Here is a 56,552-nt window from a genome sequence, read left to right on the forward strand (position 1 = left end):
GCAGAGCACCGCTTTCGCGCGCAGCAGATGACGCAGCGCGCGCAGGTTGAACTTGGGCGTATCGAAATACTTCGGGTCCGGCCAGAAACGCAGGCGGGTGCCAGTGTTCTTCTTGCCCACGCTGCCGACGACTTCAAGCGGCGATGCGCGGTCGCCGTCCTTGAAGCTCATCCTGTATTCGTTGCCGTCGCGCTTGATGAACACGTCGACATGCTTCGACAGCGCATTGACCACGCTCACGCCCACGCCGTGCAGGCCGCCGCTGAAGGTGTAGTTCTTGTTGCTGAACTTGCCGCCTGCGTGCAACCGGGTGAGGATCAGTTCGATGCCGGGGATCTTCTCCTCCGGATGGATGTCGACCGGCATGCCGCGGCCGTCGTCGGAGACTTCGCAGCTGCCGTCCTCGTGCATCGTGACGCTGATCGCGCGCGCGTGGCCGGCCAGCGCCTCGTCCACAGCGTTGTCGATGACTTCCTGCGCCAGGTGGTTGGGGCGGGTGGTGTCGGTGTACATGCCGGGCCGGCGCTTGACCGGGTCCAGGCCGGACAGGACTTCGATGTCGGCGGCGTTGTAGCGGGTATTCATTCGTTCGATCAGCGTGGCCGGGCGCAAGGGGCGGCCAGTGTGTGGCCTTGGATCGGGATTTGCACGCCCGTGCGCGCGTGCCGCGTGGACATGGCCGATACAATCGACGCTGGGGCAGGCGCATCGTCGGCCACGGGAGCTTGCGAGTGCTGGATGCCGACATGGGCGTGGCGGGGGACGGACCCGGCGCGCGATTGATTGCCGCGGACGTGGGTGGAACCTATGCCCGGCTGGGACTGGTCGGCGTGGATGCCGACGATGGCATCCACGTGCGGTTCCATCGCCGCTATTCCTGCTCCGAACATGCGGGGCTGGCCGCGATCCTTCGACAATTCCGCGCGGAATGCGAGGCGGCGCAGGCCGGATCATTCCCGGTGGCCTGCGTGGTCGCCATCGCCGGGGTGCTGCAGGGCGACCAGTTGCTCAACAGCAACCTGCCGTGGCCGGTGTCGCTGGCCGAAACCCGCCGCGAGGCCGGCATCGAACACCTGCACCTGATCAACGACTTCGAGGCGCTGGCATGGGCGCTGCCGCAGATCCCGGTCGCCGAGTTGCAGGTGCTGGGTGAGGGCGATGGCCAGGGCCTGCGCCTGCCGGTGTTGCTGGTCGGCCCGGGCACCGGCTTGGGCGCCGCGCTGGTGATCGACCAGGGCGGTCGTGTCGGCGTGCAGCCCAGCGAGGCGGGACACGCGACGCTGGCGGCAAGCACGCCGCTGGAGCTCGACGTGGTGCGCCTGCTGCAGTCGCGCTTCGGCCATGTCGACAACGAGCGCGTGCTCTCTGGCCCCGGGCTGATCAACCTTTATCAAGCCTTGTGCGAACTGCGCGGCATGCAGCCGCACTGGAATGCGCCCTCCGAGCTGGTCGATGCCGCGGATGCAGGCAGCGACCTGCTCGCCGCCGAATGCGCCGCGCTGTTCTGCCGCTGGCTGGGCAGCTTTGCCGGCGACCTGGCGCTCACCTTCCGCGCCGGGTCGGTGTGCCTGGCCGGTGGCCTGGCCGGGCACCTCGACCACTACCTGCGGCAAGGCGGCTTCATGCAGCGCTTCCTCGACAAGGGGGTCCTGTCCGATACCCTGCGTGACGTGCCCGTTTACACGGTCGAGCATGGCCAGCTCGGCATCATCGGCGCGGCTGCGTGGCATGCCGCCCACCATCCTTCCTGACCGGGGAATTCCCATGTCGTCGCGACGCCGATTCCTGCAGTCCTCCCTGATGGCCGCGGGAGCGGCAATGTTGCCGACTGCACGTGCCGTGCCCGCATCGACCGACGCTAAAGTCGTGTCGACCTGGGATTTCGGCGTGCCCGCCAATCGCGAGGCCTGGCAGGTCCTCGCCGCGGGCGGAAATGCGCTCGACGCGGTCGAAGCCGGCGCGCGCTGGGCGGAAACCGGGCAGTGCAATTCGACCGTCGGCCGCTGCGGCTACCCGGATCGCGACGGTTTCGTGACCCTGGACGCCAGCATCATGCAAGGCGACGGCAGTTGCGGCGCGGTGGCGGCGTTGCAGGACATCGACCATCCGATCTCGGTTGCCCGCAAGGTGATGGAGAAAACGCCGCACGTGCTGCTGGTCGGCGATGGCGCCAGGCAATTCGCGATTGCCGAAGGCTTCACGCCGCATAGCCTGCGCACGCCGGAGGCGGAGCAGGCATGGCGCGAATGGCTGGAGACTTCCCGCTACCAGCCCGAGATCAATGCGGAGCGTCGCGGCATCCCCGGCAATCGCGAGAACCACGACACCATCGGCATGCTCGCTCTCGGTCGCGATGGCCGCATGGCCGGTGCCTGCACCACCAGCGGCATGGCCTGGAAGATGCACGGCCGGGTCGGCGACAGCCCGATCATCGGCGCGGGCCTGTACGTGGACGACCAGGTCGGCGGCGCGACTGCCTCCGGCGTTGGCGAGGAGATGCTGCGCAACGCGGCGAGTTTCCTGGTCGTGGAACTGATGCGGCAGGGCCTCTCGCCGGCGGATGCCTGCCGCGGCGCGATCGAGCGGGTGGTGAAGAAGCGCCCGGAGGCGAGCAAGTCGCTGCAGGTCTGCTTCCTCGCTATGAACACGCATGGTGAGGTCGGCGCGTTCGCGCTGCACCAGGGCTTCGTCTACGCGGTCTGCGACGCGCAGCGGCAGGACGCGTTGCTGGAATCGCCGTCGGTCTACACGACAACGAAGACCTGACGGATGGGGTCGTTGCGGCGGCTGCTGGAGATCGCGGCGGGTTCGCTGGAGTCGGCCCTGGCCGCACAGGCGGGTGGCGCGGATCGCGTCGAGTTGTGCGGCAGCCTCGATGGGGGCGGCGTCACGCCGTCGTTCGGGATGATCGCGTTGGCGCGCGAACGCCTGCGCATCCCGCTGTACGTGTTGATACGCCCGCGCGCGGGGGATTTCGTCTATTCGCCGGCAGAACTGGAATCGATGCATCGCGATGTCGAGGCCTGTGCACGGCTGGGCTGCGATGGCATCGTCATCGGCATGCTGGATGCCGGTGGTGCCGTCGACGTGGCGGGTTGCCGGGTGCTGGTCGCGGCGGCGGGTTCCCTGGGCGTGACCTTCCATCGCGCGTTCGATTGCGTCGCCGATCGCCACGCGGCACTCGATGCCGTGGTCGCGCTGGGCTGCGAGCGCGTCCTCACCTCGGGTGGCGCGGACAGCGCGGAGCACGGCGCGGCGGTGATCGCGGCCGACATCGCCCATGCCGATGGCCGGATCGCGTTGATGCCGGGCGCGGGACTCAATCCCGGAAACATCGGGGCGGTGGCGCGCGCGACCGGCGCTCGCGATTTCCACGCCTCGGCCCGCGAATTCCAACCCGGCATCGGCCGCGAAGGGCCGGCGGGACTGGCCCGCGGCCATTGGCGCAGCAGCCAAGAGCTGGTGCGGCGGCTACGGCAGGCGCTCGACGCCGAAACCTGAACCGGTCGGGTTTTCCCGTTGCGGATCAATGGTTTCCGTCGATACGGACGCAGCCGGCGCGTGCAGCGACCGGGCGCTTCGCCTAGAATGCCGCTTTCCAGCGCCGTGCCGACGCCATGACCTCCCCCGCATCCCACACCCCGCTCGTCTTCGTCACCGGGGGCGTGGTGTCCTCGCTTGGCAAGGGCATCGCTGCCGCCTCGCTCGCTGCCATCCTCGAAGCCCGTGGCCTCAAAGTCACGATGATGAAGCTGGACCCCTACCTCAACGTCGATCCGGGCACGATGAGTCCGTTCCAGCATGGCGAGGTCTACGTCACCGACGACGGCGCCGAGACCGACCTCGACCTCGGCCACTACGAGCGCTTCGTCAATACGCGCCTGTCCGGCCTGAACTCGATCACCACCGGCAAGATCTACGAGGCGGTGATCCGCAAGGAACGTCGCGGCGACTACCTCGGCGGCACCGTGCAGGTGATCCCGCACGTGACCGACGAAATCAAGCGCTGCATCGACGCCGCGACCGCCGGCTATGACGTGGGCTTGGTCGAGATCGGCGGCACCGTCGGCGACATCGAATCGCTGCCGTTCCTCGAAGCCATCCGCCAGCTCCGCATCGAGCGCGGCCAGGACATGGCGATGTTCGTGCACCTCACCCTGATCCCGTACATCGCGGCGGCAGGCGAGTTGAAGACGAAGCCCACCCAGCATTCGGTGAAGGAACTGCGCAGCATCGGCATCCAGCCCGACGTGCTGCTCTGCCGCAGCGAGCAGCCGTTGCCGGATGGCGAGCGCCGCAAGATCGCGTTGTTCACCAACGTCCCTGAAAAAGCGGTCATTTCGGTGATCGACCAGGACAACATCCACAAGATCCCGCGCTGGCTCAATGGCCAGCAGCTGGACCAGCTGGTGGTCGATCAATTCCGCCTGCAGGGCAAGGCCGCGCCGGTCGCCGACCTGTCCGAATGGGACGCGGTGGTCGATGCCGCCGAACATCCGATCGATGAAGTCACCATCGCGGTGGTCGGCAAGTACGTGGACCACAAGGACGCCTACAAGTCGGTCGGCGAGGCGCTCAAGCACGGCGGCATCCGCCAGCGCACCCGGGTCAACCTGAAGTGGCTGGAGGCCGAGGACGTCGAGCGCGGTGGTGCAGACACGGTGCTGGCCGGCGTGGACGGCATCCTGGTGCCGGGCGGCTTCGGCGACCGCGGCTTCGAGGGCAAGGTGCTGACCTCGAAGCACGCACGCGAGCAGCGCGTGCCGTACTTCGGCATCTGCTACGGCATGCAGGCGGCCGCCGTGGACGTGGCGCGCAACATCGCCGGGCTGGAAGGCGCCAACAGCACCGAGAACGACCGCGCAACCACGCATCCGGTGATCGGCCTGATCACCGAGTGGCGCACCCAGTCCGGCGACGTCGAGCGCCGCAGCGAGGGCAGCGACCTCGGCGGCACCATGCGCCTGGGCCTCCAGGAACAGCGGATCAAGCCCGGCACGCTGGCGCACAAGCTCTACGGCCAGGACGTGGTCGGCGAGCGCCATCGCCATCGTTACGAGTTCAACAACCGCTATCGCACGCAGCTGGAAGCGGCCGGCCTGGTGATCTCGGCCAAGTCGATGGACGACCTGCTGGTGGAGATGGTCGAACTGCCGCAGGATGCGCATCCGTGGTTCCTGGCCTGCCAGGCCCATCCCGAATTCCTGTCGACGCCGCGCCACGGGCATCCGTTGTTCGTCGGCTTCATCCGCGCCGCGCGCGAGCGCAAGGCCGGCGGCCGGTTGCTCAATGAGAGCAGCCTCAGCGAGGTAGCAGCATGAGCATGCAACTGTGCGGTTTCGAGGTCGGCCTGGACCGGCCCCTGTTCCTGATCGCCGGTCCCTGCGTGATCGAAAGTGAACAACTGCAGCTCGACGTCGCGGGCCAGCTGAAGGAGATCACCGCGCGGCTCGGCATCAACTTCATCTTCAAGTCGAGCTTCGACAAGGCCAACCGCACCTCGATCGGCAGCTTCCGCGGGCCCGGCATGGAAGAGGGCCTGCGCGTGCTGGCCGAGGTCAAGCGCCAGCTCGGCGTTCCGGTGCTCACCGACGTGCACGAATACACGCCGATGGACGAGGTCGCGTCGGTCGTCGACGTGCTGCAGACCCCGGCGTTCCTGGTCCGGCAGACCGACTTCATCACCAAGGTCTGCGCCACCGGCAAGCCGGTCAACATCAAGAAGGGCCAGTTCCTGTCGCCGTGGGACATGAAGCCGGTCGTCGAGAAGGCGAAGTCCACCGGCAACCCCAACATCATGGTCTGCGAGCGCGGCGCCAGCTTCGGCTACAACAACCTGGTCTCCGACATGCGCAGCCTCGCGGTGATGCGCGACACCGGTTGCCCGGTCGTCTTCGACGCCACCCATTCGGTGCAGTTGCCGGGCGGGCAGGGCAGCAGCAGCGGTGGCCAGCGCGAATTCGTGCCGGTGCTGGCGCGCGCGGCGGTCGCGGTTGGCGTGGCCGGTGTGTTCATGGAAACCCATCCCGACCCGAGCAAGGCACTGTCCGACGGCCCGAATGCCTGGCCACTCGGCAAGATGGAAGCCCTGCTCGAAACCATGCTGGAGCTCGATGCGATCACCAAGCGCGCCGGCTTCGCCGAATCCTCCCTCTGAGCCGACGACCCCCTCGATGACCACGATCAGCAACGTCCACGCCCGCGAGATCCTCGACAGCCGCGGCAATCCCACGCTTGAAGCGGAGATCACCCTGGCCGACGGCAGCTTCGGTCGCGCGCTGGTGCCGTCTGGTGCCTCCACCGGCACCAAGGAAGCGGTCGAGTTGCGCGATGGCGACAAGACCCGTTACTTGGGCAAGGGCGTGCTGAAAGCCGTGGGCAACGTCAATGGCGCGATCGCCGACATGCTCAAGGGCTTCGATGCGCAGGACCAGCAGGGCCTGGACAAGCGCCTGATCGACCTCGACGGCACCGAGAACAAGGGCCGGCTCGGCGCGAATGCGCTGCTGGCGGTGTCGATGGCCAATGCGCATGCGGTTGCGGCGTCGAAGAAGCTGCCACTGTGGCGCCACCTGGCCTCGATCAGCGAGCACCCGGCCGGTTGGCAGCCGAGCCTGCCGGTGCCGATGATGAACATCATCAACGGCGGCGCGCATGCCGACAACAACGTCGACCTGCAGGAATTCATGGTCCTGCCGGTCGGCTTCGATTCGTTCTCCGAGGCGATGCGCAGCGGCACCGAGATCTTCCATGCGCTGAAGTCGGTGCTGAAGGGCCGCGGCCTGAGCACGGCGGTCGGCGACGAGGGCGGCTTCGCGCCGGACCTGCGCAGCAACGAGGAAGCGCTGGAAACGATCCTCGAAGCGATCGGCAAGGCCGGCTACAAGGCTGGCGAGGACGTGTTGCTGGGCCTGGACTGTGCGGCCAGCGAGTTCTTCGAGAACGGCAAATACAACCTGACCGGCGAAGGCAAGCGCCTGACCTCGGAGCAGTTCGTCGACTTCCTGGCCAACTGGGCTGCGCAGTACCCGATCATCTCGATCGAGGACGGCCTGGCCGAGGACGACTGGGCCGGCTGGAAGCTGCTGACCGAACGCCTCAGCGGCAAGGTGCAACTGGTCGGCGACGACCTGTTCGTCACCAACCCGCGCATCTTCAGGGACGGCATCGACCAGGGCGTGGCCAACGCGATCCTGATCAAGGTCAACCAGATCGGCACCTTGAGCGAGACGCTGGAAGCGATCGCGATGGCGGAGCGCGCGCACTACGCGGCGGTGATTTCGCATCGCTCGGGCGAAACCGAGGACACCACCATCGCCGACATCGCGGTGGCCACCACCGCGACCCAGATCAAGACCGGCTCGCTGTGCCGCAGCGATCGCGTCGCCAAGTACAACCAGCTGCTGCGCATCGAACAGCAGCTCGGCAGCGAGGCACGCTACGCCGGACGCGCCGCGTTCGTCTCGCTCGCGCGCTGAGAGGCAACCAGCAGGTGAAGCCGGTGCGCGTGCTGCTGCTGTTGCTGGCATTGCTGCTGGCGGGCCTGCAGTACACTCTCTGGCTCGGCAACGGCGGGCATGGCGAGGTTTCCGCGCTGCGTCAGCAGGTGGCCACGCAGCAGGCGGAAAACCTGAGGCTGCAGGAACGCAACGGCGCGCTTGCGGCCGAAGTCGAGGACCTCAAGTCCGGCGAGGCCGCGGTCGAGGAGCGGGCGCGCAGCGAGCTGGGCATGGTCAAGCCGGGCGAAACGTTTTATCGCGTGGTCGAGGATGCGCCTGCCGGTGCTGCCACGCCTGCACCGACGCCGGCCGCAAGCCCGTGAGCTGGGCGCTGGTTCCCGCCGCCGGCAGCGGTCGCCGCTTCGGTGGCGAGGTGCCCAAGCAATACCTGTGCGCCGCCGGCAAACCGCTGATCGAACATGCGCTGGATGCCTTGCTGTCGCATGCCGGCGTCGATGGCGTGGTGGTTGCGCTGGCGGCGGATGATGCGCATTGGCCAGGTTTGGCGTCATTTCATGGCAAGTCGGTGATCACCTGCATCGGCGGCGGCGAACGCGCGGATTCGGTGCTGGCGGCATTGCATGCGTTACCGGCCGGTGTGTCCAAAGATGTGCTGTTGCTGGTCCACGACGCCGCCCGTCCCAACCTGCATGCCGATGACATCCGCAAACTCATCGAAGCCGCGAAGACCTGCCCAGATGGCGCGATTCTGGCCGCGCCGGTGCGCGATACGCTGAAGCGATCCGGTGCCGGTGCCCGCATCGCGCGGACGGAATCGCGCGATGGCCTGTGGCGCGCACTGACACCGCAGGCTTTCCGTCGCGACCTGTTGCTGCGGGCGCTGCAGTCGGCGAAGGCTGACGGCGTCGTGGCCACCGACGAGGCGATGGCAGTCGAGCGCCTGGGCCTGCATCCCGCGCTGGTGGAAGGCCGCGAGGACAACCTGAAAGTCACTACGCCCGCCGACCTGGCGCTGGCGGAATTCCTGTTGGCGAGGCGCGCATGAGCATCGACATCCGCATCGGCCATGGCTTCGACGTGCACGCCTTCGGCGACGGCGACCACGTGATGCTCGGCGGTGTCCGCATCGCCCACGACCGCGGCGTGCTGGCGCACAGCGATGGCGACGTGGTGTTGCATGCCTTGTGCGACGCCATGCTTGGCGCGCTGGCGCTGGGCGACATCGGCATCCATTTCCCACCCTCCGACGCGCGCTGGAAGGGCGCCGACAGCCGGGCATTCGTGCGTCAATGCGATGCGCTGTTGCACGAGCGTGGCTGGCGCGTCGGCAACTGCGACATCACCGTCATCTGCGAGCGGCCCAAGGTCGGCCCGCATGCGCAGGCCATGCGCGAGGTGATCGCGGACGACCTCGGCATCGACGTCGATGCCGTCAGCGTCAAGGCCACCACCACCGAAACCCTCGGTTTCACCGGCCGCCGCGAAGGTGTCGCCGCGCAGGCGGTCTGCCTGCTGGTGCGAACGTGACCGAACCCGCGCGCGCGCATGGCGCGCCGGTGTTGGCCGCACGCATCCGCACCTCGCCGGAGGATTTCTTCGTCGAGGAACTGCCTGCGTTCGAAGCAAGTGGTGCTGGCGAGCACCTGCTGCTGACAGTCGAGAAGCGCGGCATGAACACCACGTTTGCCGCCAAGCGCATCGCGACGTGGGCAGGTGTGGACGAATCCGCGGTCGGACAGGCCGGGATGAAGGATCGGCATGCGGTGACCCGGCAGCGGTTCAGCGTGTGGTTGCCGAAAAGAGTCGCGCCCGACATCGAGACCCTGCAGTCCGACGACCTGCGCGTGCTTGGCCACGCCTGGCATGTGCGCAAGCTGCCGCGCGGTGCGCTGGCGGGCAATCGCTTCGTGCTGGTGTTGCGCGATGTCGATGGCGAACGTGCGGCGATCGAATCACGCCTGCAGGCGATCGCCGCACAAGGCGTGCCGAACTATTTCGGAGAACAGCGCTTCGGTCGTGGTGGAAACAACGTGCAGCAGGCGGTGGCGATGTTCGCCGGTCGCCGGTTCAAGCGCGAGGAGCGCGCGATGCTGTTGTCGGCCGCCCGTTCCGCATTGTTCAACCGTGTGCTGGCAGCACGTGTCGACGCAGTCACGTGGAACGCGGCGCTCGATGGTGAGGTGTGGATGCTCGACGGCAGTCGCAGCGTGTTCGGCCCCGAGGCGTTCACGGACGAACTGCAAACGCGGCTCGATGCATTCGATATCCATCCCACCGGCCCGTTGTGGGGCGAGGGCGAGTTGCGCAGTGACGATGTCGCACGCCACGTCGAGTTGGCCGCGCTTGGAGGTGATACCGCAGCACGCATCCGCGAGGGGCTGGAGCGTGCAGGGCTGAAGCAGGAGCGGCGCGCGCTGCGTTTGCGGCCATCGGACCTTGCATGGACATGGCGCGATGACGATGCCCTGGAAGTGCGCTTTGCGCTGCCGCCGGGTTGTTATGCGACAACCATATTGCGCGAGTTGGGCGAAGTCACCGACGCGGCTTCGCCCTAGCGCTTCTCCAGCAACACCAGCACCGCCCCGGTGCCGCCTTGCGCGACCGGCGGCGAATGGAAGGCGAGCACGTCGGCGCGCTGGCGCAACACCCGGTCGACCAGATTCTTCAGTACCGGCAGGCGTTCTTCCGAGTTGCGACCCTTGCCGTGAATGATGCGCACGCAACCGACGCCATGAATGCGGCAGTCGCGCAGGAATTCGCGCAGCAGGGATTCGGCGATGTGCGCCGGTAGCCCGTGCAGGTCCAGCTCTTCCTGCGGCGAATACTCGCCACGCGCCAGCCGTTTCAGCACCAGCGGCGGGATCTCGTCGCGGCGGTGGCTGAGCACGTCGCCGGCTTCCAGCGAAGCAATCACTGCATGCTGGAACTCGTCGCGGGCGGCATCCTCGTCGCGGCGCGCCATTTTTGCCGAGGGCTTGGGTTTCGGCGGCGAGGGCGGCAACGGCGTTTCCGGCAGGGCGCGCACCTTGCCGCGGTCGGCACCGATCGCGGCGCGGAACAGCTCGGCGTCGTCGCGGTCGTCGAGTTCGGGTGGGGCCTTGCGCATCGGCGCAGGTTACCGCGAAGCGCGGGCAGCGCCGGTGATCGCATCCGGTATCATGGCCGCATGCAGAATGTAGCGATGTCGTAGCGCCATGCGGGTCCTTGTCAGCAACGACGATGGCGTCGACGCCCCCGGTATCCAGGCGCTGGCGCACGGCCTGCGCGAAGCCGGCCACGAGGTCATCGTGGTGGCCCCGGATCGCGACCGCAGCGGCGCGAGCAATTCGCTGACGCTGGATGCACCGATCCGCGTGGTGCAGATCGATGACCGCAGGTGGAAGGTTTACGGCACGCCCACCGACTGCGTGCACGTGGCGATCACCGGCATGCTGGAGACGGCAGGCCTGGAGCCCGACATCGTGGTCTCCGGCATCAACAATACTGCCAACCTCGGCGACGACGTGATCTATTCCGGCACCGTCGCCGCAGCCATGGAAGGGCGTTTCCTGGGCCTGCCGGCGGTGGCGATGTCCTTGGTCACCGCCGACCACAACGGCCGTCATTACGAGACCGCGGCGAAGGCGGCGGTGGAGATCATCGCGCGCCTGCGTACCGATCCGCTGCCGGCCAACACCATCCTCAACGTCAACGTGCCGGACCTGCCGTGGGATGAGATCCGCGGCTTCGAGACCAGCCGCCTCGGCAATCGTCATCGCGCCGAGGCATGCACGCCGCAGCAGGATCCGCGCGGCCGCCAGTGGTGGTGGATCGGCGCTGCGGGCATCGAGCAGGACGCCGGCCCCGGCACCGATTTCCATGCGGTGCGCACCGGCCACATCTCGATCACCCCGATCCACGTCGACCTGACCCGCTACCAGGCGCTGGAGCAGGTGGCGAGCTGGGTCGGCGGGCTGGCGACGACGCTGGAGCCAGCCAAGTGATCGCTCGCATGCGCCTGCAGCCGGCCGACATCGGCAGCGGCCTGACCGGGCAGCGCGTGCGCGACCGGCTGATCGACTGGCTGCGCGCCGGATCCGCCGACTACGAGGCAATCACCGACGAGCGCGTGCTCAATGCGATCCGCACGGTGCCGCGCCATCAGTTCGTCGATGAAGCGCTGGCGATGCGCGCCTACGAGAACAACGCCTTGCCGATCGGCCACGGGCAGACGATCTCGCAGCCGTGGGTGGTCGCGCGGATGACTGAAGTGCTGCTGCAGCAGGGCATGCCGAAGCGGGTGCTGGAGATCGGCACCGGCTCCGGCTACCAGGCGGCGGTGCTGGCCGCGCTGGGCGTCGAGGTGTTCACGGTGGAGCGCATCGGCGACCTGCTGCGCACTGCCCGCAAGCGCTTCCGCACGCTGGGCCTGCACGTGCGAAGCAAGCACGACGACGGCCGCATCGGCTGGCCGGAGGAAGCGCCGTTCGATGGCGTGATCGTCACCGCCGCGGCAGCATCGCTGGTGGATGCGCTGAGCACCCAGCTGGCGCCGGGCGGCACCCTGATCGCACCCGTTGGCCCATCGGGCGGCCAGTCGTTGCTGTGGCTGCGCAAGGACGCGGAGGGTGCGATCGTCCAGCGCGACCTGGGGCCTGTGGTCTTCGTGCCACTGCTGTCCGGGATGGTGGACGCATGACTGCGGACCCGCTGGCTGACTCCTCGTTGCGCCAGCAATTGCTGGCGATGATCGCTCGCCTGCCCGATGGGTCGATGGCGCTCGGCGATTTGCTCGACCAGTTCGGCAATGACGGATTGTTGCTGCTGACCATTTTCCTGACCCTGGTCTTCCTGATTCCGGTGTCGATCCCCGGGGTGAGTACCGCGTTCGGCGCGGCGATCCTGCTGGTCGGTCTGAGTCGCCTGCGCGGCAAACCGCTGTGGCTTCCCGCGCGCCTGCGCGGGCGCAGCATCCCCACTTCCCGCCTGCGTCCGGCGTTGGATCGGGGGCTGGTGTGGGTGCGCAGGCTGGAGAAAATCAGCCGACCGCAGCGGCTCCCCGCGCTCGCGCAGGGCGGGATGGCGGGTGTGATCAACAACCTCGCCTTCATTCTCGCGGCATTGCTGCTGATGGCACCGTTCGGATTCGTGCCGTTCAGCAATACCTTGCCGGCGATCGCGCTGCTGTTGTTCGCCATCGGGTTCCTGCAGAAGGATGGTGGCGCAGTGTTGCTGGGGCATCTGGCCAATATCGCCACCATCGTCTACTTCAGCGTGCTGATCGGCGGCGGCGGGTTGGCGGTGAAGGAAATGTTCAAGCACTTCGGGCTAGGCTGAGTCATGGCCACGCAAGGGAAAACGCACGAGGTGGGAGTGGCGCGTCCTCTCGAATGGATGGCAGTGGTCTTTGTGCTTGCCGCGGTTGCGGGTTGCGGGCGGAGCCATGTTGTTCGCGAAGGCGCGTCGTCGCGGCCCCGCGGCGCGGACAGCCCGGTGCGGGTGTCGCAGCCCAAGTATGGCGCGACGGTACTGGTCCAGCGTGGCCAGAACGTTTACCGCATCGCCACCGAAAATGGCCTGACCGCGCTCGACCTGGCGCTGTGGAACGACATCCCGCCGCCGTACACGATCCATCCCGGACAGCGCCTGCGTCTGTATCCGGGCGGGCAGGGCAGCATCGCCACGCGGCCAGCCACCCCGACCAAAAAGCCCGCAACGCCGGCGACCAGCCCGCGTCCACCCGCTCCAACGCCGGTCGTGGTTCCCGCCACCAGCAAACTTGCATGGCGCTGGCCGGCCGACGGAAACGTGGTGGCGACGTATGCCGGTGGCAACCCGACCCGCCAGGGCATCGACATTGCCGGCAAGGCCGGGCAGCCGGTGCGCGCCGCCGCCGATGGCGTGGTCGTGTATTCCGGCTCCGGTCTGGTCGGATACGGCGAATTGGTGATCGTCAAGCACGACGATCAATGGTTGTCCGCTTACGGCCACAACCGCGCGCGCCTGGTCAACGAGGGTCAACTGGTCAAGGCCGGCCAGCAGATCGCCGAGATGGGCCGCAGCGGCGCATCGCGCGACATGCTGCATTTCGAGATCCGCTACAACGGCAAGCCGGTCGATCCGCAGCAGTACTTGCCGAAGAAGTAATCCCGTTTGCCCCTCACACGCGGGTGGGGCTCAGCCGGGTAACACGAAACCCGCGACAACCCGCCTGCCTTCCCCGGCCAGAACCGAGTAGGTCCGCGCGGCGGCCGCGTTGGTCATCGCTTCAAGCCCGATCCCGCGCTGCAGGCAGGCGGCCATCACAGCGGCGGGCGGGAATTGCTGCTGCGCGCCGGTGCCGAGCACCACCAGCGCTGGCTGCAGCGCGAGCAGCGCATCGAGATCGGCGGGGATCAGCGTCCGCACATCGTGGACGGCCCAGTCTTCGACCAGCGCATTCGGCGCGATGATGAAACTGCGGGTCAGGCGGCGTTCGTTGACCAGCGCGCCGCTGCCATCGGCACCGCGAAGAAAGTACGTGTAATCCGGGCGTTCGAGGTTGAGCTGCATCGCGCCGGGCGTGGCTTACGCGCGCGGCAGCACGATCTGCCGCTTGTCCTTCGCCGGGCGGTACAGCACCGCGACATGGCCGATCCGCTGCACCAGGACGGCGTCGCTGCGCTCGGCCAGCTCGACGATCATGGCGTCGCGGGCCTCGCGATCGTCCGCGGCCACCTTCACCTTGATCAGCTCGTGATGCTCCAGCGCACCATCGACCTCGGCGGCCAGTGCATCGGTGATCCCCTTGCCGCCGACTTGCAACATCGCCTTCAGGTCGTGCGCCTGGCCGCGCAGGAAACGGATCTGGGCGTTGGTGAGGGCAATTGGCATGCGGCACGAAAGGGCGGAAACAGGCGGCAGGGTATCATGGCGGCCTGTTTCCCCATCTGGCCGGCGGTCGTGGCGACTCGCAGCAAATCCAGCCAGCGCTGGCTCAAGGAACATTTCTCCGACCCCTACGTGAAGAAGGCGCAGGCGGAAGGCCTGCGCTCGCGCGCGGCGTACAAGCTGGAGGAACTGGTCGACCGCGATCGCCTGCTCAAGCCGGGCATGGTCGTGGTCGACCTGGGGGCGGCCCCCGGAGGCTGGTCGCAATGGGTACGCCAGGAACTGGACCAGATGGAACGCGGCCTGCCGGATAGCGCCCGGCGCGGTCGGGTCATTGCCAGCGACATCCTGGAGATGCCAAGCCTGGCCGGGGTCGATTTCCTTCATGGCGACTTCAGGGAGGATGCCGTCCTATCCAACCTGTTGGCGATGCTGGGCGGGGAACGGGTCGACCTTGTGTTGTCCGACATGGCCCCCAATAAAAGCGGTGTGGATGCGGTGGACCAGCCGCGCGCGATGCACCTGTCCGAACTGGCGATGGACTTCGCCGACGGCCAGTTGCGGATCGGCGGCACGTTCCTGATCAAGCTGTTCCAGGGAATCGGGTTCGACGAGTACGTGAAGGAATTGCGGCGGCGCTATGCCAAGGTGGCGATCCGCAAGCCGGCGGCCTCGCGCAAGCGGTCGCCCGAGGTATATGCGCTGGCGCAAGGCAAGCTGGCGCAGATCAAATAGGTGGGCGAAGGCCCGGCGTTCCAAGTCAGAGTCGAGGAAGGACAAGCGAACACATGAACGATCTTGCGAAGAACCTGCTGCTCTGGGTCGTGGTGGCCGCCGTGCTGATGGTGGTGTTCCAGAGCTTCTCGCCGAAGCTGGCCGCGAGCCAGGAGGTCGTGTATTCGCAGTTCGTGCAGGAAGTGGACAACGACCGCGTCAAGAAGGTCGACATCTCCAGCAACGAGCGCACGGTCAAGTTCGAGCGCACCGACGGCAGCACCGGCACCACCACCGCGCCGGTTCGCGACAAGGACCTGATCGCCGACCTGATCGAGCACAAGGTCGAAATCAACCAGGCACCGCCGGATTCCGGCATCTCGTTCTGGTCGCTGGTGCTGAATTTCCTGCCGGTCCTGCTGATCATCGGATTCTGGCTGTTCATGATGCGACAGATGCAGGGTGGCGGTGCAGGCGGCAAGGGCGCGATGTCGTTCGGGCGCTCGCGCGCCAAGCTGCTCAATGAAGACCAGACCAAGGTCAACTTCGCAGACGTCGCCGGCTGCGACGAAGCGAAGGAAGAAGTGTCCGAGCTGGTCGAGTTCCTGCGCGATCCGGGCCGCTTCCAGAAGCTGGGCGGCAAGATCCCGCGCGGCGTGCTGATGGTCGGCCCGCCCGGCACCGGCAAGACCTTGCTGGCCCGCGCCATCGCCGGCGAGGCCAAGGTGCCGTTCTTCTCGATCTCCGGTTCCGACTTCGTCGAGATGTTCGTCGGCGTCGGCGCCAGCCGCGTGCGCGACATGTTCGAGCAGGCCAAGAAGCACGCGCCGTGCATCATCTTCATCGACGAAATCGACGCGGTCGGTCGTCATCGCGGCTCCGGCATGGGCGGTGGCCACGACGAACGCGAGCAGACCCTCAACCAGATGCTGGTGGAGATGGATGGCTTCGAGGGTGGCGAGGGCGTGATCGTGATCGCCGCGACCAACCGCCCCGACGTGCTCGACAAGGCGCTGCTGCGCCCGGGTCGCTTCGACCGCCAGGTGATGGTCGGCCTGCCCGACATCAAGGGGCGCGAGCAGATCCTCAAGGTGCACATGCGCAAGGTGCCGCTGCACGACAACGTGCGTGCGGACCTGCTGGCGCGCGGCACCCCGGGTTTCTCCGGTGCCGACCTGGCCAACCTGGTCAACGAGGCCGCGCTGTTCGCCGCGCGCCGCAACAAGACCCAGGTCGACATGCAGGACTTCGAGGACGCCAAGGACAAGATCTACATGGGTCCCGAGCGCCGCAGCATGGTCATGCGCGAGGACGAGCGCCGCAACACCGCCTTCCATGAATCCGGCCATGCGGTGGTGGCGATGTCGCTGCCGAAGGCCGACCCGGTGCACAAGGTCACGATCATGCCGCGCGGCTGGGCACTGGGCCTGACCTGGCAGTTGCCGGAGCATGACGCGCTGAGCAACTACAAGGACAAGATGCTCGAAGAGCTCTCGATCCTGTTCGGTGGCCGCATCGCCGAAGAGTTGTTCGTCGGCCAGATGTCCACCGGCGCGTCCAACGACTTCGAGCGCGCGACCAAGTTGGCGCGTGCGATGGTGACCAAGTACGGCATGTCCGATGCGCTCGGCACGATGGTCTATGCCGACGACAAGGATTCCGGGTTCGGGCTGCAGAACAAGACGATCTCTGAGGCCACTCAGCAGAAGGTCGATGCCGAGATCCGCCGCATCCTTGATGAACAATACGCCGTCGCCCATCGCATCCTGGAAGACAAGCGCAGCGTGGTCGAGGCGATGGCCGCTGCCTTGCTGGAGTGGGAGACCATCGATGCCGACCAGGTGAAGGCGCTGATGGAAGGCCGCACGCCTTCCCCGCCGCCGGGCTGGGTGGCCAAGCCGCCGGCCAATGGTGGCAAGGACGATTCGTCCACGCCTACTGCGCCGGTGCTGGTGGATCCCGCGCCGCAAACCTGACGGCCTCCTTGCCGTCCCTGCACGGAAAGGCCAGAGTTCGCTCTGGCCTTTTTCGTTGGTAGTGATGCGATGTTCGACACCAGCCCGCAACTCGATTGCAACGGCCGCATCCTCCGCCTCGACGTGCCGCGGGTGATGGGCATCGTCAACGTCACGCCGGATTCGTTTTCCGATGGCGGCGCGCATGACGGCGTGGACGCGGCGGTCGCGCATGGCCTGCAGCTTGTTGCGGAGGGCGCGGACCTGCTCGATATCGGCGGCGAGTCGACCCGGCCCGGTGCGGACGAGGTGCCGGTCGAGGAAGAACTGCGCCGGGTGATCCCGGTGATCGAACGCCTGGCGAAGGAAACATCGGTGCCGATCAGCATCGATACGTCCAAGCCCGAGGTGATGCGCGCCGCGGTCGAGGCGGGCGCCGGCATGATCAACGACGTGTTCGCATTGCGCCGCGAGGGTGCCCTGGATACTGCTGCCTCGCTCCGCGTGCCGGTGGTGCTGATGCACATGCAGGGCGAGCCGCGCACGATGCAGTCGGCGCCGGACTACGACGACGTGGTCGGCGAGGTCCATCGCTTCCTGGCCGAGCGCATCTTCGTCGCGGAGATGGCCGGCATCGCCAAGAAGAACATCGTGGTGGATCCGGGGTTCGGCTTCGGCAAGGGCACCCAGCACAACCTGCAATTGCTCGCTCAGATGCAGCGCTTCACCGAACTGGGCGTGCCGGTACTGGCCGGCCTGTCGCGCAAGAAGAGCATCGGTGAACTGACCGGCCGCGATGACCCGCGCGCAAGGAACTTCGGTTCGATCGCCGCGCACCTGATCGCCGCGCAACGCGGCGCGTTGCTGGTGCGCGTGCATGATGTGGCCGGCACCGTGGATGCATTGAAGATCTGGAACGCACTGGCCGCGGTGCCGATGCCGCGGGTGCAATTGAAGCCCGAGATCCGCTGGCCAGACGAGTGATCCGCTGTCCGCTTGCCTGCGTTCGCTGCGTTGGTGTCTTCGATATCCAGCAGGAACTCCGATGCGCCACCTCGTCATCGTCGTACTGATCCTGCTTGCCGGTTGCGGTCAGTCACCTTCGCCCGCGCCGGCAGCACCTGTCGCCAAGGTTGAAGCGGAAGCGAAAGGCGACCCGGTCGAAGGCCTGCGCGTGGCCACGCGGCTGGGCTGCAATGCCTGCCATGAGAAGAACGGGGCCGGCGGCGTGTTCATGGAGAACCCGATGGTCGGACGCGTGGTCGCGCCCAACCTCACCGAGCGCCGGCGCCTGTACGACGATGCCGCATTCGCCGCCTTGCTGCATGAAGGCAAAACCCACGATGGCCACCCCCCGCTGGGCATGCCGATCCACATGTTCCAGTACCTCAGCCACGGCGAAGTGCGCGACGTCACCGCCTGGTTGCGTTCACTGCCCGAGGTCAGTACGCCGCTGCCGAAGACGGAGTACACCCCGGCCATCGCCAAGGCGATTGCCGATGGCACGCTGCCCTACCTGGATGATGTGAAGGCGGATCCCGGCAACGTGCCGCCAGCGACGCGGCCCGTGGAACCGCTGGCGCTGGGCAAGTACCTCGCCATGACCACCTGCACCGAATGCCACGGACGCGACCTCAACGGCTGGGGGCCAGAGGATGACTCGCCGTCTTTGGTCGTCGCCAAGGCGTACACCGCGGAGAAATTCGCGCGGCTGATGAAGACCGGCGAGATCGCCACCGGCGGCAAGTCGAAGACCGGGATGATGAGCGAGGTCGCCGCATACCGGTTTTCGGTGCTGACCGATGCCGAGGTCGCGGCGCTGAAGCTGTACCTCGACTCGCGCTGAGCGCGGGCGCTCGCCTGCGGTAAGCTCCCCGCGAACGCCACGGGGAGGCACGCATGACCGCCAGCACGCCACTGCTGATCACTTTCGGGATCTACCTGCTGGCGATGATCGGCATCGGCGTGGTGGCGTGGAAGCGCACCCGCGACTTCGACGATTACATCCTCGGCGGACGATCGCTGGGCGGTTACGTGACCGCGTTGTCTGCCGGCGCATCGGACATGAGCGGCTGGTTGCTGATGGGCTTGCCCGGCGCGCTGTACCTGTCCGGCGTCTCGGAAGCGTGGATCGCGATCGGCCTGGTGCTCGGTGCGTGGGCGAACTGGAAATTCGTGGCCGGGCCGTTGCGCGTGTACACCGAGCGCACCGACAACGCGCTGACCTTGCCCGACTACTTCACCACCCGTTTTGCCGCCGACGGCAAGTTGCTGCGGATCGTGTCCGCGCTGGTCATCCTGGTGTTCTTCGCGGTGTATTGCGCCAGCGGGATCGTGGCCGGCGCGCGCCTGTTCGAAAGCGTGTTCGGCCTGTCGTATGCGCAGGCGCTGTGGTGGGGCGCGGCAGCGACCATCCTGTACACCCTGATCGGCGGCTTCCTGGCGGTCAGCTGGACCGACACCGTGCAGGCCACGCTGATGATCTTCGCGCTGATCCTCACACCGGTGATCGTGATGATCAGCACCGGCGGCTTCGGCGAGAGCCTGCGTGCGGTCGAGCAACTGGATCCGGCGAAACTCGACTGGTTCAAGGGCGGCGAGCTGGGCCTGGTCGGCATCGTGTCCTTGCTGGCCTGGGGGCTGGGCTACTTCGGCCAGCCGCACATCCTCGCGCGGTTCATGGCGGCGGATTCGCTGGCGGTGATCCCGCAGGCGCGGCGCATCGGCATGACATGGATGGTGCTGTGCCTGTGCGGTGCGATGGCCACCGGGTTCTTCGGCATTGCTTATTTCGCCGAGCATCCGCAACAGGCGGGTGTGGTCGGCGAGAACCACGAGCGCGTGTTCATCGCGCTGTCGAATGTGTTGTTCAACCCGTGGATCGCCGGGGTGCTGCTGTCGGCTATCCTGGCCGCGATCATGAGCACGCTGTCCTGCCAGTTGCTGGTCTGCTCCAGCGCGCTCACCGAGGATTTCTATCGCGGATTCCTGCGGCCGCATGCCAGCGAGCGCGAGCTGGTCTGGATTGGCCGGGCGATGGTGCTGGGGATCGCGCTGGTGGCGATCTTCATCGCCCGCGATCCGCAGAGCCGCGTGCTGGGCCTGGTCAGTTACGCGTGGGCCGGCTTCGGTGCCGCGTTCGGCCCGGTGGTGCTGTTCTCGCTGTTCTGGGCGCGGATGACCCGAAGTGGCGCATTGGCCGGGATGCTGGCCGGTGCGGCCACGGTGATCCTGTGGAAATACACCGGCAGCGCGTTGTACGAAATGGTGCCGGGGGTGATCGTCGCCAGCATCGCGATCGTGGCCGGCAGCCTGTTGTCGCGCGCGCCGAGTGCGGACGTGTTGGCGCGTCACCGGCAGGTACAGCTGAGCCTGCGCGAACAGGGCTACTGAGCCCGGCAATCCGTGCCGCGATGACACTCGACATGCGCCCCCGCTGCATCGCGCTGATGGGTCCGACCGCCTCGGGCAAGAGTGCGTATGCGCTCGAGCTTGCGGAGCGGTTGGGCGGCGAGATCGTCAGTGTGGATTCCGCGCTGGTGTATCGCGGCCTGGACATTGGTGCCGCCAAGCCCACGCAGGACGAACAGGCACAGGTGCCGCACCACCTGATCGATGTGCGCGAGCCGTGGCAGCCGTATTCGGCCGCGGAATTCGCCAGCGATGCGCGCGTGGCGGTCGACGGGATCCTGGCGCGTGGACGCACCCCGATCCTCGCCGGGGGCACCGGCCTGTATTTTCGTGCGCTACTGGAAGGCCTTGCCGAAATGCCCGACGCCGACCCGGCATTACGCGCGGAGCTCGCCGCGGATGCCGCTGCGCGTGGTTGGGCCGCCCTGCACGCCGACCTGCACGCAGTCGACCCTGAAGCCGCCACGCGCATCCACGCCACCGATGCGCAACGCATCCAGCGTGCGCTGGAAGTGCATCGGCTGACCGGACGACCGATCAGTGCCTGGCAGCGCGAGTCGACGCGCGCACGCTTCCCCGCGAAGGTGCTGAAGCTGGTGCTGTCGCCACCGGATCGCGCGCTGCTGCACGCGCGCATCGAACGGCGTTTCGACGCGATGCTGGACGCCGTCTTCCTCGATGAGATGCGCACTTTGCGCGCACTGCCGGAACTGCGGACGCATCCGACTCCGCTGGAATTGCCGGCGGTGCGTGCCGTCGGCTATCGGCAGGCATGGGAGTTCCTGGAGGGCGCATGCGATGCGGCCACCTTCCGCGAACGCGCGATTGCCGCGACCCGGCAACTGGCCAAGCGCCAGTTCACCTGGCTGCGCGGCGAACTCGACGCGCGCTGGTTCGATCCAGTGACGCAGCGCACGCATCTGGACGCGGCTGTCGCCGGTTTCATCGGCAACCAGGCGTCCTGACGCACGCATTCACGGCGTCCTGCGTTAACATCGGGTCGCGCCCCCGGAAATGCGGCGGGCGCGGGGCCCGGGGAACAGGCCCACGACCACAAACAACAAGAAGACACGCAACAGCCGTGGGGAAACCAATGTCGAAGTCGCAATCCTTGCAGGATCCGTTCCTCAACGCCTTGCGCCGGGAGCGCATCCCGGTCTCGGTGTACCTGGTCAACGGCATCAAGTTGCAGGGCACCATCGAATCGTTCGACCAGTTCGTGGTCCTGCTGCGCAACACCGTCAGCCAGATGGTCTACAAGCACGCGATCTCGACCGTGGTGCCGGCGCGCAACGTGCGCATCAGCGCCACCGGCGGTGCCGAGAGCGAAGTCGGCGAGCCCAACGACGAGATCGAAGCCCCGTAGGGGCAGGCGCCCGTGCCTGCCCTGACCTAACCCGAGAGCAACCCCAGGCAACCACAGGGGGTTGCCCCGACGGGATTCGCCCATATCTGGGTTGCAATGCCGACCCAATTGTTCGAACGCTCCCGCCGGGGCGAACACGCCCTGCTGATTCAGCCGCATGCCGGAGGCCCGCCCGCCGAGGGCGCGCTGGAGGAATTCGGCGAACTCGCACGCTCGGCAGGGGCCACCGTCGCCGCGGTGCTGACCGCCAAGATCGATCGCCCGAATCCGGCGACCCTGATCGGCAGCGGCAAGCTCGAGGAAGTGAAGGCCGCCTGCGAGGCCACCGGTGCCGACCTCGTCCTGGTCAACCATGCGCTCAGCCCGGGCCAGGAACGCAACCTCGAAAAGTTGCTGGAACGTCGCGTCGTCGACCGCACCGGCCTGATCCTGGACATCTTCTCGCAGCGTGCGCGCAGCGCCGAGGGCAAGCTGCAGGTCGAGCTGGCGCAGCTGAAACACGTGGCCACCCGGCTCGTACGCGGCTGGACCCACCTGGAGCGCCAGCGCGGCGGTTCGATCGGCCTGCGTGGCCCCGGTGAAACCCAGTTGGAAACCGACCGTCGCCTGCTGCAGAAGCGGGTCGACATGCTGCAGAAGCGCCTGGAAAAGGTCGAAGTCCAGCACACCCAGATGCGTCGCGCGCGGGTGCGCAGCGAGCTGCCGCGGGTGGCGCTGGTCGGCTACACCAATGCCGGCAAGTCGACGCTATTCAATGCGCTCACCGGCGCAGATGCGTATGCCGCCGACCAGCTGTTCGCCACCCTGGACCCGACCGTGCGTCGCATCGAGTTGGCGGGTGGTGGCGTGGTGCTCGCCGATACCGTCGGCTTCGTCCGCGACCTGCCGCATGAACTGGTTGCCGCATTCCGCTCGACCCTCAGCGAAGCGCGCGAGGCCGACCTGCTGCTGCACGTCATCGATGCCAACGACCCGTTGCGCGACGAGCGCATGGGTCAGGTCGATGCCGTGCTGCGCGAGATCGGGGCCGGCGACATTCCGCAGTTGCAGGTCTTCAACAAGATCGATCGCATCGAGGGCGCGATGCCGCGGATCGACCAGCGTGGCGAGGATCGCCATGCCGTATGGGTGTCTGCCCGCGATGAGCTCGGCATCGACCTGCTGCGCGACGCGCTGGGCGAGCGGCTCGGCCTGCAGCGGGTGATCGGCCACATTGTGTTGCCGGTCGATGCCGGTCGCCTGCGCGCCCGCCTGCATGCGCTGGATGCGGTTCGCAGCGAGGAACTCGATGCCGACGGTTGGCGCCTGCAGGTGGACCTGCCGGTTGCGGACGCGGCGCGGCTGGCCGCACAGGCCGATGGCGCACCACTGCGACCGCTGCTGCCGGCGATCGATGCCGGGTATCCCGCAGAACGCTTCACGGCAGGCTTACCAGTAGAATCGGACGCATGACGACGAAAAGCAGCGGCCCGCGCGGGCCAAGAATGACCTGGATGGCCTGGAACCGGCCCGGTGGTAGTTCCGGAAAATCCGGCGGCGGCAGTGGCAGTGGTGGCGGTTTCGGCAACCTGCTGGAGAAGCTGCCGGACTTCGGCAACGGCAACCCGTTGCGCTGGATCTGGGTGGTGCTGGCGCTGTGGCTGGCGTTCAACTGCTTCGTCCTGGTCAACGAGCAGGAGCGCGGCGTGGTGCTGCGCTTCGGCAAGTTCGACCGGATCATGCAGCCGGGGCCCAACTTCAAGCTGCCGTGGCCGCTGGAGCGCGTGCACAAGCTCAACGCCACCAAGATCGAGACGCTCAACGAAACCGTTCCGGTGCTGACCCGGGACGAGAACATCGTCAATGTCGAGATCAACGTGCAGTACCGCATCGGCGATGCGCAGCTGTACCTGTTCGGCACCCGCAACGCCGATGACGTGCTCAAGCAGGCCGCGCTCAGCACGGTCCGCGAGCAGGTCGGGCGTTCCGATCTGGATACCGTGCTCGGCGCGCGCAGCGCGCTGGCGGTGTCGGCGCGCGACCAGTTGCAGGCCTCGCTGGAAACCTACAGGACCGGTCTGACTGTGACCGAGCTCAACCTGCCCAACGCGCGTCCGCCGGAGGAAGTGAAACCGGCGTTCGATGACGTCAACAGCGCCCAGCAGGACAAGGACCGGGTGACCAGCGAGGCGATCGCCTACGCGGCCAAGGTGGTGCCGGAAGCGCGCGGTGAAGCGGCGCGCACGCGCACCGTGTCGGAGGGCTACAAGACCGCATCGATCGCACGCGCCACCGGCGACGCGGCACGCTTCAGTCTGCTGGTCGATCAGTACAAGGCGGCCCCCGATGTGACCCGCAAGCGGCTCTGGCTGGACACCGTGCAGCAGGTGCTGGCCGACAACCGCACGGTGGTTGGTGGCGATGGTCGCCAGCTGATCTACGTGCCGATGCAAGGCGGCAAGGGTTCCTCTAGTGCGACCACTGTGCCGCCTGCGGCGTTGGCCCCTGAACTGATTTCGCCGACGGTGGAAGCCACCACCGAACCCGCGCGTAGTGCACGCAGCGGCCGTGCTGCGGGCCGAGAGGAGGCCGTGCGATGAAATTCTCGACCTGGATGTCCGCGGCGGTTGCTGCGTTGCTGTTGCTGGCGAGCTCGGTCTTCGTGATCGCCGAAGGCCAGACCGCGCTGGTCCTGAACCTGGGCAAGGTGGTGCGTTGGGATCTCAAGCCCGGCCTGCACTTCAAGCTGCCGCTGGTGGAAAGCGTGCGCCGCTTCGACCGCCGCCTGCAGGTGCTGGCGGCGCAGCCGGAGCGCTACCTGACCTCCGAGCGCAAGGATGTCAGCGTCGACTTCTTCGCGATCGGCCGGATCGAGGACGTGCGCGCGTTCTACCGCGCCACCGGCGGCCAGGAAGATGCCGCATCGGCACGCCTGGCCCCGATCATCAAGGACGCGCTGCGCAACGAGATCAACTCGCGCACGCTGCAGCAGGTGGTGTCCGGCAGCCGTGCCGACGTCATCGGCAAGCAGCTGGAAAACATCAACACCGGCGCGCGCAATCTGGGCATCAGCATCGTCGACCTGCGGATCAAGCAGATCGACCTGCCCACAGACAGCCGGGTCATCGGCGACGTCTACAGCCGCATGCGTGCGCAACGCCAGCAGGTCGCCAGCCGGCTGCGCGCCGAGGGCGAGGAACAGGCCAACCAGATCCGCGCCAAGGCCGACCGCGACCGCGCGGTGATCCTGGCCGAGGCCGAACGCGACGCGCAGACCCTGCGCGGCCAGGGCGATGCCGAAGCCACCCGGCTATATGCCGAAGCGGCCAATCGGGATCCCTCGTTCTTCGCCTTCCAGCGCAGCCTGGAGGCGTACCGCAAGTCGTTCTCCAGCGGCGACAACGTGATCGTGCTGGAACGCGACGACCCGTTCCTGCAGTACATGCGCAGCGACCGCTGATCCGTGTCTGACCTGTGGGCGGCGCTGTGCCTGGTCGCCGTGCTGGAAGGCCTGATCCTGTTCGCCGCACCCGGCGCGTGGAAACGCGCCGCCGAGCAGTTGCAGCAGATGCCGGACGAACACGTCCGGCGCATCGGCGGGGTAGTGCTGGCGATCGGCTTGGTCTCGCTGTGGCTGGTGAAGGGCGGCTAGCGGATCACTCCGCAGCCTTGAACTCCGGTTTCGCCATCGGCTTGCCGCCGATATAGCGCGCCAGCCAGTTCTGCACTTCGTAGTTCCAGTAAATGGAATTCTGCGGCGACAGGATCCAGTGGTTCTCGTCCGGGAACACCACCAGCCGCGAAGGCACGCGCATGGTTTGCAGGATCCCGTACAGGGCGATGCCCTGGCCGTAGGGCACGCGATAGTCCTTCTCGCCGTGGGTGATCAGCATCGGCGTACTGAAGTTGGCGGCGTAGGCGACCGGGTTGTTGCGTTGCATCGCTTCAGGACTGTCCCAGGGCGTTCCACCCAGGACCTCCCTGGTGAAACCGTAGGTGGTGATGTCGGCGCCGTACTGGCCCATTAAATCGCTCACGCCGGCGTGGTTGACCAGTGTCTTGAACGCCTTGGTATGGCCCAATAACCAGGTCGCCAGATAGCCGCCGTAACTCGCTCCGGCGGCAGCCACGTTGTCGCGGTCGATCGCAGGGATGGTGGCGAACAGGTAGTCGTTGGCCTTGAGCACGTCCTCGGTCGGCTTGTCGCCCCAGGCGCCGTTGATGCTGCGCGCGAAGGCCTCGCCGAAACCGGTGGAACCGTGCCGGTTCACCCACGCCACGATGTATCCCGGGCTGGCGAACACATGGCTGTTCCAGCGCGGGCTGAAGGCATCGCGCACCATCGTGTGCGGGCCGCCGTGCAGCAGTTGCACCAGTGGGTACTTCTTCTTCGGATCGAAGCCGGGCGGGTAGATCACCCACATCTGCACGGTGTCGCCACCGGCACCAGGGAACTCGTGCGATTCGACCTTGCCGAGGTCGAGCCCCGCGAACAGCGCTTCGTTGAAGCGGGTGAGCTGGCGCGCGGGGCCGCCCCTGAGGTCCATCGCGAACAGTTCGGCGGGGCGACCGGTGTGCTCGTTGAGGAACACGGCCTGCTGGCCTTGCACGTCCAGCGCGGTGCTGCTGCCCTCGCCGAACAACACGCTGGGCGTCCCGCTGCCATCGGGGTTGAGGCGGAACAGCGGCACCCGGCCTTGCTGCTCGGCGAGGAAGACCAGGCTGTTCCCATCGCCGGTGAATCCCGGGTTATCGATCGAGAGATCGACCGAGGACGCCATCGGCACGTTGCGCTTCTCGGCCAGCCGGTGCTGCCAGAGGCGTCGCAATTCGCCCTGGCTGTTGGCGGTGGCCACGCGGGTGTACAGCACCGAACGGCCGTCGGGCGCGAAGCGCGGATTATCGTCGCTGTAGGGGTTGTCGACGGTGAGGTTGGCGAACGCGCCGCTGCCGTCGGTCGGCACCAGCACGATGTCCAGGTTGGGCTGGTTGGCGTAGGGCGGCGGCGTGGAATTGAGCGCCAGCGCGATGTGGCGGCCATCGGGCGCGACATCGAAGCGCACCTCGCCGGAAGGCTGGAACAGGCGGTCGTACTTCGGGGTGAGCTCCGTCAGCGCCTTGCTGGCCACGTCGATCCTGAGCAGCCGGTTGGCGAGGTTGTCGGTGAGGTTGCGGTCGAACCAGCGGTACTGCCGGTACTCGCTGGCGTAGGCCGTCATCTTCGAGTCCTTGCGGCGCTTGGCCTCCTTCTTCATCGCCGCGAGGTCGGCCTTGGCGAGGCTGCCCGAGAGTTCGGGGATGACCTGGGTGGCGAAGACGATGCCCTTGCCATCCGGCAGCCACGCCGGCACGGCCACGCCGTAGGGCAGTTCCACCAATTTCTCTGCCTCGCCGCCGCCGACCGCGATGACGTACAGCGCCGCCATTTCGTCCTCGCCGCGCTTGCCGACGAAGGCGATGCGGCTGCCGTCCGGGCTCCATGCCGGAGCGGTGTCGCTGCCGGTGCCGGCGGTCAGCCGCCGCGAGGTGGCGCTGGCGACATCGGTCAGCCACAGCGCAGCGGTGGGCTTGTTCTTCTCGATCGACCATTCCTGCACGCTGTACGCAGCCTGCCTGCCATCCGGCGAGAGCGCGGGCGCACCGACGCGCTTGACTGCCCACAGGTCCTGCGCGGTGATCGGGCGCTTCGGCTGGTCCGCAGCCGCAGCGACCGGTACCAGTGACGCGAATGCAAGCACGAGGACAAAGCGTGTGAGCGCGGCATTCATGGCGGATCCCCTGATTGATGCATCTTCGTCGTCGGCGGGCGTGCAGCAGCCCGCTGGGCAGCACGGTCCCTTCCCCGGACGCCTGCCATGGTCAGGTTATACGCGGATCGGTGCCGGACTCGCCGTCGGACGGGATGCGTCGGCCCAACCGCGCCACGACAGCAGGCCATGAACCCCGTAGAATGTCGGAAAGCCGGGGGCACGCCTCGGCTTTTCTCACGTCTGGAGCACGGAAATGGGTCAGTCAGTCGTCGTACTCGGCGCGCAATGGGGCGATGAAGGCAAGGGCAAGATCGTCGACCTGCTGACGCAGGACATCGGCGCGGTGGTGCGCTTCCAGGGCGGCCACAACGCCGGCCACACGCTGGTGATCGCCGGCAAGAAGACCGTGTTGCACCTGATCCCGTCCGGCATCCTGCGCGACGACGCGCTGTGCCTGATCGGCAACGGCGTGGTCCTGCACCCGGGGGCGCTGCAGAAGGAAATCGCCGAGCTCGAGGGCAATGGCGTGGAAGTGCGCTCGCGGCTGAAGATCAGCCCGGCGACGCCGCTGATCATGCCGTACCACATCGCCCTGGACCAGGCGCGCGAGAAGGCCGCCGGCAAGTCGGCGATCGGCACCACCGGCCGCGGCATCGGCCCTGCGTACGAAGACAAGGTGGCGCGTCGCGGCATCCGCGTGGCCGACCTGCATTACCCGACCGAACTCGCCGAGAAGCTGCGCGCGGCGCTCGATTACCACAACTTCGTGCTGACCCAGTACCTGAAGGTCGATGCGGTGGATTACCAGCAGACCCTGGACGAGGCGTTGGCCTTCGGCGAGTACGTGCAGCCGATGAAGGCCGACGTCGCCGGCATCCTGCATGACCTGCGCAAGGCCGGGAAGAAGGTGCTGTTCGAAGGCGCGCAGGGCTCGCTGCTCGACATCGACCACGGCACCTATCCCTACGTCACCAGTTCCAACACCACCGTTGGCGGTGCGATGGCCGGCACCGGCGTGGGCGCGGACGCGATCGACTACGTGCTCGGCATCGCCAAGGCGTATGCGACGCGCGTCGGTGGCGGTCCGTTCCCGACCGAGCTCGACGACGCCGTCGGCCAGGGCATCCGCGACCGCGGCCAGGAATACGGCGCGACCACCGGTCGCCCGCGCCGTTGCGGTTGGATGGACATCGTGGCGCTCAAGCGCGCGGTGGCGATCAACGGCATCAGCGGCCTGTGCATCACCAAGCTCGACATCCTCGACGGGATGGAAAAGCTCAACATCTGCATCGCCTACGAGTACCGCGGCAAGCGCACCGAATACGCGCCGCTGGATGCGGACGGCTGGGACGAGTGCACGCCGGTCTACCTGGAGTTCCCGGGCTGGAGCGAATCCACCGCCGGCATCACCGAATGGGACAAGTTGCCGCCCGCTGCACGCGCCTACCTGCGCGCGCTGGAGGAACTGGCGGGTTGCCCGCTGGCGATCGTCAGCACCGGCCCGGACCGCGACGCCAACATCGTCCTGCGCGACCCGTTCGCCTGAGCTCGACGCTGGTTGCAACAGAAAAACGCCCCGCATCGCGGGGCGTTCTGTTTGGCGACATCGATGCTCAGGCGCGCAGTTTCGCCAGCATCCGCGCGTAGTCCTTGCGGTATTTCTTCGCGGCCAACACTTTCTGTTTGTCGTCCAGGATCTTGCCGGTGACCTGGAAGAATTTCTTCTCTTCCTCGCGCAGGTGGTGATGCACCTTTTCCGAGAGCTTGCGCGCGACCGCCAGCCATTGGCCGCCCTCGGCATCCGCCTTGTGCAGGTCCTCGACCAGTTCGTCCATCTCGTGGTGTTCGTGCAGGGCGTGGCGCGATGAGTCGAGGCCGGCGTCATGCATCAGCACCGGCGCGTAGAGGAAGCGTTCCTCGGCAGCGGCGTGCGCGGCGAGTTCGGTGTGCAACTGCTTGAACAGCGAGATGCGGTCCTGGGTACCGGGCTTGGCGCGCAACAGCTTGCGGCACAGCGAGCGCTGGATCTCGTGGCTCTCGCGCAGCGCGTCGTAGATGGTCTCGGGCATGGCGGCGATCCGCGGCGACGGTCCGGCAGGTTGGCGCGGATGCCGCGATGGCCACGTGAATGCGCGGCGGCCATGACTTCCGGCGCTGCCGCGCGGCGTGGCGTACGCGGATGATCGCGGATCGTGCAGGCGGTTCGCGCCCGCGCCTCCGCTACCGAGGACATTCCATGCGCCGCAACCTGATCACTGCCGCCATCACGCTCGCCCTGTGCGGCATCACGCTTCAGGCATCCGCGCAATCGGCAGCCGAGCTTTCGCGCAAGGCCGCGCCGCCGGCGGTGCGCGCGACCACCCAGTTGCCGCGCAACGTGGTGCCGTCGCACTACGCCATCGAAGTCACCCCGCACGCGGACAAGCTGGCCTTCGACGGCAAGGTCACGATCGACATCGACGTGCTGGAGCCGACCTCGACGATCGTCTTGCAGGCAGTCAACCTGACGTTCGCGAAGAGCGCGCTGACCGGAAAATCGGGCAAGCCGCTGACGCCGAAGGTCACGCTCGATCCGCAGGCGCAGACCGCGAGCTTCACCTTCGACGCGCCGCTCCCGGCCGGCCGCTACGCGCTGGCGATCGACTACGTCGGCATGATCAATACCCAGGCCAATGGCCTGTTCGCGATCGACTACGACAGCGAGGACGGCAAGAAGCGCGCGCTGTTCACCCAGTTCGAAGCACCGGATGCGCGCCGCTTCGTGCCCTCGTGGGACGAGCCCAACCTCAAGGCGACCTTCGACCTGACCGTCAATGCGCCGAGCGCCGACATGGTGGTCAGCAACATGCCTGCCACCGCGACCAGGGATCTCGGCAACGGCCAGAAGCAGGTGCGCTTCGCCACCTCGCCGAAGATGTCGACCTACCTGCTGTTCCTCGCGGTCGGCGAGTTCGAGCGCGCCACCGACATGGTCGACGGCACCGAAGTCGGCGTGGTCACGCCCAAGGGCAAGGTGGCGCAGGCCGCCGGTGCACTGGAGGCCTCGCGGCTGGTGTTGAAGGACTACAACGACTATTTCGGCGTGAAGTACCCGCTGCCGAAGCTGGACAACGTGGCCGCGCCGGGCAGCAGCCAGTTCTTCAGCGCGATGGAGAACTGGGGCGCGATCCTCTCGTTCGAATACATCCTGCTGGTCGACCCGAAGATCTCCACCATCGGCAACGTGCAGGGCATCTTCTCGGTCGCCGCGCACGAGATCGCCCACCAGTGGTTCGGCAACCTGGTGACGATGAGCTGGTGGGACGACCTCTGGCTCAATGAAGGCTTCGCGACCTGGATGGCCGCGCGCGCCACCGAGAAATTCCATCCCGAGTGGAACACCCGGCTCGATGCGGTCGGCGGCCGCGAAGGCGCGATGAGCCGCGACGCCGTGGCGACGACGCATCCGGTCGTCCAGAAAGTCGAGACCGTCGAACAGCTGGGCCAGGCCTTCGACGCGATCACCTACCAGAAGGGCGGCGCGGTGATCCGCATGCTCGAGAACTACGTGGGCGAGGATGCGTGGCGCGAGGGCGTGCGCGCGTACATGCAGAAGCATGCGTACGGCAACACGGTGTCTGCCGACCTGTGGAGCGCGGTGCAGCAGGCGGCCGGCAAGCCGATCCTGGACATCGCCCGCGACTTCACCAATCAGCCCGGCATCCCGCTGATCACCGTGGATTCCGCGACCTGCAATGCGGGCACCACCACGCTGCAGCTGTCGCAGGGCGAGTTCACCAAGGACCGACCCGGCAAGACGCCGCTGCACTGGCGGGTGCCGGTGGTGGCGCAGGCCGCAGGTGGCGCGCGCGTCGACACCGTGGTCGAAGGCGGCAAGGGCTCGCTACAGGTGCCGGGCTGTGGCGCGGTGGTCGTGAACGCCGGTCAGGCCGGCTATTACCGCACGCTGTATGGCGACGCCCAGTTCGCCGCGATCGGCAAGGACTTCGCGAAACTCGATGCGATCGACCAGCTCGGCATCATGAACGACACCTGGGCGCTGGGCATGGCCGGGCTGCGGCCGGCCTCGGACTACCTGGATCTGGCCAAGGGCGTCTCCATCGATGCCGATCCGGCGATCTGGGACGATATCGCCGGCACGCTGGGCAGCATCAACGGCTACCTGGCGGGCAACGACGCGGCGCAGAAGCGCTTCCAGGCATATGCCCGCGGCGTGTTGCACCCGGTGTTCGCGAAGATCGGCTGGAACGGCAAGGCCGACGATTCCGCGCCGGTGCAACTGCTGCGCACCACGCTGATCGGCACTCTGGCCGGACTGGGCGACGAGGCCATCGTCGCCGAGGCGCGCCGCCGCTTCGCCGCCAACGACGATGCATCGATGCCACCGGCGCTGCGCAGCCTGATCACCGGCATCGTCGCCAACAAGGCCGATGCCGCGACCTGGGACACGCTGCATGCGATGGCCCGCGCGGAAAAGACCCCGATGATCAAGAACCAGCTGTACAACCTGCTCGGCATTGCAGAGGACCAGGCGCTCGGCCAGCGCGCGCTGGACCTGGCGCTCACCGCTGAGCCCGGCGCGACCAACAGTGCGGGCATGATCGGCGCGGTTGCGGGCCAGCATCCGGACATGGCCTTCGACTTCGCGGTGGCGCATCGCGCGCAGGTGGAGAAGCTGGTCGATGCGTCATCGCAGGCGCGCTACTACCCCGGCATCGGCGGCGGTTCCTCGGACAGGGCGATGATCGGCAAGCTGCGCGCGTTCGCCGACGCGCACATCCCGGCAAGCGCACGCAATGCCACCGAGACCGCCATCGCCAACATCGAGTACCGGCTCCAGGTGAAGCAGCAGCGGATGCCGGCGATCGAGGCCTGGCTGAAGAAGCAGGGGAGCTGACGCCCGCGCGGATGTCCGCCTCCGCCCGATCGCGCCGTTGGTTCGGAAGACCGGCAGCGAGGCGCGACGATGCGGATGCGGACAGGGTGGGTATTGCCGATGCTGCTCGGGTTGGCGGCATGCAGCCAGAGCACGTTCGATCCACCGGAGCGCAGCGGCCCGATCGGGTTGGTCGATACCGGCAGCGGCAAGCAGGCCTGGCTGGCGGTGATCCAGGAGGAAGAGCGCTCGCGGCATGTCGGTGGCGGCTCGCGCAGCTCCGGTCGCTGGGTCACCGACTACATCTACTACCTGCGCCTGCAGGCGCACGACCCGGCGAACGCGCAGCGCCTGTGGGCGAAGGACCTCAAGGTGCTGCGCGACAAGGAAGGCGGGACGGGCGCGGAGATCCGCATCCTGGGCCAGCAGGGCGAGGTCGTCTGGGTGTGGGTGCACGACCAGGTGCTGGCCCTGTCCGCGCGCGACGGCTCGCTTCTGGCGGATCGCGCCACGCTGGCGCAGGCCAACCCCGAGATCGCCGGCGTCCTGCCGGGCGAGCTGAAGTTCCATACCTTCATCGGCAAATTGGTGGTCACCCTCGCCGACGCACGCCTTGTCGGCATCGAGGTGCCCGGTTACCGGGCCACGCCTTACCAGGTCGCGGACGAACGCCAGTTCAGCTACGCGGTGAGCCTGGGCACCACCTGGAACGGCGGCCACGACACAAGAGACTTCGGTGTTCGCCATGGCCGCTTCGGTGAGGACTGGATCGGCCTGCTCAGCGAGAAGGAGGCGCGCGATGCCGAGGACGATGCGCGTGGCGACCACTACGCGGATTCGGCCGACATCGACGACGAAGGCGCGATGGCGAGGCGCACGTTCTGGCGGGCGACCGCCACCGCCTGGAGCGACGATTTCCTGGCCTACGGCGGTCGCAAGGGCGTGCAGGGCTACTGCGAGGACCGGGCGGAAAGCGCCGCGCGCGACGACGACAGCAACGCCTTCATGCGCGCCGCCGCGGACGGCAACCTGGACGATTACAGCAATGGGGCGCGTGCCACTGCGCCGGCGACGCATCGGCAACGCATCCGCGACTGCATCGAGACCTTCGATGCGGAGAAGTTCAAACGCATCGTCAAGCTGGAACGCATCGCCAATGCCGGCGAATGGCTGCAGGGTCGGCTGCTGAAAGCTAAGGCGGAGCCCGGTGCACCGCAATGGATCCAGCGCGGCATCATGATGAAGCCGGCGGTGCGCGCGCCGTTGCGACTGGAAGATCCGGATGGCGTGCTGGTGCTGCATCGCACGCGCATGGATGCGCAGGGCCGGCTTGCGCTTTCGCGGGTGGATGGTGCGTTCGCACGCACGCTGTGGACGGCGGTATTGCCGTACGACGCGCTGACGAATCGCTGGTCCGTCGGCTCGCATGTGTTGCTCAACGGCAACTGGAATGAAGTCCGCGAGGGCGTGATCACGCGGCACGAAGCCTTGTTGTCGCTCGACTTGGCCAATGGCCGCTGGCAGGCATGGGACATCGGTGCCGATGCGCCGTTGTCGAAGGCAACCGGCGGCGACTGAGCCAACTCGCGTCGCGCCTGCTCAGCAAAGAAAAGGCCCCGCAGTGCGGGGCCTTCCTGTTATTGCCGGGAACTGCCCATCACCAGAGGTTGTATTCGAACAGCAGGCTGTAGGCACGGCCGCGCGGATCGGCGATGCGCGCTTCCCATGCGGCACCGGCGGCGAAGTCGTTCTGGTGCGCGGTGAACGGCGGATCCTTGTCGGTCAGGTTCTTGACCCCGAGGGTGACCTTGATGTCCTCGATGCCGCTCCAGCTGAGGCTGTAGTTGTAGGTGGTGTAGCCCTCCACCCGTGGCTTCCAGTTCGGCGGAATGTAACTGCCGTTGGCCACGCTGGGCGGTGGCTCGTCGAAGTAGCCGTCGCGGTGCATCTGACTGAGGTTGTGCGTCCAATCGCCGCGCGCGTAGCCGAAGTTGAGCGTGTGCTTCCAGCGGATCGGCAGGTTGAAGTAGCGCACGTACTTGCCGACCAGATTCGCGCTGTAGGGCAGGGTCTCCAGCGCCTTGGTCTTGAACATGGTGATCAGGCTGCCGTTGAGATTGACGTTCCAGCGCCCGCCGGCCACTTCGCCGTTGAGGTTGGCATCCACCTCCACGCCGCGCATCAGGCTGCCGCCGGAATTGATGTAGCGGCGATCGATCGCCACCACTTCACCGCCCTCGCGGATCCAGTTGTCCCGGAACAGGTCGTAGTAATCGATCAGTGTCTGCCGCGGCGCGGCGCGGATGGTGCTTTCGCGTTCGATCTCCCACCAATCCAGCGCGATGTTGAACTGCGACATCGGCGAATACACTAGGCCGAAGCTCATCTGCTCGGACTCTTCCGGTGCAAGGGCCGCGTTGCCGCCGAACAGCTCGACCGGGCGGATGACGTCGCAGCCGGCCACGTTCGGGTTGGCGATCCCGCTCGGGCAGGTTTCCGGATCGGCCAGATCCAGGCCGACGTACTGCACTTCGCTCAGGCCGTTGAACAGCTGGTTGAAGTTGGGCACCTTGAAGCCGGTGCTGTAGGCACCGCGGAACAGCAGCGATTCGAGCGGCCGATACTTGAACGAGACCTTGGGGTTGGTGGTGCCGCCGAAGCCGCTGTAGTCGTCGTAGCGGCCGGCCAGGTTGATGTCGAAGTTCTTGAACACCGGCAGGTTCAACTCGACGAACACCGCCCTGATGTCGCGGCTGACATTGCCGAGCGCGTTGGCATCGTCGAACGGGGCGTTGAATACCACGCGCTTGTCGGCGCGCTGGTCGCCGTCGAAACGGAACTCCTCGCGGCGCAGGTCGATACCGGCCGCCATCGCGATGTTGCCGCCGGGGAGCTTGAACCAGGGCAGCTCGCCGGACACCGAGGCATCCAGCGAGGTCACGATCGACTCGCCGCCGTACAGCTTCACGCCTGCCGCGGACGCTGCATCCAGTGCCGCCATCGCCGCCGCCGACTGCTCCTGGCCGGGTGCGAGGAACGGATTGATCAGGCCGCTGCCGAGCGCGGCCTTCAGCGCATCGGTGTAGTGGAAGCCGGTGCCGAGGATGGATTCCGACTTGCTCGAGCCGCGGGTCAGGCCGACGTCGTAGTTCCAGTCGCCGACCAGGCCGCCGATGCCGGCGACGAAGCGGTAGGACTTGGTGGTGGTTTCGATCTGGCGCGGGCCGCAGGCTTCGCAGCGCCAGCGGTAGGCAATCCGCTGGCCGTAGTCGAGTTGCCCTGCGCCGAAGTACCCGGCCAATGCGTTGTAGACGGCGTCGTAGGTGGCCTTGGTATCGGGCGTGAGCGGATACCAGGTGGTCGGGCCGAGTGCCGTCGCTGCGGTAGACGTGCTGGACGAGATCTGGTTCGGCTCGAAGGTCTTGGCCACGTCGACCTTGGACGCGGTCATCTCCACGTAGGCTTCGTGGGTGGTGCCGATGCGGAAGGTGGCGCGACCGATGAAGTCGATGCTGTCCTGCGGCTGCTGGATCACTGCCGCGGCCGGGTAATCCCAGGCGCAGGCATATTTCGAGGCCGCCGAGTTCCAGATCCGGTAGGCGTACGGGCCCATGTCATCGCCGGCGTTCTCGCAGCCGGCCCCACCCGGCAGGGCGTACGGGTTGACTGCGGTCAGGCGCGTGGCGTTGCCCGGTTCGAGGACACCATTCTTGAGCAGGCTTGTCGCACCAACGCCGGTGCTGCCCAGGCTGAACACGTTGGCGAACGGCGTGCCGCGGGTGTCCGGGGACAGGCCGCGATCGGGCTGGAAGGTATTGGAGAAGTCGCGGTCGCTGCCGCGCAGGATGGTGTTTCGCTTGAGGCTGATCGTGCCGAACGCATTCCAGCCGTCCTTCTCGAGGTCGCCGGTGCCGAACAGGATGCTGCCGCGCTGGACGTTGCCGCCGCCGGCCTCGGTGTAGTCGACGAAGGCCGAGACCTGCGCGCCCTGGAAGTCGCGCTTGGTGATGAAGTTGATCACGCCGCCGATCGCGTCGGTGCCGTAGATCGCGGAGGCACCGTCGCGCAGCACTTCGACGCGCTCGATCGCGGCGAACGGGATCGCGTTGAGATCGACCGCGCGGCCCTTCAGGCCGTGGGTCGCCACGCGGCGGCCGTTGAGCAACACCAGCGTCGCATCCGCACCCTGGCCGCGCAGGTTGGCGCCGGACACGCCGTTGTTGCCGCGCTGTTCCTCGCTGACGATGCCGCCGTTGCTGGCCAGGTTGTCCGAGCCGTTGCCGGCGATGTTCAGCTGCATCAGCAACTGCTCGGCCGAACTGATGCCGGCGGCGTCGATCTGTTCCTTGCTGAAGGAGGTGATCGGCAGCGACTCTTCGGCATCGGCGCGGCGGATGCGCGAGCCGGTGACGGTCACCTGGTCGAGGGTTTTCATCGCCGGTGTGGAGGGCGTGGTGCCGGCCTCCTGCGCCTGGACGGCGACAGGCGCGGCGAGCGCCACCAGCAAAGCAGCGCAGAGACGATGGACAGCGGGCGTGGTGTTGGCAGGCATGCAGAGTTCCCCGGTTGGCGATGCGAACCGGTGACCCTGTCTCCTGAAGTGTCAGTGGCGCCCCATCCCCAGGGCACCGCGCAGGGTCACCGCGTCACAGGACTGTAACGCCTCCTGTGAGCGGTGTCTGCCATCCCGGGTCAGACCGCCATCGGCTCGCTGAAGGCTTCGGGTTCGCCCTTGAACTCGCCGATCGGGATGCAGCTGCAGAACACGTTCTTGTCGCCATGGACATTGTCCACGCGCGCCACCGGCGGCCAGTACTTCTGCTGCTTCAGCGTGGCCAGCGGGAACACCGCCAGCTCGCGGCTGTAGGCATGGTTCCACTCGGCGGCAGCAGCCTGGGTCGCGGTGTGCGGCGCATGCTTGAGCGGGTTGTCCTCGCGGTCCAGTTCGCCGCGCTCGATCATGCGGATCTCCTCGCGGATCTGGATCATCGCGTCGATGAAGCGGTCGAGCTCGTGCAGCGATTCGGACTCGGTCGGCTCGACCATCAGCGTGCCGGCGACCGGGAAGCTCAGCGTCGGCGCATGGAAGCCGAAGTCGATCAGGCGCTTGGCCACGTCCTCCGCGCTGATCCCGGTGGCGTCCTTGATCGGCCGCAGGTCGAGGATGCACTCATGCGCGACCAGCCCGTTGCGGCCGGTGTACAGGGTCTCGTAATGCGGGGCGAGGCGCGTCGCGATGTAGTTGGCGTTGAGCAGCGCGACCTGGGTCGCCTTGCGCAGTCCGTCGGCGCCCATCATCGCGATGTACATCCAGCTGATCGGCAGGATGCTGGCACTGCCGTAAGTGGCGGCACTGACCAGCGCGCCATTGCCGACGCCCTCGGTGCGGAAACCATCGGCCTGCACCGGCTTGGGCAGGAACGGCGAGAGGTGCGCCTTCACCGCGCACGGTCCCACGCCGGGACCGCCGCCGCCGTGCGGGATGCAGAAGGTCTTGTGCAGGTTGAGGTGGGACACGTCCGAGCCCCACTTGCCCGGCTTGGCCACGCCGACCAGCGCGTTCATGTTGGCGCCGTCGGTGTACACCTGGCCACCGTGCTGGTGGACGATGTCGCAGATCTCGACCACGTCCTCCTCGAACACGCCATGCGTGGAGGGATAGGTGATCATCAACGCGGCGAGGTTGGCCGAATGCTTCTCGGCGGCGCGGCGGATGTCCTCGACGTCGACGTTGCCGTTGGCGTCGCACTTGGTCACCACCACCTTCATGCCGCACATCTGCGCGCTGGCCGGATTGGTGCCATGCGCGGATTCGGGGATCAGGCAGATGTCGCGATGCGTCTCGTTGCGCGATGCGTGGTAGGCGCGGATCGCCAGCAGGCCGGCGTATTCGCCCTGCGCGCCGGAGTTCGGCTGCAGGCTGACCGCGTCGTAGCCGGTGCATTCGACCAGCATCGCCTCCAGCCCGTCGATCAGTTCCGCGTAGCCCTCGGTCTGCGCCGCCGGTGCGAGTGGGTGGATGTTGCCGAACTCCGGCCAGGTGACCGGGATCATCTCCGCGGTCGCATTGAGCTTCATCGTGCAGCTGCCCAGCGGGATCATCGTGCGATCCATCGCCAGGTCCTTGTCCGCCAGCGAGCGCATGTAGCGCAGCATCTCGTGCTCGCTGTGGTGGCTGTTGAACACCGGGTGGGTCATGAACGCGCTGGTGCGCGCCAGTGCCGCAGGAATCAGCGACGGCGCGGTCGCATCCAGCGCATCGATCGAGGGCAGGGTGGCGGCGTCGCCGGCGAAGATCCGCCACAGCAGTTCGAGGTCGGCACGGGTGCTGGTCTCGTCCAGCGAAATGCACAGCGAACCGTTGCCACGCACGCGCAGGTTGGCGCGATGCGCGCGCGCGCGCTCGGCGATCGCGGCATTCGCGTCGCCGGCGTCGATGCACAGGGTGTCGAACGCGGTCGCATGCACCGTCGCATGGCCGAGCTCGCGCAGACCGGCGGCGAGGATCGCGGTCAACCGCGCAACCCGGCTGGCGATGCGGGTGAGGCCGTCGGGGCCGTGGTAGACCGCATACATCGAGGCCATCACCGCGAGCAGCACCTGCGCGGTGCAGATGTTCGACGTGGCCTTCTCGCGGCGGATGTGCTGCTCGCGGGTCTGCAGGGTCAGGCGATACGCGGGCTTGCCTTCGGCATCAATGGAAACGCCGATCAGGCGGCCCGGCATCGAGCGCTTGTAGGCATCGCGGCAGGCCATGAACGCGGCATGCGGGCCGCCGAAGCCGAACGGCACGCCGAAGCGCTGGGTGTTGCCGATCACGATGTCGGCGCCCATTTCGCCCGGCGGCTTGAGCAGGGTCAGCGCGAGCAGGTCGGTGGCGACCACGAACAGCGCATTGTGCGAATGGATCACCGCGGCATCGCGATCCCAGTCGGCGATCCAGCCGCTCGACGCCGGGTACTGCACCAGCACGCCGAAGTAATCGCCGGCGGCGAGCTTTTCATGGAAGGCATCGGTCGAACGCACGACGTCGACGGTCAGGCCCAGCGGTTCGGCGCGGGTCTGCAACAACGCCAGCGTCTGCGGATGGGTATCGCCGGCGACCAGGAAGGTGTTCGACTTCGACTTCGCCGAGCGCTTTGCCAGGGTCATCGCTTCGGCGGCGGCAGTGGCTTCGTCCAGCAACGAGGCGTTGGCGATCTCCATGCCAGTCAGGTCGGCGCACATCTGCTGGAAGTTGATCAGTGCTTCCATGCGGCCCTGCGAGATCTCCGCCTGATAGGGCGTGTAGGCCGTGTACCAGGCCGGGTTCTCCAGGATGTTGCGCAGGATCACGTTCGGCGTGTGGGTGCCGTAATAGCCCTGGCCGATGAAGCTGCGGAACACCTGGTTCTTCGACGCGACGGCGCGGATCTTCGCCAGCGCCTCGACCTCGCTCATGCTGCCGGGCAGCGCCAGCGGCACGGTGGACTTGATCGACGCCGGCACGATGGCGTCGGTCAGCGACTCCAGCGAGTCATGGCCGACCACCCGCAGCATCGCCGCGACCTCGGCGTCGTTGGGGCCGATGTGGCGTTCGATGAAAGCATCATGGTGCTCGAGCGAGCGGAGCGAAGGCTGGGTCATGGCGGCATCCGTGGGCGCTTTCGTGTCGAAGCACGTGGCGCGTGAGTGGGATGCCCGTCTCTGTCCTTTCGCCTGAGAGTTTGAACCGGCGCGGCCCGGGGAGGGAGGCGGTGCCGGTCTTGCCCCTTCGGCGCCGGCCACGCATCGTCCGATGCTGCCGATCTCTCCAGAGTGTAGTCACACGGCGGTCACTGGCCTGAGCGATTCCGGGCGGTTGCGCCTTCGGCAGCGCACAAGGCCCAAGGGCCCGCGCGCTTCTTCCACCGTGCCTCGGCAGTATACAACCGCAGCAGCTTTGACCGGTCGGCGACGGTGGCTGCGTAGGATGCAACGATGACCGAGCCCGTGCGTCCCTCCAATCGTCGGCTGGCCCTGATCCTGGGCGGGTTGGCGATGTTCGGACCGTTCTCGATCGACACCATCTTCCCCGCCTTCCCGCAGATCGCCGAGCAGTTGGGTGCGGACAAGGTGGGGATGCAGCAGACCATCAGCGTCTACCTGCTGGCCTACGCGGCGATGAGCCTGGTGCACGGCCCGTTGTCCGATGCGATCGGCCGTCGGCCGGTGATCCTGGCGGGTCTGGTGGTGTTCGCGCTGGCGTCGGTGGGCTGCGCCTTGTCGACCTCGCTGCCGATGCTGCTGTCGTTCCGTGCGCTGCAGGGATTCAGCGCCGGCGTGGGGCTGATCGTCGGCCGTGCGGTGGTCCGCGACGTGCTGCACGGCCACGATGCGCAGCGGCTGATGAGCCAGGTCTCGATGATCTTCGGCATCGCGCCGGCAGTGGCGCCCATCATTGGCGGCTGGCTGCTCGGCTGGCAGCGCTGGCCGGGCATCTTCTGGTTCCTCGCCGCGTTCGCGGTTGGCCTGATCGCGGTGGTCTGGCGCGGCTTGCCGGAAACCCATCCGCCGGCCTCGCGGCTGCCACTGGAGGCGCGCCCCTTGTTGCGCGCCTACGCCATCATCCTGCGCCGGCCGCGCTTCCTCCGTCTCACCCTGGCCGGTGCGCTCAACTTCGGCGCGCTGTTCCTGTACATCGCCTCCGCGCCGGCCTTTGTCATCGACATGCTGCGACTGGGCGAGCGCGACTTCGGCTGGTTCTTCATCCCGATGATCGGCGGGATGATGCTCGGCGCGTTCGTGTCCGGGCGCGCGGCGGGACGCATCGACGGCCAGCGCCTGGCCAACATCGGCTTCGCGTGTTGCGGCATCGCCACGCTGATCAACATCGGCTACAACCTGCTGGTCGATGACCATGCATTGCCTTGGGCGGTGCTGCCGATCAGCCTCAATGCCTTCGGCATCGCGCTGGTGTTCCCGATCGTGACCCTGGCGATCCTCGACATGTATCCGCACCAGCGCGGCAGCGCGTCGTCGCTGCAGGCGTTCGTGGGCCTGCTGCTGAACGTGGTGATCGCCGGGATCTTGTCGCCGATGCTCAGCCACGATGCGCTGTCGCTGGCGCTGGGCGCAGGCCTTTTCACCTTGGCTGGTTGGCTGTTCTGGCGCTGGGAGAACCTGGCGACGCGGCGCACCCTGCGGGTGCCGAAGTCGCCCGCGGGAATGGAACCTACCGAGCTCTGACCCGGCGCATCCACAGCAAGACCGGCACGCCCGCCAGCAGCAGGACCATGCCCCAGGCCAGTGCCTCGCTGCCTGCACCGCTCAGCGCATACAGGCTGTACACCAGCGCCAATGCCGCGACCACGCGCCCGCCGTGGCCTGCGCCGCTGCGCAGCCAGGCCGCGCTGCTGGCGGCGTACGGCAGCAGGATCGCCGAGGTCGAGATCAACAGGATGAAAGTGAACAACTCGACCAGCGAGCGGCTGTAGCTGGCGATCACCAGCACCGTGGCCAGCACGCTGCCGACGATGATCCCGAACGCGGGCGTGCCATTGCGATCGAGCCGCGCGAATGCGCGCGGGAACAGGCCGTCGCCGGCCGCGGCCAACGACACCTGCGCGCAGACCATGATCCAGCCGTTGATCGCACCGAAGGTGGACACCGCGGCCAACACCGCGATGCCGAGCGCCGCGCCCGGTCCCCACACGCGGCTTGCGGCTTCCGCCATCGGCGCGCCGGAGCCCTTGAGCACCTCGGTCGGCACCAGTCCGATCACTACGGTGCAGGCGAGGATGGTGGCGACGCCGGCCAGCAGGGTGCCAAGCAACGTGGCGCGCGGAATCGTGCGTTCGGGGTCGCGGATCGAGCCTGCGGGCACCGTGGCCACTTCCAGTCCGCACAGCGCCCACATCGTCAGGATCACCGTCGTGTTGGCAACGCTGGGGAGGGTCGCACCGCTGGGATTGAACGGCACGTAGTTGCCGGAATCGACGAACCACAGGGCGACGACGCCGAACAACAGCAGCGGCAAGAGCTTCAACGCGGTGGCGACCACCTGCAGGCGTCCGGCCTGACGCAACCCGACCAGGTTCACGCCGGTGCACACCCACAGCGCGATCAACGCACACGTCGCCGCGCGCACGGGCGTTGCGGTCAATGCCGGGAAGATCGCGCCCATGCTGCCGGCGAAGGCGACCGCGATCGCGGCCATGCCGGACCAGATCGAGATCCAGTAGCTCCAGGCGATGCCGAAGCCGGCGACGTCGCCGAACGAGCGGCGCACGTAGGCATACGGTCCGCCCGTGCACGGCCAATGCACCGCGAGCTTGGCGAACGTGGCAGCCAGCATCAGCGCACCGCACAGGGCGATGCCCCAGCCGACCAGGCTGGCAGCGCCGTAGGGTGCGAGTGCCGCCGGCAACAGGAACACGCCGCTGCCGATCATGCTGCCGACGACCAAGGCGGTGGCCATCCACAGGCCAAGCGGTCTGGCTTGTGTCCCGGGATCGATGCTGGTCGATGGCGACTCGGACATGCGTGGTTCCCGGTTGGATTCGTGTGGCGATCAGGCGTCGGGCGACGACTGTCGATAGGCCGCGCGCAGCATCTCATGGAAGTGATGCACGCCCGATTCGCGCAGCGGGTTCAGGCGGCCCGGCACGTAACTACCTGACGCGAAGCCGCGCTGCACGTCCTCGCAGATGCCCAGGTCCTCATGCTGAACTTCGTCGCTGAAGGACAGGTCGGCATCGCGACGGGCTTGGCCGGCGTCGCTGTCGTCGGGCGCGTAGTAACTGTCGAACAAGACGCGGCAACGATCCACGCCGAGCGGGATCACCGTATTGGTCTGCATGCGGCCGGGCAGGATATTGAGCATCGTGTTCGGCCACAGCCAGTAGTACAGCGCGTCGCCATTGCCGTAGAGGGAGGCGTCGCTCTCGAGTGGGCTCCACTGCAGCGAATGCCAGCGTTCCAGTTCGGTGCGGTAACTGCGGTAGTCGAGCAGGCGATTGAGACCCGGATGCACGTGCGGAACGTGGTAGCCCTCCAGGTAATTGTCGACGTAGACCTTCCAGTTGCAGGCGATGTCGTAGCTGGCGCGATGGTGGTTGCCGTAGCGTTCGAGGCCGCGATCGCCGCCGAGACGCGCATCGATGCCGGTGACGAAGGCATCGAAGTCCGGCGCGCGCGCGGCATCCACGGCGGCGAACACCAGGCCCTGCCAGACCCGTACCGCAAGTTGCGGCAGGCGGATGTCGGCGACATCGAAATCCTCGACGCCCTGCATTTCCGGCGCGGCGCGCAACTGGCCTTCCAGCGTGTAGGTCCAGCCGTGATAGCGGCAACGCAGCGACTTCGCCGCCAATCCGTCGCATTGCGCGATCGGTCCGGCGCGATGCCGGCAGACGTTGTGGAACACGCGGATGACATCGTCCCCGCCGCGCACCGCGAGCACCGGCAGGCCGGCGAAATCGGCGACCACGTGGTCGCCGGCATTCCGCAATTGCGACACATGCGCGACCAGTTGCCATGTGGCATCGAAGATCGAGGCGCGGTCGCGCGCCGTCATCGACGCGTCGACGTAGTAGCACGCCGGCAATGCCGTCGCGGTGGCGTGCGGTTGCGGGGCGAGTTCGACCGGATCGTTCATGGCGGCAGTATCGCCCCGGTTCGGGAAAAGAAAAGGCCGGCTTGCGCCGGCCCTTGCCTGTCGATTGCGGATTCAGCTTCCGGAAGACAATTCCTTGGCCTCGGTCTTGCCTGCTTCCATCAATCGCGCACTGCCACCGGGACGCACCATGACGCTCTGAGCCGGGTCGATGGTCCCATCCTTGTGCATGACGACGATCTGGTAGTTGCCGGTTGGCACACGGCGGATCTGGAACTTGCCGTCCTTGTCGATCTTGAGTTCGCGCTTGAAGCCGGTATCGATGCCCGACACCACGACCGTGTCGCCGGTGACGGCCTCGCCCGTGATGTTGCCGGAGCTTGACTGGGCGGCGACTGCGAACGGCAGGGTGGCGGCGAGGAAGGCGAGGGCAAGGCGGTGGTTGCGGATCATGGTGAATATTCGCCGTGGGAGTTGGATTGACGGTCGAGGTTGCCTGCCGACCATGAGACGGACAAGTGACTTTCGACATGCCGGAATCCCTGCATGTTCAAAAGCATGAAGGCCGGCACAGGGCCGGCCTTCGCTTGATTCACCCGATCGCTGCCATTCATGGCGCAACAAGTTGGCTTGGGAGCGTCCTGCCCGGCCATCCATGGCCGGGCATTCGCAATCCCGGCCGTTGCCGATAGGGCAAACGGCTAAGCGGGATTGCTCACCCAACCGCAGGCGCTGCCGGCATTCTGCTGTTTCAGCCAGCCTTGCAGCGGCGCGAAGTATTCAAGCACCGCGCTGGCATCCATCTTCTCGCCGCCGGTGAGTTCCTTCATGGTCTTCTGCCACGGCTGGCTGGCGCCCTTGGACAGCATCGCCGAGTACTTCTCGCCGGCGGCCTTGCTGCCGTAGAAGCTGCATTCGTACAGCGGACCCTTGTAACCGGAGGCATCGCAGAGCGCCTTGTAGAACTGGAATTGCAGCACGTGCGAGAGGAAGTAGCGCGTGTACGGCGTGTTGCCCGGCACGTGGTACTTCGCGCCCGCATCGAAGTACTCCTCGCCGCGTGCGGTCGCCGGGGCCACGCCCTGGTATTTCGCCTTCAGCTCCCACCACGCCTTGTTGTAGGCGTCCGGCTTGATCGAGCCGTCGAACACGCCCCAGCGCCAGCGGTCGATCATCAACCCGAACGGCAGGAACGACACCTTGGCCAACGCCATGCGCATCTGCGCGTTGACCAGCGCTTCCTGGCTCTGCTGCTGCGCATCGACCAGGCCAACCGACTGCAGGTAGGTTGGCGTCATCGCCAGCACGATGGTGTCGCCGATTGCTTCGTGGAAGCCGTCGTGCGCGCCGCCCTGGAACACCGGCGGCTGCGTGTTGTAGGCCAGGTCGTAATAGATGTGGCCAAGCTCGTGGTAGATCGTGGTGAGTTCTTCCTCGTTCGGCTTGATGCACATTTTCGTGCGCACGTCGCCCGCCATGTTCATGTCCCAGGCGCTGGCGTGGCAGACCACGTCGCGATCAAGCGGCTTGATGAACTGGGATTTCTCCCAGTAGCTGTCCGGCAGCTTGGGCATGCCCAGGGAGACGTAGAAATCCTGCGCGCGCACGGTCATCGCCTTGGCGGTGGCGAGTTCGGCTGCGCGCTGCGCCGTGAATGTGCGTTCGGCCTCGCTGGCATTGCGGTCGCCGGGCTTGTCGAGTTCCTTGCTCAGGTTGTCGTCGGCGAGTTTCTGCAGCGCCGAATTGACATCGAGGCTGCCGGCGCCCGGGTATGGCTGCAACAGGTCCCACAGGTTGCCCCAGTCCTGCTGCCAGAGGTTGCCCATCAGGTGCGCGGGCAGCATGCCACCCGCCACTTGCCCCTTGTCCTTGCCGTACCTGCCGTCCAGTTTGCCGCGCGCATAGCAATGCAGTTGCTCGTACAGCGGCTTGACCTGGTCCCAAAGACGGTCGCTCTCGGCCGCGAGTTCTGCCGGGCTCATGTCATAGCCCGAGCGCCACATCTCGCCGGCATCGGCGAAGCCCATTTCCTTCGCGCCGGTATTCACCAGGTCGGCGAAGCGGATGTAATCCTTGCGCATCGGCTGACTGATCGTGTGCCAGCCCTGCCACGCATCCAGTTGCGCGTCGTAGTCGCGGCTCTTGGCCAGGACTTCGCTGAGCTGGCCGATGTCGCGGCAGGTCGTTGCCTCGCCGCTGCCGGTGCAGTACTTGCCGGCACCATAGGTGCCTTCCATGCGGGTGGCGATCTGGGTCAGCTCCTGCAGCAGCTTGGGATCCTTCGGTGCCGGCATCGCGGTCATCAGCTTGATCAGCTTGATCGCGCGTGCGGTTTCAGGCGACAACTGCTGGCCCTCGAAGCGTTTCGCCTGCGCGATCCACGCATTGAGCTGGGTAAGCCAGCGCTCGTTGGCCTTGGCCGCCAGCATTTCGCTGTCGCTGTTGATATAGGTACTGGACAGCCATTGCGCCGAATTCAGTTCCGCGCTGATCGTGCGGAATTCGATGTTGACCCGGGCCACGAACTCGTCGGCGGTTTCGCCTGCCGGTGCTGCGGCAGGGGCACCCGGTGCTGCGCTGGGCGGCGTGGGTTCGCGCTTGCAGGCGGTGATTGCGAGTGAGCCGGCAATGGCAAGGGCAAGCAGGGCGATGCGTGGCTTCACTGGGCATTCCTCGTCGGCGCAGGCGCGCTGGAGGGGCAAGGCTAGCGCGTTTGCCGGCGACCGCAAGTGACCTGGGCGGCGGTCGGGCAAGCGCTTGGCATTGCTGACGTTTGGCTCGGGACGCGCGTGGCGCGCAGCCCCTCTTGGGCTTGAAATGCCCGGCGAGGGGCCGCCCGCCACGCGCGTCCCTACTCGCGATCCGGGAGAAGCAGGGCGCGCGTTTCGTTGACCAGGCCGCGTGCCTGCAACCATGCCCAGGCGTCTTCTGCATCGCGGTCGACGTAGGCGCGCGCGGATCCCATGCGGAAGGTGTAGCCCCACGCATCCATGTCCGCCAGCACGCGCTCGCGGCCGACGCCGGGCAGGGCATCGCCCAGCAATCCCTGCAGCACGCAGACGGCGTCCTCCTCGGCGATGGAATCTGTGGCGTCGGTGTGCACCGCATCGCGGCGTTCCGGCGGCAACACGATCAGGTGGCCGGCTTCGTGCAGCAGCGAATGCACCGGCGTATCGGCGCGTGCGTACACGGTGCTTCCGATGATGCCGGCCTCGCACTCGCCCCAGTAGCTGCCGGGGATCGGTGCGCCGTCGGCGACGCGTTGCAACGAGAGTGCGAAACGATGCAGCAAGGCGGCTGCATCGTCGAATGCGATGTCGGCGAGGGTGAGGACGGAAGTTGCGTCGACCATTGACGCCTCATCCCTGCGAACGCCGAAGTTCGGTTCGTTCTGCATGGTGAGATGGAGTGCTGGATCCCGGCTTTCGCCGGGATGACGAATCGTCCGTCACGCGCTTGCGCGCGCGTCCGGCAGCGACACCGAGATATCGAGCACGTCGTGGTCGCCGTCCTTGACCACGTCGACCTTGACCGCATCGACATCCACGTTGACGTACTTGCGGATCACTTCCAGGATCTCGCGGCGCATCAGCGGCAGGTAATCCGGCGCGCCCTGCGAGCTGCGTTCCTGCGCGATGATGATCTGCAGGCGGTTCTTCGCGGTGATCGCGGTGGTTTTCTTGGGCTTGAGGAAATCGAAGATCGACATGCGTCAGCCCCCGAACAACTTGCTGAAGAAGCCCTTCTTCTCCAGCTGGGTGAAGCGCATCGGGCGCTGCTCGCCCAGCAGGCGCGCGACCGCGTCGTCGTAGGCCTGGCCGGCGTTGGACTCGGCGTCCATGATCACCGGCTCGCCCTTGTTGGAGGCGTTCAGCACGTCGCCGGATTCCGGCACCACGCCGATCGTCTTCAGGCCCAGCACTTCCTCGACGTCGGTGATCGACAGCATCTCGCCGTTCTCGACGCGCTGCGGGCTGTAGCGGGTGAGCAGCAGGTAGGCGGTGACTTCGCCTTCGCCGGTCTCGGCGCGGCGGGTCTTGCTGGCCAGCAGGCCCAGGATGCGGTCGGAGTCGCGCACCGACGACACTTCCGGGTTCACCACGACCACCGCCTTGTCGGCGAAATACATCGCCAGGAACGCGCCCTTCTCGATGCCGGCGGGCGAGTCGCAGACGATGTAGTCGAAGCCGTCGTCGGCCAGGTCCTTGAGCACCTTCTCCACGCCTTCCTTGGTCAGCGCGTCCTTGTCGCGGGTCTGCGACGCGGCCAGCACGAACAGGCTGTCGTAGCGCTTGTCCTTGATCAGGGCCTGCTTGAGCGAGGCCTCGCCGTGGACGACGTTGACGAAGTCGTACACCACGCGGCGCTCGCAGCCCATGATCAGATCGAGGTTGCGCAGGCCGACGTCGAAGTCGATGACCGCGACTTTCTTGCCGCGGCGGGCGATGCCGGTGGCGATGCTGGCGCTGCTGGTGGTCTTGCCCACGCCGCCCTTGCCCGAGGTGACTACGATGATTTCCGCCAAGTTGGCTTTCTCCGGTTTCTTGCCGTCATTCCCGCGGGGGCGGTCATGCAGCTCTTGTTTCGTGAAACCGGGCAAGCCCGGCCTGTTTCTCGAAGCAATCAGTCGAGTGCCGCGAGCTTGAGTTGTCCCTTTTCCAGCCAGACCTGCACGGGCTTGCCGCGCAACTCCGCCGGGATGTCTTCCAGTACCTTGTAGTGCCCGGCCACCGCGACCAGCTCCGCGTGGAATTCGCGGCAGAAGATGCGGGCCTCTTCGTTGCCCTGCGCGCCGGCGAGGGCGCGGCCGCGCAAGGCGCCGTAGATGTGGATGGAGCCGTCGGCGATCGCTTCCGCACCGGCACCGACCGCGCTGAGCACGGTCAGGTCGCGGTTCTCGGCATACACCTGCTGGCCGGAGCGGACCGGCGAGGTCTGCATCAGGCCGGGGCCGGCGGAGGTCGCCTGTTTCGTAGCTGCAGGCGCGGATGGAGTCTTTGCCGGAGCCGGTTCGACAGCTGCCGGTGCAGGCGTGGCGGCTTGCGTGGCGGGCTCGTACTGCGCGCGAAACTTGGCCAGCAAGGGCAGGCCGAGTTGCTGCGACAGCGCCTCGATTTCCTTGGTGCCATAGGCCAGCGCGACCGGCAGCACGCCAGCGTCGCGCAAGCCATCGACCAGCGTGCGGGCTTCTTCTACTGCAGGCACCTGGCTCAAACCGCCGAAATCCAGCACGACCGCGGCGCGCGCGAACAGGTTGGGCGCGCGCTGCACGCGGTCGCGCATCTCGGCGGCGAGTTGCGCCACGTCGAGGGTGCGCACGCGCAGGTTGGCGATGCCGACCTGGCCGAATTTCAGTTCGCCGGCCTGGGCGTAGTCGACCACCGCGCTCACGCGCAGGTTCCGGTCGGGCGCGCCGGCTGCGCGACCTGGCGCGGCTGCTGCAGCCAGGGTTCGTCGGGCAGGGCATCGCCGTAGGTGTCGCGAACCCATGCGTAGCTGCACAGGCCCTTCATCAGCATCGCCGCGCGGATGTCGTGGCCGGCCATCACGTGCTGGCCGACTTCGCGGAAGCCGAAGCTGCCGTGGAACAGCAAGGCGTGGTCGTTGCCCTGCTGCAGGAAGACTTCGCAGGCCAGCTGCGGGTAGCGCAATTCGGCGTAGCTCTGCGCATCGGCATACAGCGCGCGGCCCACGCCGCCGCCACGGCGACGGCTGGCCACGGCGACGCGGTCGATGTAGAAGAAATCCGGATGGTGTGCGCCGAACCAGGCGAAGTTGCTGCTGTCGTGTTGCGCCTGCGCGCCGAAGCCGATCAGGAACCCCGCCATTGCGCCGTCGCGCTCGGCCACGCGGAAGTATTCGGCGCGGTCGAACAGATGGCGAAGCCTGGCGGCATCGAGGGGAAGGATCGCAGGGCCCGCGGCGTTGTTGAGGGCGAGGACGGAATCCAGCTCGTGCTCGCGCACGTCGCGGATGGCGATCGACATTCCTTGGCTCCGGATGGCGTTGCAGCGGGTGGCCAGTAGGCGCTGGCATCGGCAGGAATTATCGCATGGGCTGCCGGTCGCGGCCATGACCTTCGGTGCAGGCACGCAGCGGGGCGAGGCGGTATAAGAGCGCATGCTCGCCCGAATCTCGCACACCCGCCTGCTGCGCTATGCCGGCCTGTTCACCTGGGCGATGGTCGGCCTGCCCCTGGTGTACTCATGGGTGGGACCGCTGCTGGGCACGCCCGGCGACGAGGAACTTGCGCTGCGGCCAATGCCATGGCAAGGCTGGGTGGCCTACTTCGCGTTCGGTCTGAGTTATGCGTGGTTGACCCGCGGGCTGGGCAGCCGCGCACGCAGCGTTGGCGACTACATCCTGCTGGTGGTGCTGACGCTGGCTGCGCTGGCGGTCAGCTATTTCAATGGCTCGGGGCTGGGCAGCGTGCTGTTGATGGTGGCTGCCTGCGTGCTGCCGTGGCTGTTGCCGCTGCCATTGGGCGCAGCCTGGTTGCTGGCCAGCCAGCTGGCGGTGGCCCCGGTGTTCATCCGTTGGCTGGGCTTCCCGCCGCTGGAAGCGCTGATGCAGTCGGTGCTGTATGCGGGGTTTTCCGGCTTCGTCTTCGTCACCAGCCTTGTGGCGCTGCAGCAAATGCAGGCACGTGAGGACCAGCGCCGCCTGAACGCGGAATTGCGCGCCACCCGCGCGCTGCTGGCCGACAGCGCGCGCGTGAACGAACGCACGCGCATTTCGCGCGAGCTGCATGACCTGCTGGGCCACCACCTGACCGCACTCAGCCTCAATCTGGAAGTGGCAAGCCATATCACCGAGGGGCAAGCGCAGGAGCATGTGCGCCAGGCGCAGACGCTGGCCAAGCTGCTTCTCACCGACGTGCGCGAGGCGGTCAGCCAGCTGCGCGAGAGTGGGGCGATCGATCTCGGTGCCGCGTTGCGTCCGCTGGCCGAGAACGTGCCGAAGCTCGCCATCGAGATGGACATCGAGCAACCACTCACGGTGGATGACCCGGAGCGCGCGCACATCCTGTTGCGTTGCGCGCAGGAGGCGATCACCAACGTGGTGCGTCATGCCGGCGCCAGTCGCCTCTGGCTGAGTGCACGCCGCGACGGTCCCGATGTGATCCTGCAAGTGCGCGACGATGGCCGCGGCAGCGACCAGGTCCAGCCGGGTAACGGCCTGCGTGGCCTGCAGGAACGCCTGCGCCAGCAGGATGGCCGGCTCGAGATCGCCACCCGCCGCGGCCACGGCTTCCAACTCACCATGACCTTGCCGGTGGCGCCGAATGCGGCGACCGGCCTGCCCCAAGGAGTCGCCGCATGACCCAAGTCGCCCCGATCCGCACCACGCCCATCCGCGTCTTCCTGGTCGACGACCAGACCTTGGTGCGCCAGGGCATCCGTTCCCTGCTTGCCTTGGCGGAGGGTATCGAGGTGGTGGCCGAAGCCTCCGATGGCCGCCAGGCCGTCGAGCAGATCCCGCAGGTCGCCCCCGACGTGGTGCTGATGGACATGCGCATGCCGGTGATGTCCGGGCTGGAGTCCCTGCAGGCGATGAGTCGGGCCGGCACGCTGCCGCCCACGATCATCCTCACCACCTTCGACGACGATGCGCTTGTGCTGGCCGGGATCAAGGCCGGTGCGAAGGGCTATCTGCTCAAGGATGTCTCGCTGGAGCAACTGGTCAACGCCATCCAGATGGTCGCCGCGGGCGGCTCGCTGGTGCAGCCGGCGGTGACCCAGCGCCTGCTGTCCGGGCTGGAGCACATGCGCAACGAGTTCGTCAGCCTGGACCGCCCGGATCCGCTGACCGACCGCGAGACCGAGATCCTGCGGCTGATGGCCAGCGGCTTCTCCAACAAGGAAATCGCCAATTCGCTGGGCGTGGCCGAAGGCACGATCAAGAACCACGTGTCCAACATCCTGTCGAAACTCGGGGTGAGGGATCGCACGCGGGCCGTACTCAAGGCCTTCGAGCTGCAACTGGTCTGACCCGGCAAGGCTCGACTTGCCGGATCCGTGCATGCTTGCCCGTGCACGCGATTTGGTGGCGCTCGTCTCGATTCCGGCGTCCCGACCCTCGCCCACCCCGGCAACGGTTTGGTACGATGGCGGGTCTGCGCGGCTGCACGCCGCGAGCGGCCTTCCCGGAGAGACCTGAATGACCCGTTTGCTCGAGATCCTGATTTCCCTCGCGATCGTGGCGGGGCTGTTCCTGGTAGTAGCGCTGGTACTGCCGTCCTCGCGTTCCCTGGTCGAGAAGGTCGAGACCAACCGCAAGCTGACCATCGCGTTCGACAGCCTGAACAGCCTGCGCCGTTTCAAGGACTGGAACCCGCTGGTGATGCGCGATCCGCGCGTGCAGATGACCCTGTCGGGGCCGGACAGCGGTGTTGGTGCGCGCCTCGACTACGTGTCGAAGGAAGAGGGCCTGGGCAAGGGCTTCTGGGAAATCACCGAGAGTGTCCCGCGCGAGAAAGTCAGCTACAAGATCGAGAACGAAGAGCGCGGCAGCAACAAGCGCACCTCCTTTATCTTCAAGCCGACCGGCCGCAACAACCGCAATGTCGAGATCACCCAGACCTATAACGTCGACTACGGCTGGAACCTGCTTGGTCGTTACGCCGGCATGTACGTCAGCCGCCACGTGGGCGACGACATGAAGCTGGGTCTGTCGCGCATCGTCGGCATGCTGGCCGCGGTGCCGAACGTGGATTACGCCGTATCCGGCAGCAAGATGACCGGCCTGAAGGTCGCTGATCGTCCGGTCGAGGATCTGCTGTATGTCAATGCCGGCAACGTCGAGCGCGGCAACTCGCAGATCCAGGCCTCGATCACCGCCAACGCCGAGTGGCTGAAGCGGGTGATGGATGCCAATGGCCTGGAAGCCGTGGGTCCGCTGCGCATCATCAGCACCGAACTTGGCCGCGAGACCTACAACTTCGATGTCGCCCAGGCCGTGCGCAAGAAAGATGGCAGTGCCGTCGGCAAACCGACCCTGCAGGGTCCCGTACTGCACGTGCAGACGCCAGCCGCCAAGGTCGCCACCGCTGCTTACACCGGTTACATGGCGGAGCTGGACAACGTCCGCAATGCGTTGCGCGCGTGGGCGCTGACCAACGGCCACGAAGTGGTCGATCGCCCGTATGAGAGCTACAAGTCGGGCGTCGCCGAGGCGTTCACCGAGAACGGTCAGTTCGACGTCTACTGGACATTGAAGGCGAAGTGATGCCTGCGGCCTGTTCGGGCCGCCGTTAGCCTTGCACCCGCGAACGCCGCGACTTGTCGCGGCGTTCGCGTTTCCGGGTTTCAGAAGCAGGACACGATGTCCAAGACCGCTGATCCATCGATTCCGTTGCAACTGCGCGCGCTGGGCGCGATCGGCAGCGTGATGGCCGGCATGTCGGTGGCGTTGGCAGCGTATGCCGTACATGGTGCCGATGGCGAAGCACAGGCGCGCCTGGTGCAAGCCGCGGCCTTCGCCTCCGGGCATGGTGTGGCGCTGGCCGCGCTTGCTCCCCTCGCGCAGCGACGCAGCGGCTTGACGGCGTTGCTGGCGATGTTGCTGGGCGTGCTGCTGTTCTCGGGCAGTCTCATCGGCGCGGCGTTGTTGAGCCTGCCGACCACGCTGGCCCCGTTTGGCGGGATGCTGATGATCGGCGGGTGGTTGCTGCATGGCTGGGATCGTTGGCGAGGCTGAGGCAGGACGCATCGATGCGCGCCGATTCAGGCGCCGGTTGAACTTCGCAATGCAAGGCTGGTCACACTGCGCCACCACGCCTCAGCCAACACCACAAGGACGGGAACGATATGCGCATGACGATGCTGGCGGTGGGCATGATGCTGGCGCTTGCGGCGATGCCGCTGCAGGCGCAGGTTCCACCCACCACGCCGGCCACTCCGCCGGTGCAGGAAGCCCCGATCCAGCAAGCGACGGTGGGTGCCGACGGCATCCGCACCGAGGCCACGGTAATCGTCGACGGCACACAGCCGGGGCCAGGTCTCTGGTTGGTGCGCAAGGGCAACCACGACCTGTGGATACTCGCCACACTCAGTCCGCTGCCGGCGAAGATGCAGTGGCAATCGAAGCAGGTCCAGGACGTGATCGGGAATGCGCAGGAGGTGATCTATCCGCCGCGCGTCAGCTTGGACGTCAAGGCCGGGTTCTTTCAGAAACTGACGCTGCTGCCAGCGATGCTTGGTGCCCGCAAGAGCCCGGACGGCAAGCGCCTCGAAGAGATCGTGTCACCGGCCTCGTACGCGCGCTGGAAAACATTGAAGGCGCGCTACATCGGTGCCGATGGCGGCGTCGAGAAGTGGCGGCCCTTGTTCGCTGCGCAGGAGCTGTACAAGGAGGCGATGAAAAAATCCGGGTTGGACAATGCGAAGTCGGTGTGGCCGGTGATCAACGATGCGGTCGAAGCTCATCACCCCAACGTGACCGTGGTGAAAGAAGAAATCGTGGTCCGCGATCCGAAGCCACTGCTGAAGGAATGGTCAAAGACCACGCTGGATGACATCGCCTGCTTCGAGAACACGATGACCCGCATCGAGACCGATCTCGACGCCATGCGCGCGCGCGCGAACGCCTGGGCCACCGGCGATATGGCCGCGTTGCAGTCGCTGCCTGCGCCGTATCAGTGGGAGTCCTGCATGAGCGCCATCTCGGAGGCGGGCATCGGCAAGCGGCTAGGGTTCGGTGATGCCAATCAGAAGGCCCGCAGCAAATGGCTGGCCGCGGCCGATGCTGCGCTTGAGAAGAACACCGTCACCTTCGCGGTGCTGGACATGAAGGAAATGGCCAACGCCGACGGCTTGCTGGCCAAGCTCAAGGCCAAGGGTTATTCGGTGCTCGCACCGGACGAATGAGCCGGGCGCGCGCTGCGGCGATCAGTACCCCGCTGCGCGCGCCTGTTCCGGCATCGCCAGCTGCGGCCAGCGCTTGAGCACTGCAGCGCGGATCCCGGCCACGTCCAGCCCGGCTTCGGCCAGCAGGTCTTCGCGGCTGGCGTGGTGCTGGAATTCGTCGGGCAGGCCCAGATGCAGGATCGGCATGACGATGCCCTCGGCGGCCAGCAATTCGGCCACACCGCTGCCGGCGCCACCGGCGACCACGTTGTCTTCCAGGGTCACGAAGCCTTCGTGCGTGTCCGCGAGTTCCAGGATGAGCGCACGATCGAGCGGTTTGACGAAGCGCATGTTGACCACGCTCAGGCCGAGCCCCGCGCCGACCTGTTCCGCCGCCGGCAACAGCGCACCGAACGCAAGCAGGGCGATCCGCGCACCATGGCGACGCAGTTCGGCCTTGCCGATCGGCAAGGTGTCGAGCGACGCATCCAGCGCCACTCCGGGGCCGCTGCCGCGCGGATAGCGCACCGCGGCCGGACCTTCATGGCGGTAGCCGGTGCTGAGCATCTGCCGGCATTCGCGTTCGTCGGCGGGTGCCATCACGACCATGTTCGGCACGCAGCGCAGGAAGCTGAGGTCGAGGTTGCCGGCGTGGGTCGCGCCATCGGGGCCGACCACGCCACCGCGGTCGATCGCGAACAGTACGTCGAGCTTCTGGATGGCGACGTCGTGGACCAGCTGGTCGTAGGCGCGCTGCAGGAAGGTGGAATAGATCGCGACGACGGGTTTCGCGCCTTCGCAGGCCATGCCGGCGGCGAGCGTCACCGCGTGCTGCTCGGCGATGGCGACATCGAAATAGCGCTGCGGGTATTCCTTGCTGAAGCGCACCAGGCCCGAGCCTTCGCGCATCGCCGGAGTGATCGCCAGCAGTCCTTCATCGGCCGCGGCCATGTCGCAGATCCAGTCGCCGAAGACATCGGTATAGGTCGGCTTTTTCGCGCCCGTTTTCGCGACCAGGCCTTTCTCGGGATCGAATGGGCTGACCGCGTGATAGCCGATCTGGTCGCCCTCGGCGAGTTCGTAGCCCTTGCCCTTGGTGGTGATCACGTGCAGCAGCTGCGGGCCCTTCAGGCCCTTCAGCATCGTCAGCACGCCTGCCAGCGCGTCGACGTCGTGGCCGTCGATCGGTCCGGTGTAGTGGAAGCCCATTTCCTCGAACAGGGTGGAGGGCACGAACATGCCCTTCCAGTGTTCTTCCCAGCGCCGCACGAAGCGCGCGGTGCCGCTGCTGCGCTTGTCGCCGAGCAGCTTCTTGCCGCCCTCGCGCAGCGCGTTGAGGGTCTTGCTGCCGGTCATCCGGCCGAGCATCTTGGTCAGGCCGCCGACCGCCTCGCTGATCGACATGCGGTTGTCGTTGAGGATCACCAGCAGGTTCGGTTCCTCGTCCATGCCGCCGGCGTGGTTCAGCGCCTCGTACACCATGCCGGCGGTCATCGCGCCGTCGCCGATCACCGCGACGACCTTGCGATCGTTGCCGGCGCGCGCATTCGCGATCGCCATGCCCAGCGCCGCCGAGATCGAAGTCGATGAGTGGCCCACGCCGAAGGTGTCGTATTCGGACTCCTCGCGCTTCGGGAACGGCGCCACGCCGTCCTTCTGCTTGACCGTGTGGATGGCATCGCGGCGGCCGGTGAGGATCTTGTGCGGATAGCTCTGGTGGCCGACGTCCCAGACGATGCGGTCGTCGGGCGTGTCGTAGAGGTAATGCAG

The 56,552-nt window shown here is 66.9% G+C and carries 51 protein-coding genes, 1 pseudogene and 1 riboswitch (2 of these 53 cut by a window edge); of the genes and pseudogenes, 34 read left to right on the plus strand and 18 right to left on the minus strand.

Annotation, left to right across the window (positions count from 1 at the left end):
- Nucleotides 1-585 (minus strand): annotated as a pseudogene (gene parE / locus H9L16_RS09900) (DNA topoisomerase IV subunit B); it reaches 1,304 nt to the left of the window's first position.
- A gap of 146 nt (nucleotides 586-731) precedes the next feature.
- Here parE and H9L16_RS09905 point away from each other — a divergent pair.
- The 10 genes from H9L16_RS09905 to truD all read left to right on the plus strand — a co-directional run bounded on the left by H9L16_RS09905 (nucleotide 732) and on the right by truD (nucleotide 10,015).
- A complete protein-coding gene (locus tag H9L16_RS09905) occupies nucleotides 732-1,751 on the plus strand; it encodes a glucokinase (RefSeq protein ID WP_229796599.1) in 1,020 nt (339 codons plus the stop codon).
- A 13-nt stretch (nucleotides 1,752-1,764) separates the two neighbouring features.
- Nucleotides 1,765-2,766, plus strand: a complete 1,002-nt coding sequence (locus H9L16_RS09910; RefSeq protein ID WP_187551550.1) for a glycosylasparaginase — start codon at nucleotides 1,765-1,767, stop codon at nucleotides 2,764-2,766.
- Between the two features lie 3 nt (nucleotides 2,767-2,769).
- Nucleotides 2,770-3,501, plus strand: coding sequence for a copper homeostasis protein CutC (locus tag H9L16_RS09915; protein ID WP_187551551.1), 732 nt, complete (start codon nucleotides 2,770-2,772; stop codon nucleotides 3,499-3,501).
- Nucleotides 3,502-3,617: 116 nt separating this feature from the next.
- Nucleotides 3,618-5,321 (plus strand): CTP synthase, encoded by a 1,704-nt coding sequence (gene pyrG / locus H9L16_RS09920; RefSeq protein ID WP_187551552.1) that lies wholly within the window; start codon nucleotides 3,618-3,620, stop codon nucleotides 5,319-5,321.
- A 2-nt stretch (nucleotides 5,322-5,323) separates the two neighbouring features.
- Nucleotides 5,324-6,157 carry a 3-deoxy-8-phosphooctulonate synthase gene (gene kdsA, locus H9L16_RS09925; RefSeq protein WP_187554139.1) on the plus strand — a complete coding sequence of 278 codons (834 nt, stop codon included), beginning with the start codon at nucleotides 5,324-5,326 and terminating at the stop codon, nucleotides 6,155-6,157.
- A gap of 16 nt (nucleotides 6,158-6,173) precedes the next feature.
- The gene (gene eno, locus H9L16_RS09930) at nucleotides 6,174-7,478 is read left to right on the plus strand and encodes a phosphopyruvate hydratase (protein ID WP_187551553.1); all 1,305 of its coding nucleotides are present in this window, start codon (nucleotides 6,174-6,176) and stop codon (nucleotides 7,476-7,478) included.
- Between the two features lie 14 nt (nucleotides 7,479-7,492).
- On the plus strand, nucleotides 7,493-7,822 hold the full coding sequence (ftsB, locus tag H9L16_RS09935) for a cell division protein FtsB (protein WP_187551554.1): 330 nt from the start codon (nucleotides 7,493-7,495) through the stop codon (nucleotides 7,820-7,822).
- Nucleotides 7,819-8,505, plus strand: coding sequence for a 2-C-methyl-D-erythritol 4-phosphate cytidylyltransferase (gene ispD / locus H9L16_RS09940; protein ID WP_187551555.1), 687 nt, complete (start codon nucleotides 7,819-7,821; stop codon nucleotides 8,503-8,505). The genes ftsB and ispD overlap by 4 nt, the downstream gene beginning before the upstream one ends.
- Nucleotides 8,502-8,987, plus strand: coding sequence for a 2-C-methyl-D-erythritol 2,4-cyclodiphosphate synthase (gene ispF, locus H9L16_RS09945; protein ID WP_187551556.1), 486 nt, complete (start codon nucleotides 8,502-8,504; stop codon nucleotides 8,985-8,987). The genes ispD and ispF overlap by 4 nt, the downstream gene beginning before the upstream one ends.
- Entirely contained in the window at nucleotides 8,984-10,015 is a 1,032-nt protein-coding gene (gene truD, locus H9L16_RS09950; protein ID WP_187551557.1) for a tRNA pseudouridine(13) synthase TruD, read from the plus strand. The genes ispF and truD overlap by 4 nt, the downstream gene beginning before the upstream one ends.
- Here truD and H9L16_RS09955 read toward each other — a convergent pair.
- Nucleotides 10,012-10,566, minus strand: a complete 555-nt coding sequence (locus tag H9L16_RS09955; RefSeq protein ID WP_187551558.1) for a Smr/MutS family protein — start codon at nucleotides 10,564-10,566, stop codon at nucleotides 10,012-10,014. The two genes, truD and H9L16_RS09955, sit on opposite strands and share 4 nt — an antisense overlap.
- 88 nt (nucleotides 10,567-10,654) lie before the next feature.
- Between H9L16_RS09955 and surE the strand changes: the two genes are divergently transcribed.
- The 4 genes from surE to H9L16_RS09975 are packed head-to-tail and all read left to right on the plus strand — an operon-like array spanning nucleotide 10,655 to nucleotide 13,586.
- Complete coding sequence (surE, locus tag H9L16_RS09960; protein ID WP_187551559.1) at nucleotides 10,655-11,443, plus strand: 5'/3'-nucleotidase SurE; 789 nt, start codon at nucleotides 10,655-10,657, stop codon at nucleotides 11,441-11,443.
- Nucleotides 11,440-12,138 (plus strand): protein-L-isoaspartate(D-aspartate) O-methyltransferase, encoded by a 699-nt coding sequence (locus H9L16_RS09965; protein WP_187551560.1) that lies wholly within the window; start codon nucleotides 11,440-11,442, stop codon nucleotides 12,136-12,138. Before surE ends, H9L16_RS09965 begins: the two co-directional genes overlap by 4 nt.
- Nucleotides 12,135-12,776 carry an exopolysaccharide biosynthesis protein gene (locus tag H9L16_RS09970; protein WP_187551561.1) on the plus strand — a complete coding sequence of 214 codons (642 nt, stop codon included), beginning with the start codon at nucleotides 12,135-12,137 and terminating at the stop codon, nucleotides 12,774-12,776. Before H9L16_RS09965 ends, H9L16_RS09970 begins: the two co-directional genes overlap by 4 nt.
- A 3-nt stretch (nucleotides 12,777-12,779) precedes the next feature.
- Nucleotides 12,780-13,586 (plus strand): peptidoglycan DD-metalloendopeptidase family protein, encoded by an 807-nt coding sequence (locus tag H9L16_RS09975; RefSeq protein ID WP_187551562.1) that lies wholly within the window; start codon nucleotides 12,780-12,782, stop codon nucleotides 13,584-13,586.
- 30 nt (nucleotides 13,587-13,616) lie between these two features.
- On the opposite strand, the gene H9L16_RS09980 is transcribed toward H9L16_RS09975, so the two are convergent.
- Both H9L16_RS09980 and yhbY read right to left on the minus strand, forming a co-directional pair.
- Nucleotides 13,617-13,991: an Mth938-like domain-containing protein gene (locus tag H9L16_RS09980; protein ID WP_187551563.1), complete on the minus strand. Its 375-nt coding sequence runs from the start codon at nucleotides 13,989-13,991 to the stop codon at nucleotides 13,617-13,619.
- 15 nt (nucleotides 13,992-14,006) lie between these two features.
- Nucleotides 14,007-14,312 carry a ribosome assembly RNA-binding protein YhbY gene (gene yhbY, locus H9L16_RS09985; RefSeq protein ID WP_187551564.1) on the minus strand — a complete coding sequence of 102 codons (306 nt, stop codon included), beginning with the start codon at nucleotides 14,310-14,312 and terminating at the stop codon, nucleotides 14,007-14,009.
- Between the two features lie 69 nt (nucleotides 14,313-14,381).
- Here yhbY and rlmE point away from each other — a divergent pair, with 69 nt between their 5' ends.
- The 11 genes from rlmE (at nucleotide 14,382) to H9L16_RS10040 (ending at nucleotide 25,386) form a co-directional block, all read left to right on the plus strand.
- A complete protein-coding gene (rlmE, locus tag H9L16_RS09990) occupies nucleotides 14,382-15,044 on the plus strand; it encodes a 23S rRNA (uridine(2552)-2'-O)-methyltransferase RlmE (protein WP_187554140.1) in 663 nt (220 codons plus the stop codon).
- Nucleotides 15,045-15,097: 53 nt separating this feature from the next.
- Nucleotides 15,098-16,999, plus strand: coding sequence for an ATP-dependent zinc metalloprotease FtsH (ftsH, locus tag H9L16_RS09995; RefSeq protein WP_187551565.1), 1,902 nt, complete (start codon nucleotides 15,098-15,100; stop codon nucleotides 16,997-16,999).
- Between the two features lie 69 nt (nucleotides 17,000-17,068).
- A complete protein-coding gene (gene folP, locus H9L16_RS10000; RefSeq protein ID WP_187551566.1) occupies nucleotides 17,069-17,962 on the plus strand; it encodes a dihydropteroate synthase in 894 nt (297 codons plus the stop codon).
- A gap of 61 nt (nucleotides 17,963-18,023) precedes the next feature.
- Nucleotides 18,024-18,824 carry a cytochrome c gene (locus H9L16_RS10005; RefSeq protein ID WP_187551567.1) on the plus strand — a complete coding sequence of 267 codons (801 nt, stop codon included), beginning with the start codon at nucleotides 18,024-18,026 and terminating at the stop codon, nucleotides 18,822-18,824.
- Between the two features lie 53 nt (nucleotides 18,825-18,877).
- Complete coding sequence (gene putP / locus H9L16_RS10010) at nucleotides 18,878-20,371, plus strand: sodium/proline symporter PutP (protein WP_187551568.1); 1,494 nt, start codon at nucleotides 18,878-18,880, stop codon at nucleotides 20,369-20,371.
- 20 nt (nucleotides 20,372-20,391) lie between these two features.
- Nucleotides 20,392-21,354, plus strand: a complete 963-nt coding sequence (miaA, locus tag H9L16_RS10015) for a tRNA (adenosine(37)-N6)-dimethylallyltransferase MiaA (protein ID WP_187551569.1) — start codon at nucleotides 20,392-20,394, stop codon at nucleotides 21,352-21,354.
- A 128-nt stretch (nucleotides 21,355-21,482) separates the two neighbouring features.
- Nucleotides 21,483-21,755: an RNA chaperone Hfq gene (hfq, locus tag H9L16_RS10020; protein ID WP_187551570.1), complete on the plus strand. Its 273-nt coding sequence runs from the start codon at nucleotides 21,483-21,485 to the stop codon at nucleotides 21,753-21,755.
- 108 nt (nucleotides 21,756-21,863) lie between these two features.
- Nucleotides 21,864-23,207 carry a ribosome rescue GTPase HflX gene (hflX, locus tag H9L16_RS10025; protein WP_187554141.1) on the plus strand — a complete coding sequence of 448 codons (1,344 nt, stop codon included), beginning with the start codon at nucleotides 21,864-21,866 and terminating at the stop codon, nucleotides 23,205-23,207.
- Between the two features lie 41 nt (nucleotides 23,208-23,248).
- Entirely contained in the window at nucleotides 23,249-24,334 is a 1,086-nt protein-coding gene (gene hflK, locus H9L16_RS10030; RefSeq protein ID WP_187554142.1) for an FtsH protease activity modulator HflK, read from the plus strand.
- Complete coding sequence (hflC, locus tag H9L16_RS10035; RefSeq protein WP_187551571.1) at nucleotides 24,331-25,194, plus strand: protease modulator HflC; 864 nt, start codon at nucleotides 24,331-24,333, stop codon at nucleotides 25,192-25,194. The genes hflK and hflC overlap by 4 nt, the downstream gene beginning before the upstream one ends.
- A 3-nt stretch (nucleotides 25,195-25,197) precedes the next feature.
- Entirely contained in the window at nucleotides 25,198-25,386 is a 189-nt protein-coding gene (locus H9L16_RS10040) for a DUF2065 domain-containing protein (protein WP_187551572.1), read from the plus strand.
- 4 nt (nucleotides 25,387-25,390) lie between these two features.
- Here the strand turns inward: H9L16_RS10040 and H9L16_RS10045 are convergent, their stop codons facing one another.
- Complete coding sequence (locus H9L16_RS10045) at nucleotides 25,391-27,502, minus strand: S9 family peptidase (RefSeq protein WP_187551573.1); 2,112 nt, start codon at nucleotides 27,500-27,502, stop codon at nucleotides 25,391-25,393.
- Nucleotides 27,503-27,737: 235 nt separating this feature from the next.
- Here H9L16_RS10045 and H9L16_RS10050 point away from each other — a divergent pair, with 235 nt between their 5' ends.
- Nucleotides 27,738-29,030 carry an adenylosuccinate synthase gene (locus H9L16_RS10050; RefSeq protein WP_187551574.1) on the plus strand — a complete coding sequence of 431 codons (1,293 nt, stop codon included), beginning with the start codon at nucleotides 27,738-27,740 and terminating at the stop codon, nucleotides 29,028-29,030.
- A gap of 67 nt (nucleotides 29,031-29,097) precedes the next feature.
- Here H9L16_RS10050 and H9L16_RS10055 read toward each other — a convergent pair whose 3' ends face one another.
- Nucleotides 29,098-29,553, minus strand: coding sequence for a hemerythrin domain-containing protein (locus tag H9L16_RS10055; protein WP_187551575.1), 456 nt, complete (start codon nucleotides 29,551-29,553; stop codon nucleotides 29,098-29,100).
- Nucleotides 29,554-29,720: 167 nt separating this feature from the next.
- On the opposite strand from H9L16_RS10055, the gene H9L16_RS10060 reads away from it, so the two are divergent.
- Both H9L16_RS10060 and H9L16_RS10065 read left to right on the plus strand, forming a co-directional pair.
- Nucleotides 29,721-32,381, plus strand: a complete 2,661-nt coding sequence (locus tag H9L16_RS10060) for a M1 family metallopeptidase (protein WP_187551576.1) — start codon at nucleotides 29,721-29,723, stop codon at nucleotides 32,379-32,381.
- Between the two features lie 69 nt (nucleotides 32,382-32,450).
- Complete coding sequence (locus H9L16_RS10065) at nucleotides 32,451-33,938, plus strand: PA2928 family protein (RefSeq protein ID WP_187551577.1); 1,488 nt, start codon at nucleotides 32,451-32,453, stop codon at nucleotides 33,936-33,938.
- A 79-nt stretch (nucleotides 33,939-34,017) separates the two neighbouring features.
- Here the strand turns inward: H9L16_RS10065 and H9L16_RS10070 are convergent, their stop codons facing one another.
- Nucleotides 34,018-36,912: a TonB-dependent receptor plug domain-containing protein gene (locus H9L16_RS10070; RefSeq protein ID WP_223158135.1), complete on the minus strand. Its 2,895-nt coding sequence runs from the start codon at nucleotides 36,910-36,912 to the stop codon at nucleotides 34,018-34,020.
- 140 nt (nucleotides 36,913-37,052) lie between these two features.
- Nucleotides 37,053-39,986, minus strand: a complete 2,934-nt coding sequence (gene gcvP / locus H9L16_RS10075) for an aminomethyl-transferring glycine dehydrogenase (protein WP_187551578.1) — start codon at nucleotides 39,984-39,986, stop codon at nucleotides 37,053-37,055.
- Between the two features lie 50 nt (nucleotides 39,987-40,036).
- Nucleotides 40,037-40,166: riboswitch (glycine riboswitch) on the minus strand.
- Between the two features lie 153 nt (nucleotides 40,167-40,319).
- Here gcvP and H9L16_RS10080 point away from each other — a divergent pair.
- Nucleotides 40,320-41,567, plus strand: a complete 1,248-nt coding sequence (locus H9L16_RS10080) for a multidrug effflux MFS transporter (RefSeq protein ID WP_187551579.1) — start codon at nucleotides 40,320-40,322, stop codon at nucleotides 41,565-41,567.
- Here H9L16_RS10080 and H9L16_RS10085 read toward each other — a convergent pair.
- The 9 genes from H9L16_RS10085 to H9L16_RS10125 all read right to left on the minus strand — a co-directional run bounded on the left by H9L16_RS10085 (nucleotide 41,554) and on the right by H9L16_RS10125 (nucleotide 49,922).
- Entirely contained in the window at nucleotides 41,554-42,861 is a 1,308-nt protein-coding gene (locus H9L16_RS10085; protein WP_187551580.1) for an amino acid permease, read from the minus strand. The genes H9L16_RS10080 and H9L16_RS10085 overlap by 14 nt on opposite strands.
- Nucleotides 42,862-42,891: 30 nt before the next feature.
- Nucleotides 42,892-43,977, minus strand: a complete 1,086-nt coding sequence (locus tag H9L16_RS10090) for an aromatic ring-hydroxylating oxygenase subunit alpha (RefSeq protein WP_187551581.1) — start codon at nucleotides 43,975-43,977, stop codon at nucleotides 42,892-42,894.
- 72 nt (nucleotides 43,978-44,049) lie between these two features.
- Complete coding sequence (locus H9L16_RS10095; RefSeq protein WP_187551582.1) at nucleotides 44,050-44,388, minus strand: carboxypeptidase-like regulatory domain-containing protein; 339 nt, start codon at nucleotides 44,386-44,388, stop codon at nucleotides 44,050-44,052.
- A gap of 248 nt (nucleotides 44,389-44,636) precedes the next feature.
- Complete coding sequence (locus H9L16_RS10100) at nucleotides 44,637-46,598, minus strand: M2 family metallopeptidase (protein ID WP_187551583.1); 1,962 nt, start codon at nucleotides 46,596-46,598, stop codon at nucleotides 44,637-44,639.
- 188 nt (nucleotides 46,599-46,786) lie between these two features.
- Nucleotides 46,787-47,287 (minus strand): hypothetical protein, encoded by a 501-nt coding sequence (locus H9L16_RS10105; RefSeq protein WP_187551584.1) that lies wholly within the window; start codon nucleotides 47,285-47,287, stop codon nucleotides 46,787-46,789.
- Nucleotides 47,288-47,383: 96 nt separating this feature from the next.
- Nucleotides 47,384-47,644 carry a cell division topological specificity factor MinE gene (minE, locus tag H9L16_RS10110; protein WP_187551585.1) on the minus strand — a complete coding sequence of 87 codons (261 nt, stop codon included), beginning with the start codon at nucleotides 47,642-47,644 and terminating at the stop codon, nucleotides 47,384-47,386.
- 3 nt (nucleotides 47,645-47,647) lie between these two features.
- Nucleotides 47,648-48,460 carry a septum site-determining protein MinD gene (gene minD / locus H9L16_RS10115; RefSeq protein WP_187551586.1) on the minus strand — a complete coding sequence of 271 codons (813 nt, stop codon included), beginning with the start codon at nucleotides 48,458-48,460 and terminating at the stop codon, nucleotides 47,648-47,650.
- 98 nt (nucleotides 48,461-48,558) lie between these two features.
- Nucleotides 48,559-49,425, minus strand: coding sequence for a septum site-determining protein MinC (minC, locus tag H9L16_RS10120; protein WP_187551587.1), 867 nt, complete (start codon nucleotides 49,423-49,425; stop codon nucleotides 48,559-48,561).
- Nucleotides 49,323-49,922: a GNAT family N-acetyltransferase gene (locus H9L16_RS10125; RefSeq protein WP_187551588.1), complete on the minus strand. Its 600-nt coding sequence runs from the start codon at nucleotides 49,920-49,922 to the stop codon at nucleotides 49,323-49,325. The genes minC and H9L16_RS10125 overlap by 103 nt, the downstream gene beginning before the upstream one ends.
- 133 nt (nucleotides 49,923-50,055) lie before the next feature.
- On the opposite strand from H9L16_RS10125, the gene H9L16_RS10130 reads away from it, so the two are divergent.
- The 5 genes from H9L16_RS10130 to H9L16_RS10150 all read left to right on the plus strand — a co-directional run bounded on the left by H9L16_RS10130 (nucleotide 50,056) and on the right by H9L16_RS10150 (nucleotide 54,803).
- Nucleotides 50,056-51,258 (plus strand): sensor histidine kinase, encoded by a 1,203-nt coding sequence (locus H9L16_RS10130; RefSeq protein WP_187551589.1) that lies wholly within the window; start codon nucleotides 50,056-50,058, stop codon nucleotides 51,256-51,258.
- Nucleotides 51,255-51,926, plus strand: a complete 672-nt coding sequence (locus H9L16_RS10135) for a response regulator (RefSeq protein ID WP_187551590.1) — start codon at nucleotides 51,255-51,257, stop codon at nucleotides 51,924-51,926. The genes H9L16_RS10130 and H9L16_RS10135 overlap by 4 nt, the downstream gene beginning before the upstream one ends.
- Before the next feature lie 169 nt (nucleotides 51,927-52,095).
- A complete protein-coding gene (locus H9L16_RS10140; RefSeq protein WP_187551591.1) occupies nucleotides 52,096-53,163 on the plus strand; it encodes an SRPBCC family protein in 1,068 nt (355 codons plus the stop codon).
- A gap of 96 nt (nucleotides 53,164-53,259) precedes the next feature.
- The gene (locus tag H9L16_RS10145) at nucleotides 53,260-53,634 is read left to right on the plus strand and encodes a DUF423 domain-containing protein (protein WP_187551592.1); all 375 of its coding nucleotides are present in this window, start codon (nucleotides 53,260-53,262) and stop codon (nucleotides 53,632-53,634) included.
- A 116-nt stretch (nucleotides 53,635-53,750) separates the two neighbouring features.
- Nucleotides 53,751-54,803 (plus strand): TraB/GumN family protein, encoded by a 1,053-nt coding sequence (locus H9L16_RS10150; protein ID WP_187551593.1) that lies wholly within the window; start codon nucleotides 53,751-53,753, stop codon nucleotides 54,801-54,803.
- Nucleotides 54,804-54,824: 21 nt separating this feature from the next.
- Here H9L16_RS10150 and dxs read toward each other — a convergent pair whose 3' ends face one another.
- A protein-coding gene (gene dxs / locus H9L16_RS10155) for a 1-deoxy-D-xylulose-5-phosphate synthase (RefSeq protein WP_187551594.1) crosses the window boundary here: on the minus strand, nucleotides 54,825-56,552 show its 3' portion. The gene runs 183 nt beyond the window's last position; 1,728 of the gene's 1,911 nt are visible here — the last part of the coding sequence; its start codon lies off the right edge, out of view; it ends in the stop codon at nucleotides 54,825-54,827.

It is taken from the genome of Thermomonas carbonis (genome assembly GCF_014396975.1).
GTDB classification, from domain to species: Bacteria; Pseudomonadota; Gammaproteobacteria; order Xanthomonadales; family Xanthomonadaceae; genus Thermomonas; species Thermomonas carbonis.

Excerpts from the sequence above, each read along its gene's own strand:
- H9L16_RS10090 (WP_187551581.1), bottom strand. The coding sequence starts at position 43,977 with ATGAACGATCCGGTCGAACTCGCCCCGCAACCGCACGCCACCGCGACG.
- H9L16_RS09955 (WP_187551558.1), bottom strand. The coding sequence starts at position 10,566 with ATGCGCAAGGCCCCACCCGAACTCGACGACCGCGACGACGCCGAGCTG.
- H9L16_RS09915 (WP_187551551.1), top strand. The coding sequence starts at position 2,770 with ATGGGGTCGTTGCGGCGGCTGCTGGAGATCGCGGCGGGTTCGCTGGAG.
- minE (WP_187551585.1), bottom strand. The coding sequence starts at position 47,644 with ATGTCGATCTTCGATTTCCTCAAGCCCAAGAAAACCACCGCGATCACC.
- surE (WP_187551559.1), top strand. The coding sequence starts at position 10,655 with ATGCGGGTCCTTGTCAGCAACGACGATGGCGTCGACGCCCCCGGTATC.
- hfq (WP_187551570.1), top strand. The coding sequence starts at position 21,483 with ATGTCGAAGTCGCAATCCTTGCAGGATCCGTTCCTCAACGCCTTGCGC.
- H9L16_RS10150 (WP_187551593.1), top strand. The coding sequence starts at position 53,751 with ATGACGATGCTGGCGGTGGGCATGATGCTGGCGCTTGCGGCGATGCCG.
- H9L16_RS10145 (WP_187551592.1), top strand. The coding sequence starts at position 53,260 with ATGTCCAAGACCGCTGATCCATCGATTCCGTTGCAACTGCGCGCGCTG.
- H9L16_RS10045 (WP_187551573.1), bottom strand. The coding sequence starts at position 27,502 with ATGAATGCCGCGCTCACACGCTTTGTCCTCGTGCTTGCATTCGCGTCA.
- hflC (WP_187551571.1), top strand. The coding sequence starts at position 24,331 with ATGAAATTCTCGACCTGGATGTCCGCGGCGGTTGCTGCGTTGCTGTTG.
- eno (WP_187551553.1), top strand. The coding sequence starts at position 6,174 with ATGACCACGATCAGCAACGTCCACGCCCGCGAGATCCTCGACAGCCGC.
- minC (WP_187551587.1), bottom strand. The coding sequence starts at position 49,425 with ATGGGTTCGCGACACCTACGGCGATGCCCTGCCCGACGAACCCTGGCT.
- H9L16_RS10080 (WP_187551579.1), top strand. The coding sequence starts at position 40,320 with ATGACCGAGCCCGTGCGTCCCTCCAATCGTCGGCTGGCCCTGATCCTG.
- H9L16_RS10140 (WP_187551591.1), top strand. The coding sequence starts at position 52,096 with ATGACCCGTTTGCTCGAGATCCTGATTTCCCTCGCGATCGTGGCGGGG.
- folP (WP_187551566.1), top strand. The coding sequence starts at position 17,069 with ATGTTCGACACCAGCCCGCAACTCGATTGCAACGGCCGCATCCTCCGC.
- ftsH (WP_187551565.1), top strand. The coding sequence starts at position 15,098 with ATGAACGATCTTGCGAAGAACCTGCTGCTCTGGGTCGTGGTGGCCGCC.
- H9L16_RS10060 (WP_187551576.1), top strand. The coding sequence starts at position 29,721 with ATGCGCCGCAACCTGATCACTGCCGCCATCACGCTCGCCCTGTGCGGC.
- H9L16_RS10135 (WP_187551590.1), top strand. The coding sequence starts at position 51,255 with ATGACCCAAGTCGCCCCGATCCGCACCACGCCCATCCGCGTCTTCCTG.
- H9L16_RS09970 (WP_187551561.1), top strand. The coding sequence starts at position 12,135 with ATGACTGCGGACCCGCTGGCTGACTCCTCGTTGCGCCAGCAATTGCTG.
- H9L16_RS10070 (WP_223158135.1), bottom strand. The coding sequence starts at position 36,912 with ATGCCTGCCAACACCACGCCCGCTGTCCATCGTCTCTGCGCTGCTTTG.
- H9L16_RS10065 (WP_187551577.1), top strand. The coding sequence starts at position 32,451 with ATGCGGATGCGGACAGGGTGGGTATTGCCGATGCTGCTCGGGTTGGCG.
- H9L16_RS09980 (WP_187551563.1), bottom strand. The coding sequence starts at position 13,991 with ATGCAGCTCAACCTCGAACGCCCGGATTACACGTACTTTCTTCGCGGT.
- gcvP (WP_187551578.1), bottom strand. The coding sequence starts at position 39,986 with ATGACCCAGCCTTCGCTCCGCTCGCTCGAGCACCATGATGCTTTCATC.
- H9L16_RS09975 (WP_187551562.1), top strand. The coding sequence starts at position 12,780 with ATGGCCACGCAAGGGAAAACGCACGAGGTGGGAGTGGCGCGTCCTCTC.
- pyrG (WP_187551552.1), top strand. The coding sequence starts at position 3,618 with ATGACCTCCCCCGCATCCCACACCCCGCTCGTCTTCGTCACCGGGGGC.
- ispF (WP_187551556.1), top strand. The coding sequence starts at position 8,502 with ATGAGCATCGACATCCGCATCGGCCATGGCTTCGACGTGCACGCCTTC.
- yhbY (WP_187551564.1), bottom strand. The coding sequence starts at position 14,312 with ATGCCAATTGCCCTCACCAACGCCCAGATCCGTTTCCTGCGCGGCCAG.
- putP (WP_187551568.1), top strand. The coding sequence starts at position 18,878 with ATGACCGCCAGCACGCCACTGCTGATCACTTTCGGGATCTACCTGCTG.
- H9L16_RS10050 (WP_187551574.1), top strand. The coding sequence starts at position 27,738 with ATGGGTCAGTCAGTCGTCGTACTCGGCGCGCAATGGGGCGATGAAGGC.
- H9L16_RS09910 (WP_187551550.1), top strand. The coding sequence starts at position 1,765 with ATGTCGTCGCGACGCCGATTCCTGCAGTCCTCCCTGATGGCCGCGGGA.
- H9L16_RS10130 (WP_187551589.1), top strand. The coding sequence starts at position 50,056 with ATGCTCGCCCGAATCTCGCACACCCGCCTGCTGCGCTATGCCGGCCTG.
- H9L16_RS10055 (WP_187551575.1), bottom strand. The coding sequence starts at position 29,553 with ATGCCCGAGACCATCTACGACGCGCTGCGCGAGAGCCACGAGATCCAG.
- H9L16_RS10105 (WP_187551584.1), bottom strand. The coding sequence starts at position 47,287 with ATGGTCGACGCAACTTCCGTCCTCACCCTCGCCGACATCGCATTCGAC.
- hflK (WP_187554142.1), top strand. The coding sequence starts at position 23,249 with ATGGCCTGGAACCGGCCCGGTGGTAGTTCCGGAAAATCCGGCGGCGGC.
- H9L16_RS10095 (WP_187551582.1), bottom strand. The coding sequence starts at position 44,388 with ATGATCCGCAACCACCGCCTTGCCCTCGCCTTCCTCGCCGCCACCCTG.
- kdsA (WP_187554139.1), top strand. The coding sequence starts at position 5,324 with ATGCAACTGTGCGGTTTCGAGGTCGGCCTGGACCGGCCCCTGTTCCTG.
- H9L16_RS10085 (WP_187551580.1), bottom strand. The coding sequence starts at position 42,861 with ATGTCCGAGTCGCCATCGACCAGCATCGATCCCGGGACACAAGCCAGA.
- miaA (WP_187551569.1), top strand. The coding sequence starts at position 20,392 with ATGACACTCGACATGCGCCCCCGCTGCATCGCGCTGATGGGTCCGACC.
- H9L16_RS10125 (WP_187551588.1), bottom strand. The coding sequence starts at position 49,922 with ATGTCGATCGCCATCCGCGACGTGCGCGAGCACGAGCTGGATTCCGTC.
- H9L16_RS10005 (WP_187551567.1), top strand. The coding sequence starts at position 18,024 with ATGCGCCACCTCGTCATCGTCGTACTGATCCTGCTTGCCGGTTGCGGT.